This window comes from Morganella sp. HSTU-ASny43 (assembly GCF_022819185.1).
In the GTDB taxonomy this organism is placed as follows: domain Bacteria; phylum Pseudomonadota; class Gammaproteobacteria; order Enterobacterales; family Enterobacteriaceae; genus Morganella; species Morganella morganii.
Genome location: NZ_WSPG01000029.1, coordinates 1 through 49,801, shown reverse-complemented (window position 1 = coordinate 49,801; position 49,801 = coordinate 1). Strand labels below are relative to the sequence as shown.

Sequence of the window (49,801 nt, the reverse complement as noted above, 5' to 3'; positions counted from 1 at the left end):
CTTATGTTCTTTTTATGAAATCGTCATTTATTTCAAGTGGTAAAGTTCGTTTGGTTATTTACACTTAATATAATGATTAAAGGAATAAATCATGAAAAAAACATTAACGGCGTTATCATTCATTTCCGTTGCATTATTCTCTGCTGCTGTTGCCGCCGGACCGGGAAGCACAGAATATACCTACCGTAACGGCGATAAAATCCGGGTAGCCAGTCCGGAAGCGGAAACATCGCTGTTTAAAGATAAATCAGGGAAACCGGTTTTGGTGATTACATCACCGGATAACCGCGGGATCTCGCATAATATTTTTACTGACTATAATGTCGGCAAGCAAGGCCTCGTCATTCATAATAAAGAAAATGCCAAAACCATTATTAATGAAGTGCTCGGCAACAATAAAACCCACCTGCGCGGTAATACCTTTGTCGCCGGCGGCAAGGCCAGTCTGGTGATTGTTAACCCGAATGGTGTGATCTGTCAGGATTGCAGCTCAACCAATACCTCACTCTATTCTCACCGCGAAACACTGCCGGTGGTTATCAATGCTGCAAAAAATAATGAGGTCATTTTTGATGTCCGCAAACCGCTGCATGCATCAGAACGTCTGACCGGCATCAGTCATAATATTTCCGTAAATTCACCGCGCTGACCCCCTGTTATACCGCCGTTTTCACGGCGGTATTGCTTTTATCAGAAACTTTCCCTGCCGCAGACTGTCATACCTGTAACAACACAGCCCTGTGATCACACCGTATTAACTTAAGAAAACTCTTATTGCGGCGATCACAGAATAACGTATTGATAATACAGATAACTGACTGTGTATCATCAGGGAAAAAAATGACCATTTATGATCTAAAACCGAAGTTTCAGAACTTGCTGCGTCCCGTGGTAATCCGCCTGTTTAATGCCGGAATCACGGCCAACCAGGTCACGCTGGCGGCGATGTTCCTTTCCCTGCTTACCGGTTTCATCCTGATCCTGTTTCCCGATCCGCGCCTGTTTCTGCTTCTGCCGCCGGTGCTGTTTATCCGGATGGCGCTCAATGCCATTGACGGCATGCTGGCCCGCGAACATCACCAGAAAAGCCGCTTCGGCGCGATCCTCAATGAACTGGGCGATGTGGTATCCGATACGATTCTTTATTTCCCGTTTGTCCTGCTGTTTCCGGGAGCAGCCATCTGGATACTGCTGACCCTGTTTCTCTCTGTACTGACTGAATTTATTGGTGTACTGGCACAAACTATCGGGGCATCACGCCGCTATGACGGCCCTGCCGGAAAAAGTGACCGCGCCTTTCTGTTCGGCGCACTGGGTCTGTGGGCGGCGGTTTTTCCCGCATCCCTTGACTCCGCACTGTTTCCGGTGCTGTTTGCGGTCTTTGCCGCCCTGCTGTTTCTTACCTGTTATCACCGTATCCGGCGTGCGTTGCAGGAATCTGCGCAACAAAGCGCATCTCAAAAGGACTGATTATGAGTGTATCTTCTGATTATCCGACTCAGCGTGAATCCATTGAATCTCACTTTACCACCAGTGACCAGCAGCGGTTATTCTTCCGTTACTGGCCTTCCGCAACCGCAGAAAAGAAAGCCATTGTGCTGTTTCACCGGGGTCATGAGCACTCCGGACGTGTGGCACATCTTGCGGATGAGCTGGCGTTACCTGATTTCGCGGTATTTGCCTGGGATGCCAGAGGTCACGGCCGCAATGACGGGCCCAGAGGCTACAGCCCGTCGATGGGCACATCTATCAGCGACATCAATGAATTTATTAACTTCATTTCATCTGAGTATGAAATTCCTATCGAGAACATGGTCGTGCTCGGACAAAGTGTCGGCGCAGTCACCCTGACCGGCTGGGTGCATGATTTCGCACCGAAGATCCGAGGTCTGGTACTGGCTTCTCCGGCCTTTAAAGTCAAACTCTATGTGCCGTTTGCCCGCAGCGGACTGGCGCTGATGCAGAAAATTCGCGGGCTGTTTTATGTTAATTCCTACGTTAAAGCCAAATATCTCACCCACGACCCGGTACGTATCGCCTCATTTGAGCGGGATCCGCTGATCACCCGGCCGATTGCCGTCAATATCCTGCTGGAACTCTACAAAACCGCTGACCGCCTGGTGGCGGATGCTGCCGCGATAACAGTGCCGACTCAGCTGTTTATCTCCGGCAGTGACCACGTAGTGCACCGTAAGCCGCAGAATCAGTTCTATGCGCGGCTTAACACCCCGTATAAAGAAAAACATATTCTGCCGGGGTTCTATCACGACACCCTGGGCGAAAAAGATCGTCATATCCCGCTGGCGGAAATCCGCCGCTTTGTCACCACCCTGTTTGAACAGCCGCGCTATCAGCACGATTACCGGTTTGAGGATGTGTGCAGCGCCGGTGCCGATGCTTATCGTGAATTGCAGGTTCCGCTGCCGGATTACTGCCCGAAAAATCTCGGTTATAAACTGCTCAGCAAAGCGATGTCCACCCTCGGCAAAGCCTCGGAAGGCGTCAGTATCGGCTACGATAAAGGCTTTGATTCCGGATCCACCCTCGATTATGTCTACCGTAACCAGGCTCAGGGCAAAGGCATTTTCGGCCGCATTGTTGACCGCCAGTATCTCAACAGTATCGGCTGGCAGGGGATCCGCCAACGCAAAGTGAATATTGAGAAAATTCTGCGCCGCACCATCCGGGCATTGCAGGAAGAGGGTCAGCCGGTGCGGATCATGGATATCGCTGCCGGTCAGGGCCGCTATCTCTTTGATGCAATTAATGATTACAGCCGGATAGAATCTGTTCTGATGCGCGATTACAGCACCATCAATGTGGAACAGGGTCGTTTACAGATCAAAGAGCGCTTCCTGGAAGACAAAATCCGTTTTGAAGAGGGCAATGCCTTTGATACCGCCGATCTGGCGGCGGTCACCCCGAAACCGACCCTCGGTGTGGTGAGCGGGTTATATGAACTGTTCCCGGAAAACCATCTGCTGCGCGATTCCCTTGCCGGGCTGGCGCAGGCGATTGAAAGCGGCGGTTATCTTGTCTACACCTGTCAGCCGTGGCACCCGCAGGTAGAAATGATAGCCCGCGTTCTGCCGAGCCATCAGGGCGGAAAAGCCTGGGTGATGCGCTGCCGCAGCCAGGGGGAAATGGATGCGCTGGTGGATGAGGCCGGATTTGAAAAACTGGATCAGCTCATTGATAACTGGGGTATTTTCAGTGTCTCAGTCGCCAGACGCCGCTGATTGTTATCATACTGATGAAGATGCGCCTTTTTGCGCATCTTCTGTTTTACAGGGAATGAAAAATTATGTCTGATGCCGCACTGCCGCTGCCCGCTTCCCGCCGTAAACGGTGGGGATTTGCCCTGCTCTGGCTGCTGTTTCTGGCACCTTTCTTTTTTCTGACTTACGGACAGGTCAATACCTATACCGCGTCGCTGCCGTCAGTCCCTTCTTTTGCGTTCAGCTGGGAAACACATATTCCGTTTCTGCCGTGGACAATTATTCCGTACTGGAGCATCGATCTCTTCTACGGATTATCCCTGTTTATCTGCACCTCTCTGCGCGAACAGTGTATTCACGGGCTTCGGCTGGCAGTTGCGTCACTGACAGCCTGCGCCGGGTTCCTGATCTTTCCGCTGAAATTCAGTTTTCTCCGTCCGCAGACAGACGGTACCGCAGGCTGGATGTTTGACCAGCTGGAGATGTTTGATCTGCCGTTTAACCAGGCCCCTTCTCTGCATATCATTCTGCTGTGGCTGCTGTGGCTGCGCTTCCGGGCGCACACACCGCAGAAATGGCAATGGCTTCTGCACCTGTGGTCAATTCTGATCTTAGTTTCTGTACTGACAACCTGGCAGCACCATTTTATTGATGTGATCACCGGTGCCGCCACCGGTGTGGTGATAAGCTATCTGCTGCCGGTAAGTACACGCTGGCAGTGGGCCCCGCACCGTATCCGCCGCGGCTATCAGCTGGCCGGGCGGTACGCCGTTATTTCGCTGGTGCTGATAACAGCGGCTGTCGTGATAGGTGGTCAGGGCTGGTGGCTGCTGTGGCCGGGGCTGGCATTTTTATGCATCACGGCGGGTTATCTCGGGGCCGGCGCATCAGTGTTTCAGAAGGACAGCGCCGGGCGCATTTCACCCTCTGCCGCACTCCTGCTGCTGCCATACCGGATTGCGGCGCAAATCAGCTATTACTGGTATGCAAAACGGTGCCGTCACACCAGTGTGGTCAATGAGCATATCGCGCTGGGTGGTTATCCTGCCGCACCACTGACGGCTGCCGCCGTACTGGATATGACAGGGGAATTTCCCCGCAGTCGCTATACCGCCGGGCTGGCTTATCACTGTCAGCCGCAGCTGGATCTGTTTCCGCTGACAGAGATGCAGATTGAAACGGCGGTGAACAATCTCAGCCGCCTGGCGCAATCCGGTCAGGTTTATGTACACTGTAAACTGGGTTACACCCGCAGTACTACCGTCGTGGTCGCCTGGCTGATACGTGCCGGGCTGGCAGACAATGTGGAGCAGGCGCTGGCGGCCGTCAGACAGGCCCGGCCACAAATTGTTCTGCGGGAACAGACAATTGCCGCCCTGACCCGCTGGGCAGCCCGTTACGGAAAAAACGATGAATAACAGACCTCATGACGAACAGATAATTGTGATTTTTACGGCGGGCTGGCGTTTTTTGGCTGCCTTATCGGTGATGGCCTTTCTGACGCAGTTTCTGCTTTATATTTCCGGTTTTTCCGGTGAATATCCGATGGCGGCGGGGATCCTGTTCTTTCTGTGCGCCATGTATTTTATCTTCCGGTTGTGGCACAATCGTCCGATACCGATATTTTTGATGAATCCCTGACGACACTGTTTCCGGGCAGAGCACAGCACACCCACTTCTCACAGCGCTGGCGCGGCACAAAACGGTTGTTTCAGCAGGGTGCACTCTGTATGGTGCTCCAGTGGGGGGTAACGGTGATTGCCCTGCTTAACTGATGGTCACAGCCGCAGGATATCTTTGACAAACGGAATGGTCAGTTTGCGCTGGGCAACAATCGAGGCATGATCAAGCCTGTCGAGCATATCAAACAGTGTGCGCATCTGACGGTCGAGGCGTTTTAAGATAAAGCGCCCGACATCTTCCGGCAGCTCAAACCCGCGCAGCTTTGCCCGCAGTTGCAGTGCCTGAATTTTTTCGTCATCACTGAGCGGATGAAGTTTGTAAATCTGCCCCCAGTCAAGACGGGAAGCGAGATCCGGTAACTGCAGCGGGATCTGACGCGGTGGTCTGTCCCCGGTGATCAGCAGACAGGTCTTGCCGGTCTCCAGAATGCGGTTATAGAGATTAAACAGCGCCATTTCCCACTCTTCATCCCCCGCAATACACTGCACATTATCAATACAGACCAGCGACAGATGCTCCATACCTTCCAGCACATCCGGCACAAACCAGGCGCGCTTATCCAGCGGTACATAGCCGACCGCCCGGTCTTTGGAAGAGACTTCGGCACAGGCCGCATGCAGCAGATGACTTTTACCGCCGCCGTCACGGGACCAGAAATAGAGATAACTGCCGTGCGGCTGATTGATAGCCGCCTGAATAGCGGATAACAGGGATGCGTTTTCCCCTGCGTAGAAACTGTTGAAAGTCTCATCATCAGGGAGAGAGAGCGGTAATGACAGCTGAGATGGCGTGTTCAGAGTTACCTCGGCCAACGGGTGAACAAACACCGTTAGTTTAACATAAATTCACCGGCTAAATGAACCTTAACAACATACTTCCCGTACTCAGTGACGGAAAAAGCCGCAGAACCAACATACCCGCCTTTACGGGCTCATCAGTCACTGCGGCTTTTTTTGTTATCTGAATCAGTCTTTCTTCACTTCATCCAGATTCACATCCACTACCCGCTCTTCCGGACGGATAATATTCACCAGACGGAACACCAGAGCCAGACCAATGCCGACAACCGTTGCCAGTGCCATGCCTTTCAGTTCAGCCGCACCGATATGGATGGTCGCACCACTGACACCGATAATCAGGATAACCGCCGTCAGAATCAGGTTCTGCGGCTTGTTATAATCCACTTTGGAATCAATCAGCACGCGGATACCGGATGCACCGATAACCCCGTACAGCAGCAGCGATACTCCGCCCATCACCGGCACCGGCACAGCAGCAATCGCGGCAGCCAGTTTACCGACACAGGAGAGCAGAATCGCCAGTACCGCCGCCCCGCCGATAACCCAGGAGCTGTACACTTTGGTGATGGCCATAACGCCGATGTTTTCGCCGTAGGTGGTGTTCGGTGTGGAGCCGAAGAAGCCGGACAATACAGTCGAAAAACCGTTGGCAAACATAGAGCGGTGCAGACCGGGGTCTTTCATCAGATCACGTTTGACAATATTCGCCGTGACCACCAGGTGACCGACGTGCTCGGCAATCACCACCAGCGCGGCCGGTAAGATGGTCAGAATAGCGAACCACTCAAAACGCGGTGTGTAGAATGTCGGCAGTGCAAACCACGGTGCTTCACTTACCGGGGTCAAATCCACCGCGCCCATAAAGAAGGCCAGCGCATACCCGGTCAGCACCCCGATAAGGATCGGGATAATCGCCAGGAAACCGCGGAACACCACAGAGCCGAGAATCGTCACCCCGAGAGTAGTCAGGGAGATAATCAGCGTGGTGCTGTCCGGTGACGCACCATCCGCAATTTTCAGTCCGGCCATACCGGCAGCGGTTCCGGCCAGTTCAAGACCGATAACCGCCACAATCGCCCCCATGGCCGCAGGCGGGAACAACACATTGATCCAGCCGCGTCCGGCGATTTTGACAATCCCCGCCACCAGCATAAATAACAGCCCGCAGATGATAAACCCGCCGAGAGCAAGTTCATACCCGAGCGGCAGTAAAATCAGCACCGGTGAAATAAAGGCAAAGCTGGAGCCCAGATACGCCGGGATTTTTCCTTTACAGATAAACAGATACAGCAGCGTCCCGATACCGTTAAATAACAGGATCGTGGCCGGGTTTACCTGAAACAGGATCGGCACCAGAACAGTAGCACCGAACATCGCAAACAGATGCTGTAAACTTAACGGAATGGTGACCAGCAGTGGTGGGCGTTCATCGACTTCAATAACGCGGCGCGTCATCTTAAACCTCTTAAATGATTACTCAGGGATATGCCAAAAAAAAGCCGACTATCAAGTCGGCTCATTAACTTATTTCGTACCAAATATCTTATCGCCCGCATCACCCAGGCCCGGCACAATGTAACCGTGTTCGTTAAGGTGATCGTCGATGGATGCGGTATACAGCTCAACATCCGGATGGGCTTTTTCCAGCGCTTTCAAACCTTCAGGTGCGGCAACCAGCACAAGGATTTTAATCGCGGTACAGCCTGCTTTTTTCAGCAGATCGATGGTAGCGATCATTGAACCGCCTGTTGCCAGCATCGGGTCAACCACCAGTGCCATACGCTCTTCAATATTAGAAGCTAATTTCTGGAAGTACGGTACCGGCTCCAGTGTTTCTTCATCACGGTAAACACCGACAACACTGATACGGGCACTCGGGATGCTTTCCAGCACACCGTTCATCATACCGATACCCGCGCGCAGAATTGGCACAACGGTAATCTTTTTACCCTTGATTTGTTCAATTTCGACCGGACCACACCAGCCGTCAATTGTCACTTTCTCAGTTTCTAAGTCTGAAGTTGCTTCATAGGTCAGCAGGCTACCGACTTCTGAGGCCAGTTCACGAAAGCGTTTTGTGCTTATATCATGATCTCGCATCAGGCCAAGTTTGTGTTTAACGAGCGGGTGTTTTACCTCGACGACTTTCATGGGTTCTCCTACTGTGTAAGCCCTGGCGGACAAAAAAATCGCGAGATTATACCGCTTTTCTTTCGCAGCGCCACCCCGGATTTGTTGATTATAGTCAATTATCACGCGTTTCATGTTCGTTACATGAATAAGTGTGATCTGACGCATTTTGACAAAAACCGGCGTAAATCCTCTCGCAAACGTTTGCGTGGCCTGTTAGAATAGCCGCGTTTTCGATACACCCACTTACTTGCAATCGCCGTTGGGGGCCGCAGTGACTGACAAAACTTCCCTGAGTTACAAAGATGCCGGTGTTGATATTGATGCCGGTAATGCCTTAGTTTCCCGTATTAAGCATGTTGTCAAAGAGACACGCCGTCCTGAAGTTATGGGCGGGCTGGGTGGTTTCGGTGCGCTGTGTGCGGTACCGCAGAAATATAAAGAACCGGTGCTGGTTTCCGGCACTGACGGCGTCGGCACCAAGCTGCGCCTGGCGATGGATCTGGCGCGTCATGACACTATCGGTATCGACCTCGTCGCCATGTGTGTGAACGACCTGGTGGTCGCCGGTGCTGAGCCCCTCTTCTTCCTCGACTATTACGCGACCGGCAAACTGGATGTCGATACTGCCGCCCGGGTGGTCACCGGTATTGCCGAAGGCTGCAAACAGGCGGGTTGTGCGCTGGTCGGTGGTGAAACCGCTGAGATGCCGGGCATGTATCACGGCGATGATTATGACGTGGCCGGGTTCTGTGTCGGTGTGGCGGAAAAATCAGAAATCATCGACGGCAGCAAAGTCCGCGCCGGTGATGTGCTGATAGCACTGGCCTCCAGCGGCCCGCACTCCAACGGCTATTCTTTGATCCGCAAAATCCTTGAGGTCAGCAAAACTGACCCGGCAGCCACAGAGCTTGACGGCAAATCACTGGCGGATCATCTGCTGGCACCGACAAAAATCTATGTTAAATCTGTGCTGAAACTGATCGAAAACACCGATGTTCACGCCATCGCCCACCTGACCGGCGGCGGTTTCTGGGAAAATATCCCGCGTGTATTACCGGCCTGCACCCAGGCGCGGATTGATGCCTCATCCTGGCAGTGGCCGTCTGTCTTTAACTGGCTGCAAAAAGCCGGGAATGTGGAAGACTATGAAATGTACCGCACCTTCAACTGTGGTGTCGGTATGGTGATTGCGCTGCCGGCAGCGTCTGTGCCTGCCGCCCTCGCCCTGCTGACAGAGGCGGGTGAAAATGCATGGCTGATCGGTGATATCGCGGTCTGCCGTGAAGATGAACCGCAGGTCATCATCCGCTGATGAAAAAACGCCTTGTTGTCCTGATTTCCGGCAGCGGCAGTAATCTGCAGGCGTTGATTGACGCCTGCAATTCAAAAGCTCTCAATGCGGAAATTGTTGCGGTCTTCAGTAATAAAGCGGACGCTTACGGGTTACTCCGCGCACAACAGGCCGGTATTCCCGCACTGGCACTCAGTCCGGCGGAATTCTCTTCACGGGATGATTTTGATGCCGCATTGCAGGCACAGATTGATGAGTATCAACCGGATTTACTGATCCTCGCCGGATATATGCGGATTCTGACACCCGCCTTTGTCCGCCATTACCACGGCAGAATGCTCAATATCCACCCGTCTCTGCTGCCGAAATATCCGGGCCTGCACACGCACCGGAAAGCCCTGGAAAACGGCGATGCCGAACACGGTACCTCTGTACATTTTGTCACGGAAGAGCTGGACGGCGGCCCGGTCATTTTACAGGCACGCATTGCCGTTCTGCCGGATGATACTGAAGACACTCTCACCGCCCGGATACAACAGGAAGAACACCGCATCTATCCGCAGGTGGTTAACTGGTTTGTGCAGGGGCGTCTGGCACTGAAAGAAGACGGGATATATCTGGACGGAAAATTATATTTTCACAATACGCTCTGATTCTCTCCGCCCGGTTTTTCCGGGCGTTTTTCATAACTACCGCAGTTTCGCCATCTCATTAAGATACGCTTTGCGCTGTCCGGTATAATTCCACCACGGCTGTGCCGGTTGTCCTGCAAGAAAATCAGTGACTGACCAGAACACATCAATAACACAGAGATCCTGACGGACGCCGGTTACCGCGCAGAGCATTTCATACATAATCACCGGGTCTGAACCGGTAATATCCTGCGGCGTCTCATACCCCAGCAGACGCAGATCTTCCGCCATCGCCTCGCCGATATTCGGCAGGTCGGTAAGCGTATAAAGACGGGTGCGGCACACTTTTGTCGGGTTCATGGAAATATCCGGTATTTATTAATGATATGCGTACTACCACATACTTTATCATCTGTCTGCTGTGACCGGTACTCAAATAACACGTAATTGCCATAATTTTACACGGTTGTGCCCATCGTGACGCGGAAAAGCGGATCCCCGGATAATTCCGTTTCTGTTATGTGTTACACTGACTGATAAAATACAACCAATATCGAGGTGATTTATGTCCGGTGGTACTGCTGTTCCGCCTGTAAAACTGCGCCCGCTTGAGCGTGAGGATTTAGCTTTTGTTCATCAGATGGATAATAACGCCAGCATTATGCGTTATTGGTTTGAGGAGCCGTATGAAGCCTTTATTGAATTAAGTGATTTATACGATAAGCATATTCACGATCAGTCAGAACGCCGCTTCATTGTGGAAAGCGACGGCACCAAGATCGGGCTGGTGGAACTGGTGGAAATCAATCATGTACACCGCCGCGCTGAATTCCAGATTATTATCGCCCCGTCACATCAGGGTCACGGATTTGCGTCCCGCGCTGCCCGTCTGGCTATGGATTATGCGTTTTCTGTCCTCAATCTGTATAAACTGTATCTGATTGTGGATATCGAAAACGAAAAAGCGATCCACATCTATAAAAAGCTCGGTTTTCATACCGAAGGCCAGTTAATTGATGAGTTTTTCGTCAACGGGGAATACCGCACTGCCATCCGTATGTGTATTTTTCAGCCGGAATATCTGGTCATGAAAAATAAATCTGCGGATGCGGAAAGCTACGTTGAAAAAAATGCCCGCGTAAAGCAGAACCTGTAACGATTTTTTAGTAAACTGTACGCTGTGTTCAACCCTGATTCAGAGTAACCCGTTCCGGAGTAACAATGTCCCAAGATAGGCTCTATATGGAAAAAGAACTCAGTTGGCTGTCGTTCAACGAGCGGGTTCTTCAGGAGGCCGCCGACAAACGCAACCCGCTGATTGAGCGCATGCGTTTTCTGGGCATTTACTCAAATAACCTGGATGAGTTTTATAAAGTCCGCTATGCGGATGTGAAACGCCGCATCCTGATTAATGAGGAACAGCGTGGTTCCGGCGCCAGCGGGCGCCATCTGCTGCGTAAAATTGAAAACAAAGTGGCAAAACAGGATCAGGCATTTGATACCCTGTATAACGACCTGCTGCTGGAAATGGCACGTAACCAGATTTTCCTGATCAACGAACGCCAGATTTCGCCGAAACAGCAAATCTGGCTGCGTCAGTATTTCCGTCAGCATCTGCGCCAGCACATCACGCCGATTATGATCCAGACCAGCACCGATCTGGTCGAATTCCTCAAAGACGATTACACCTATCTGGTGGTGGAGATTGTCAAATCCGGCCGTGAGACCCGCTATGCGCTGCTGGAAATTCCGTCTGATAAAGTGCCGCGTTTTGTTAATCTGCCGACCGAAAACGGCCGCCGCCGCCAGTCGATGATCCTTATCGACAATATTCTGCGCTACTGCCTGGATGAAATCTTCAAGGGCTTCTTCGATTTCGATGCCCTCAATGCCTATTCCATGAAAATGACGCGCGATGCGGAATATGACCTCGCCACCGAAATGGAATCCGGGATGCTGGAGCTGATGTCCTCCACCCTGAAACAGCGTCTGACCGCTGAGCCGGTGCGCTTTGTTTATCAGCGCGATATGCCGGATGAAATGGTGACGCTGCTGCGTGAAAAACTCGGCCTGACCAATGATGATTCCGTCATTGCCGGCGGTCGCTATCATAATTTCAAGGACTTCATCCGCTTCCCGAATGAAGGCAATAAGAATTTATTAAACAAACCGCTGCCGCGTCTGCGTCATGTCTGGTTTGATCATCACCGCAACGGGTTTGATGCTATCCGCGAACGGGATGTGCTGCTCTATTACCCGTATCACACTTTTGAGCATGTGCTGGAACTGCTGCGCCAGGCCTCTTTTGACCCGAGCGTGATTTCCATCAAGATGAATATCTACCGTGTCGCCAAGGACTCCCGCATTATCGATTCCATGATCCACGCGGCACACAACGGTAAAAAAGTCACCGTAGTGGTGGAATTACAGGCACGTTTTGATGAAGAAGCCAATATTCACTGGGCGAGACACCTGACCGCTGCCGGAGTGCATGTTATTTTCTCCGCGCCGGGGCTGAAAATCCACGCCAAACTGTTTATTATCTCGCGGCTGGAAGACGGGGATGTGATCCGCCGTTATGCCCATATCGGTACCGGTAACTTCAACGAAAAAACCGCGCGCATCTACACGGATTACTCGCTGCTGACCGCCAACGAAGAGATCACCAATGAAGTCCGGCGCGTGTTCAACTTTATTGAGAACCCGTACCGGCCGGTTTCCTTTGATAACCTGATGGTGTCGCCACAGAATTCACGGGCAATGCTGAATCAGCTGATTGATGATGAAATAGCCAATGCACTGGCCGGTTATGAAGCCGGAATTACACTGAAAATCAACAACCTGGTGGATAAACAGCTGAGTGAGCGTCTCTATGATGCCTCAGAAGCCGGGGTGAAAATCCGTCTGCTGGTGCGCGGCATGTGCGCGCTGGTGCCGGGACAGGTGCCGTACAGTGAGAATATCCAGGTGACCAGTATCGTTGACCGGTTCCTGGAGCATGACCGGGTGTATGTGTTCACCAACAAAGGGGACGAAAAAGTCTATCTCTCCTCTGCGGACTGGATGACCCGCAATATCGATTACCGGATTGAAGTGGCGGTTCGCCTGCTGGATCCGGTGCTGCGCCGCCGGGTGCTCGATATTCTGGATATTCAGTTCAGTGATAATGAGAAGGCGCGTTATCTCGATAAAGAGATGTCCAACCATTATGTGCCGCGCGGCAACAAGCGGAAAGTCCGCTCGCAGATGGCAGTTTATGACTATATTCGTTCCCTGGAACAACCGGATAATTAAAAGGCCCGTGCATGCCATTATCACTGATCACTGAAAAAGATCGTCCGCTGGAAATTGCAGCCATCGACCTCGGGTCGAACAGCTTTCATATGGTGATTGCCCGTATTGTCAACGGCGCACTCCAGGTTCTCAGCCGCCTGAAACAGCGGGTGTATCTGGCTGAAGGCTTAAATGATCAGAATGAGCTGAGCGAAGAAGCCATGGAGCGCGGGCTGGCCTGCCTGGCGCTGTTTGCCGAGCGCCTTCAGGGCTTTCCCGCCGCACAGGTCACGATTGTCGGGACACACAGTCTGCGTGAGGCAGTCAATGCGCACGAGTTTCTCGAACGCGCCGCGTCCGTTATCCCCTATCCGATTGAAATTATTTCCGGTCACGAAGAAGCACGCCTGATTTTTATGGGTGTTGAACACACACAACCGGAAAAAGGCCGCAAACTGGTGATTGATATCGGCGGCGGTTCAACAGAGCTGGTGATCGGCGAACGTTTTGAACCGATTTTAATCGAAAGCCGCCGTATGGGCTGTGTCAGTTTCAGCCGTCAGTTTTTTCCGGACGGTAAAATCACCGAGGCCAACTTTAACCGCGCCAGGCTGATGGCCGTTTCCAAACTGGAAAACCTGGCGATTGCTTTCCGTGTGCAGGGCTGGGATGTATGCCTCGGCGCATCCGGCACCATCAAAGCGGCCTGTGAAATCCTGCGTGAACTGGGGGAGCGGGACGGTATTATCACCCCTGTCCGCCTGGAAATGCTGGTCAAACAAGTGCTGCGTTACAAACGGTTTGATGCCCTGAATTTACCGGGGCTGTCTGACGACCGCAAAAAAGTGTTTGTGCCGGGCCTGGCAATTCTGTGCGGCCTGTTTGACGCGCTGGAAATCACTGAACTGCGCCTGTCTGCCGGTGCCCTGCGCGAAGGGGTGCTGTATGAGATGGAAGGCCGTTTCCGCCATCAGGACATCCGCCAGCGTACCGCGCAAAGCCTGGTGGAACACTATAACGTGGATAACGCCCAGGTACTGCGTGTCCTCACCACCATGAAAAACCTGTACCGTCAGTGGGCGGAGCAGAATCCGTCCCTGGTTGATCCGCAGCTGGAAGCCATTCTGGTCTGGGCGGTCTGGCTGCATGAAGTCGGGCTGAGCATCAACCTTTCCGGCCTGCACCGTCATTCGGCCTATATTCTGCAGAACACCAATTTACCGGGATTCACCCAGGAACAGCAACTGCTGCTCGCCACACTGGTACGTTACCACCGCAAAGCGGTAAAAAGTGACGATATCCCGAAATTCACACTGTTTAAACGTAAACAGGTCATCCCCCTGATACAGATCCTGCGCCTCGCGGTCTTACTGAATAATCAGCGCCAGTCCACCACCAAACGCTCCTCACTGCGTCTGGAGACCAATGAAGGACACTGGACCCTGTTTTTTCCGCGCCGCTATCTGACTATCAACACATTAATGCAGCTTGATCTGGAAAAAGAGCAGGCTTACTGGGATGATGTGCCCGGCTGGCACCTCGGTATAAAAGAAGAAGACGTCTGACAGAGAATCCCCGGCCAGTCTTATTTGTTTAAAAGTTTTATGTGTAAAGGAAAATCATGTCTGAACACAGTTTCTCCATTGATAACTCATCACCGGTCAATCCGCACTCCCAGCGGCTGGCCCACATTCGTCAGCAGGTTTTGCCTCTGTTCCTCAACGACTCACAGTTTGTGGAAACCATTCTGGGCACCGCCGATGAACATGCCAGGCTCAGTGATGATGAACTGCATTCAAAATCGAAGTTAGTCAAAAATCTGCTGACTGACCTCCACGCCGCTGACCTTGCGGATATGCTGGAAGCCCTGCCCTATGATGAGCGTCTCGCGCTCTGGCATCTGATTGATAACCACCAGCGCGGGGAAGTGCTGGTGGAAGCCTCTGTGTCCGTGTGGGACAGTCTGATTAAAGATATGTCAGACAAAGAGCTGCTGCGTGCCGTTGCCACCCTGCATGTGGATGAGCAGGCGTATATCGCCGAGCACCTGCCGCGCGATACCATGCGCCGCCTGCTGACCTATCTGGAACCAAGTCTGCGTAACCGCATCCGCACCGTTCTTCAGTACCCGGCGGACAGTATCGGGCAGATGATGGACTTTGAGTTTGTCACCGTGCGCGGCAATGTTCCGCTGAAAACGGTTCAGCGTTTTCTGCGCTACCGCAGCAATATCCCGGAAGCCACCGATAAAATCTTTGTTATTGACAGCAATAATATTTTGCAGGGCGAACTGCCGCTGACCACCATTCTCACCCAGTCGCCGGACAAACTGGTCTCTGATGTGATGAAAACCGAGCCGGTCACCTTCCTGCCGGATGAAAAAGGCGAAGATGCTTCCGGTGCATTCGAACGTTATGACTTAATTTCCGCCGCGGTTGTGGACAATAACGGGCGGCTGCTCGGACGGCTCACCGTTGAGGATATCGTTGATAACCTGAATGAAGAAAGTGAAGAAAACATCCGTCGTATGGGGGGCTTAAGTCCGGAAGAGGATGTGTTTGCCCCGGTCGGCCAGGCGGTGAAAAACCGCTGGGCGTGGCTGGCGATTAACCTCTGTACCGCGTTTGTGGCTTCCCGCGTGATTGGTGTGTTTGAGCATACCATTTCCCAACTGGTTGCACTCGCGACCCTGATGCCGATTGTTGCCGGTATCGGCGGTAATACCGGTAACCAGACCATCACCATGATTGTCCGCGCTCTGGCGCTTCACCAGATCCAGAAAGGCAGTTTTTCCTTCCTGCTGCTGCGTGAGCTGGGCGTTGCCTTTATCAACGGCGTGGTCTGGGGCGGGATTATGGGGGTCGTTACGTACCTGCTCTACGGCGATATCGCTATGGGTGCGGTAATGACGCTGGCTATGGTGCTTAACCTGCTGATGGCCGCCATCATGGGTGTGCTTATCCCGCTGACGATGATGAAACTCGGACGCGATCCGGCACTCGGCTCCAGTGTGATGATCACCGCCATCACCGATACCGGCGGATTTTTCATCTTTTTAGGTCTCGCCACCCTGTTCCTGGTCTGATTTTTGCTCAGATAGTCCTCTGCGGCCACGGAAAGAGAAGTTTTACTTCTGCTCTCCGTGGCCGTTTTTGTCTCTTTTGGCTGAGTTTCAGCCCTCTTGTTATCACCCCGCCACAGAGTATTATGATGCCGGACTGACAATATCCGGTGAATATGATCACTTCTGTACTGCTGCTCTGAAATAATCATCATGCTCTTCACACTTATTTATATTTATTTACTGCTGTTCATTCGTGAGTATATTGATAAGCCTTATTCATATAATGCTATTAATCGTATTTTATAAACCCGTATTACTGGTAAATAATAATAAGGGCTGAACCTTTAATTATTCCGCTAATTATCTGTTCCGGTTTTCATAATATGCTGTCATTCCGGATTCCTTAACGTTATTATCCGTGACGCAAATCATATTTAGTTCAATAATCCATCTTATGGCATACAGCAAGAATGTTCATCTTGTTTTGGCTGATGCTGTTTACAATATACGGAACTTCTTGCTATAACAAAGCATACCCTCCGGTAACAGACAATTCCCGTTTTTTATTTCCGGTTATCCCTGTGATAACCGGGATGCTGTTGCCGCCACCTCTCTTTTGGGAAACACAAATGAGAAAAAAAATGACACGCCCCCCGTCATTGAATAAATGAGTAAATAAAAGGACATAATTATGACAACCGACACATCGCCATTAAGTCAGCCTCAGGCAAGGCCATTAAATAAAAACGATTATAAAACACTGGGATTATCCTCCCTCGGCGGCACGCTTGAATTCTATGATTTTGTCATATTTGTCTTTTTTACCGGAACACTAACCCACCTGTTTTTCCCGGGTGATAACGAGTTTATCGCCCAGATGAAAACGCTGGGAATTTTCGCCGCCGGTTACCTGGCGCGCCCGCTCGGCGGGATCATTATGGCGCATTTCGGCGATATTATCGGCCGCAAGCGCATGTTTACCCTGAGTATCTTCCTGATGGCGGTGCCGACACTGGTTATCGGTATGCTGCCGACCTATGAAAGTATCGGTGTGGCAGCACCTGTCCTGTTACTGCTGATGCGGATTTTACAGGGTGCGGCTATCGGCGGTGAAATGCCCGGCGCATGGGTATTTATCGCGGAGCACACACCGCAACAGCGCTACGGGCTGGGTGTCGGTACGCTGACCTCCGGGATCACCGGCGGTATTTTGCTCGGCTCGCTGGTCGCTATCGCCGTTCAGGCTTCTTATACTGCGGCGGAAGTGACTGCATGGGCATGGCGTATTCCGTTTATCCTCGGTGGTGTGTTCGGCCTGATTTCGGTGTATCTGCGCCGCTTTTTGCAGGAAACCCCGATCTTTAAAGAGATGGCGGCCAAACGGACATTATCCGAAGAGATGCCGGTGAAAACGGTTCTGAAAAACCATAAAATGGCCTGTTTTGTCACCGCCGGGCTGACCTGGTCATTATCCACCGCTATCGTGGTGATCATCCTGATGACCCCGTCCGTTGTGGTTGAAAAGATGTACGGCATTGATCGCACATTGTCATTACAGGCAAACTGCGTGGCCACACTGACCTTAACCCTCGGCTGTATTTTCTGGGGCTGGCTGGAAGATAAGATCGGCAGCCGTGTGACACTGGCATTGTCCTGGGGCGGATTAGCGATCACCGCATTCCACTTCTACAGTGCACTGTCACCGGATATTGCGGCGGCTTCGCTGGTGATTAACTATGCGGTGATGGGCTTTTTTGTCGGTGCGATTGCCACCACACCAATCATCAGTACGCGGGCATTTCCGCCGGCAATCCGTTTCTCTGGTTTGTCTTTTGCCTACAACATGGCTTACGCGGTATTCGGCGGCTTAACGCCGATGCTGACCGGTGCCTGGTTACAGAAAAGTGCAATGGCACCGGCGTATTATGTGGCAGGCGTGTCCGTACTGGCGATTATCATCGGTTTCTTACCGCTGGCACACAAAGGCTGGACAGCGCGTAAAGCACAGAATGTGAAAACTGTCGCAGCACAACAGTCTTAACGAAACAGGTAAAACAGCAAGGGCGGATGATTATCCGCCCTTTTTCTTTTCCGTCTTCCGAATCAGCGCCAGGCAGGGTTTTTCATTACCGAATATTTACCCGGGCCGATAAAGGCCAGTGCAATACCGCTGATAAAGAAATACATCAGGCTTTCAATCGCCCACGCCCCTGTCGGATCCAGCATAAAGGTTTTATTTACCCCGATCATCAGCCAGGCAACGACCATGGTAAAAGACACCAGCAATGCGGACGGACGGGTCAGAATGCCGAGGATAATAAAGACCGGCGCGACAATTTCCCCGAAATAGGTACCGTAAGCAATAAACTCCGGTAACCCGAAAGAGGCCAGCAGCCCTTTTATCCCCGCCGCACCGGTGAGTAATTTACCGATACCATGAAACAACATTAATCCGCCGACCGCCAGCCGCAGTAATAATTTCCCTGCATCGTCGTGTGATAACAGCCTGTTGATTAGACCTGTCATAATATACCCCTGTTGAATGAGAATCTTACTCATTGTGAGTATACGCAGTGATACGCAAAGCGGTAGCGGCAACATTCAGTGACAGTGAATTCCGGAAAATTTCATTCATTTTAATTGTTAAGAATATGCTGGCAAAAACAAAACCCAATGCTTTATATTTTCTTATAATATCTGTGTGTTATCTTTTTCAATACTATCGGTCAGGTCTTATTTATCCGTTCGTTAACAAAAGCCATGCTGTTTCTGTCAAATTATCTGAAAATCATCATCAAAAATACTTACCTGTCTTCCGTCTGTTTCGTCACACTTTTTTGAAAGAGTTAACATCAATTTGCATCTCTCCGCCCTACACTGGCAGACAGGTTTCTGAGTAATACTGTTGTATCTGATAAGGAGATGTCATGAAGAAGAATATTATCGCCGGTTGTCTGTTCTCACTGTTTTCCCTTTCCGCGCTGGCCGCGATCCCGGCGGGCAACGATGCCACCACCAAGCCGGATTTATATTATCTGAAAAATGAACAGGCTATCGACAGCCTGAAACTGTTACCGCCACCGCCGGAAGTCGGCAGTATTCAGTTTTTAAATGATCAGGCAATGTATGAGAAAGGCCGTATGCTGCGCAATACCGAGCGCGGAAAACAGGCACAGGCAGATGCTGACCTGGCCGCAGGGGGTGTGGCAACCGCATTTTCAGGGGCATTCGGCTATCCGATAACCGAAAAAGACTCTCCGGAGCTGTATAAACTGCTGACCAATATGATTGAGGATGCCGGTGATCTTGCCACCCGCTCCGCCAAAGAACATTACATGCGCATCCGGCCGTTTGCGTTTTACGGCACAGAAACCTGTAATACCAAAGATCAGAAAAAACTCTCCACCAACGGATCTTACCCGTCAGGTCATACGTCTATCGGCTGGGCAACCGCACTGGTGCTGGCGGAAGTGAACCCGGCAAATCAGGATGCGATTCTGGAACGGGGTTATCAGCTCGGACAGAGCCGGGTGATTTGCGGCTATCACTGGCAGAGTGATGTGGATGCCGCGCGGATTGTCGGTTCAGCCGCTGTCGCGACATTACATTCCGATCCGGCATTTCAGGCGCAGTTAGCGAAAGCCAAACAGGAATTTGCACAAAAATCACAGAAATAAGCAGTGATATCTGGTCAGGGCAGTGCAATATCTGCCCTGAAATCCCTGTTTATTCCCACATCCAGCGGTCTTCCCGATCCCAGCCTTTTGTTTTCATGCAGCTGTAGAAATAGCGGTTGCGGCTGTCTTCATTCACATCCATCACATAACTTTCCGTTACCGGTGTCTGCTCTTTGTAGGTTTTGCTGTTACCGCAGTCATCGTCTTTTTTGCAGCGTTTCTCCACATCCCGCATCACACTGCGCTGAGCAACTTCATTTTTCACCGGATAAAGCTTATGTGATTCCGGTTCACAGAAAGCATTTGCCTCTGCCCGTGTGTATTCAGAGCCGCCCGGAACTTCCACCCAGACAGAAGAACAACCGGACAGCAGCAGTGCAGAGACAAGAATAAGTCTGTTTTTCATCATTATAGTGTGTATTATCAGCTTGTTAAGAATGCGTAATATTACTGCACATCATAAACTGAGTAAACCGCACCGGTAATATTTCCTTAAGGGATGAGAAAGTGGCTGACATAAAGGCAGACTCCGCTGAAACCACGTATATTTACCTGTATCAACGTTATTTTCACAATTCTTCCATTTTTACGATCAGATTTACCGGTACACTATCCCCATCATATTTCAGGCTGTTTTGTGCCCTTACGCGTACCCCGGCAGTACCGGGTAAAAAGGAATGATGAGTAATCCCATAATGAATAATGTACAAAAGAGAAAGAAACGCACAGGCATTACGATTGCCGTTCTCCTTCTGGGCGCAGCCGGTTACGGTACCTATCATTACTTTAACTCTGCGGCACCGGCCACCCCGCCCGCTGCCGGAAAACCGGGGGCTTCCGCAGGCAAAAACAGCAACCGTCCCGGCCGCCTGCCGCTGGCACCGGTGCAGGTAGCCAAAGCCGTTTCGGAGACCATTCCCCGTACCTTGTCAGCTCTCGGTACTGTGCAGGCGGCCAATTCCGTGACGGTGACCAGCCGCGTGGAAGGCCAGCTGATGCAAATCCATTTTGAGGAAGGTCAGAAAGTGAATGCCGGTGATTTGCTGTTCACCATCGACCCGCGTCCGTTTGAGATCCAACTGGCCCAGGCTCAGGGACAGCTCGCCAAAGATCAGGCTACGCTCGCCAATGCCCGCCGTGACCTGAGCCGCTATCAGAAACTCGCGGCCACTAATGTGATTTCGCAACAGGAGCTGGATACCCAGCAGGCAACCGTCAAATCGGCGGAAGCCGGTATTAAGGTGGATCAGGCCGCTATCGACAGCGCGAAACTGCAACTGACCTACAGCCGCATCACCGCGCCTATCAGCGGAAAAATGGGTCTGCGTCAGGTGGATACCGGCAACTTTATTACCGCCGGGACTGCCATGCCGCTGGTGGTGATCAACCAGACCGCCCCTGCCGATGTGCTGTTTACCGTCCCGGAAAATGATATTCCGCTGATCCGCATGGCGCAGCGCACTATGCCGGAACTCACGGTCACCGCGCTGAGCAAAGATAACAGCATCCGTCTGGCACAAGGCAAACTGCTGACACTGGATAACCAGATAGATGCCGCCACCGGCACAGTAAAAGCCAAAGCACGGTTTACCAATGATGATGACCTGCTGTTCCCGAACCAGTTTGTCAATGTGCTGCTGCAGGTCGGCCAGCTGGAGAATGCGGTGGTGATCCCGAATGCTGCACTGCAGATGGGAACGGAAGGCAATTATGTCTGGCTGCTGGAAGCCGAAAATAAAGTCCGCAAACAGATTGTGGATGTGGAATTACAGACCCCGGAACGCGTGGTGATCAAAAGCGGCGTCAGCGCCGGTGATACCCTGGTGACAGACGGAATCGACCGTCTGACTGACGGCGCGCAGGTGGAAGTGGTGTCCGGTGAGAAAAAAGCCGCAGCCGGAGATAAGGCCTGATGTCCGGAAACAATCCTGAAACCCGTGCCGGCGGCCCGTCCCGCCTGTTTATTCTGCGTCCGGTCGCCACCAGCCTGTTTATGCTGGCGATCCTGCTGGCGGGGATTGTCGGCTACCGTATGCTGCCGGTTTCATCGCTGCCGGAAGTGGATTACCCGACTATCCGCGTGGTGACACTCTATCCCGGTGCCAGTCCGGATGTGATGACCTCCGCCGTGACCGCGCCGCTGGAGCGCCAGTTCGGGCAGATGTCCGGACTGAAACAGATGTCGTCGCAAAGCTCGGGCGGTGCCTCTGTTATTACCCTGATGTTCCAGCTCTCCCTGCCGCTTGATGTGGCGGTGCAGGAAGTGCAGGCATCCATCAACGCGGCAACCAATCTGCTGCCGAATGATCTGCCTTATCCGCCGATTTACAGCAAAGTGAACCCGGCGGATCCGCCGGTACTGACCCTTGCCGTTACTTCCGATGCCATGCCGATGACGCGGTTACAGGATATGGTGGAGAACCGCATCGCCCAAAAAATCTCCCAGGTGGAAGGGGTCGGGCTGGTAACACTCGCGGGCGGCCAGCGCCCTGCCGTGCGGGTGCAGTTAAATGCCAATGCTGTCGCCGCTTACGGGCTGGACAGCGAAACTATCCGCACCGCAATTAACAACGCCAACGTCAACTCCGCCAAAGGGAGCCTCGACGGCCCGGCGCGTTCGGTAACGCTGTCCGCTAACGACCAGATGAAATCGGCGGAAGATTATCAGAACCTGATTGTCAGCTACAAAAACAATGCCCCGATCCGTTTGCGGGATGTGGCAACCGTACAGGAAGGACCGGAAAACACTCAGCTGGGTGCCTGGGTTAATGATAAACAGGCCATTGTCATTAATGTGCAGCGCCAGCCCGGCGCAAACGTGATTTCCACCACCGATACCATCCGTGCTCTGATCCCGGAGCTGGTGGAAACCCTGCCGGAATCCGTCACCGTAACGGTTCTGACTGACCGGACAGATGCTATCCGCGCCTCGGTCAAAGATGTGCAGTTTGAACTGTTCCTTGCGATTGCGCTGGTGATCATGGTGATGTATCTGTTCCTGCGCAATATGGCCGCGACCCTGATCCCGGGAGTGGCAGTACCGCTCTCGCTGGTCGGTACGTTCGCGGTGATGTATTTCTGTGGCTTTTCCGTCAATAACCTGACACTGATGGCACTGACTATCGCCACCGGGTTTGTGGTGGATGATGCAATTGTGGTGGTGGAAAACATCGCCCGCTATCTGGAAAAAGGCGACAAGCCGCTGACCGCTGCCCTGAAAGGTGCCGGTGAGATTGGCTTTACCATTATCTCACTGACCTTCTCGCTGATTGCCGTATTAATCCCTCTGTTATTTATGGGGGATATCGTCGGCCGCCTGTTCCGTGAGTTTGCCATCACCCTTGCGGTGGCGATCCTGATTTCCGGTGTGGTGTCACTGACACTGACACCGATGATGTGCGCCCGGTTCCTGAAACCTGAATCCGCTCACCGTCATAACCGCTTTAACCGCGCCACTGAACGCTTTTTTGAGCGGGTGATTGCCGGTTACGGCCGCTGGCTGACATGGGTGCTGCGCCATCAGTGGCTGACACTCGGGGTTGCGTTCAGTACCATGGCGATCACCGTCATGCTCTATCTGTTTATTCCGAAAGGCTTTTTCCCGATCCAGGATAACGGACTGATTCAGGGCACGCTGGAAGCGCCGCAGTCTGTGTCGTTTCAGGCTATGAGTGAGAAACAGCAGGCGGTCAGCCGTCTGCTGGCGGATGACCCGGCGGTTGCCAATATCGCCGCCTTTGCCGGTATCGACGGCAGCAATGCCACACTGAACACCGGCCGTCTGCAAATCACCCTGAAACCGCTGTCTGAGCGGACTGACCGCGCGGAAGCTATCATCACGCGGTTGCAGGAGAAAGCTGATTCCCTGCCCGGCGTGAAACTATACCTCCAGCCGTCTCAGGATCTGACAATTGATACCCAGACCTCCCGCACGCAGTATCAGTTTACCTTACAGGCGAATTCCCTGGAGGAGCTGGATCTGTGGGTGCCTCGTCTGATGACAGAATTAGAGAGCAGTGATGCCCTGACCGACACCGGCAATGACTGGCAGAACAAAGGACTGGTTGCCTATATCGATATTGATCGCGACACCGCGTCACGGCTGGGGCTGACCATGACCAACATTGATAACGCGCTGTACAATGCGTTCGGTCAGCGGCTGATCTCCACTATTTATACCCAGGCCAGCCAGTACCGCGTGGTGCTGGAAAATAACACCGCGCTGACACCGGGCGCGGATGCCCTCAGCAGCATCCGTCTGACCAACAAAGACGGCAACTCCGTGCCGTTATCGGCCTTTGCCACCGTTTCGCAGCGTTTCGGGCCGCTGGCGATCAATCATCTGGCTCAGTTCCCGTCCGCCACCTTCTCCTTTAATATCCCGGCGGGCGGTTCACTGGAAGCGGCTGTGAATGCGGTGAAATCAGCGGAGCAGCGTATCGGCCTGCCGAAGGATATCACCACACAATTCCAGGGTGCCACTCTCGCCTTTGAAAATGCCCTGTCCAACACCCTGTGGCTGATCCTTGCCGCTGTCGTGGCGATGTATATTGTGCTCGGCATTCTGTATGAGAGTTTTATTCACCCGATTACTATCCTCTCCACCCTGCCCACTGCCGGGGTCGGTGCCCTGCTGGCACTGATTATGGCGGGTAATGAGCTGGATGTGATCGCGATTATCGGTATTATTCTGCTGATCGGGATTGTGAAGAAAAACGCCATTATGATGATTGACTTCGCCCTTGCGGCAGAGCGCGAACAGGGGCTGTCACCGTATGATGCGATTTATCAGGCATGTCTTCTGCGTTTCCGCCCGATCCTGATGACCACCATGGCCGCGCTGTTCGGTGCAGTACCGCTGATGCTCAGTACCGGGGTCGGTGCCGAGCTGCGTCAGCCGCTGGGGGTCTGTATGGTCGGCGGGCTGATTATGAGCCAGATCCTGACCCTCTTTACCACCCCGGTGATTTACCTGCTGTTTGACCGCCTGTCTCACTGGCGCGATAACGCCCGGTTTACCCCGGAAAGTGACAACACGGGAGCCTCATCATGAGGCTGTTCGCCCTGTTTATCGCCCGTCCGGTAGCCACGACGCTGATAAGCCTCGCCATCACTCTGTGCGGGGCGATCAGCTTCCTGTTCCTGCCGGTGGCACCGTTGCCGCAGGTGGATTATCCGGTGATTAATATCACGGCATCACTGCCGGGTGCCTCGCCGGAAACGATGGCATCGTCTGTCGCCACACCGCTGGAACGCTCGCTCGGGCAGATAGCCGGGGTATCGGAAATGACCTCCTCCAGTTCCCTCGGCAGTACCAGTATTACCCTGGAATTTGAGCTTAACCGCGACATCAACGGCGCCGCCCGCGATGTGCAGGCGGCTCTCAATGCCGCGCAGAACCTGCTGCCGTCCGGGATGCCGTCGCGGCCGCGTTACTATAAATCCAACCCGTCCGATGCGCCGATTATGATACTGACGCTGACATCGGACACCCTCGATACCGGCAAACTCTATGATATCGCCTCCACCCGGCTGGCACTGCGCCTGTCACAGATTGAGGGCGTGAGTGAGGTTTCGGTCGGCGGCGGCTCGCTGCCTGCCGTGCGGGTGGAGCTTAATCCGTCACAGCTGTTTAACCAGGGGGTTTCCCTCGACAGTGTGCGCAAAGCAATCAGCGATGCCAATGTGCTGCGTCCGCAGGGCTCGGTATCTGACAATGAACGCCGCTGGCAGATTGACAGTAACAGTGAACTGAAAACGGCGGAGGATTATCGTCCGCTGATTGTGCATTACAATGACGGCGCGGCGGTACGGCTGGCCGATGTCGCCACCGTGAAAGACTCGGTACAAAACGTCCGCGCCGCCGGGATGAGCAACGGCAAGCCCGCTATCTTGCTGGTGATCCGCCGTGAAGCCGGTGCCAATATTATCGCCACCGTGGCCCGTATCCGCGAACAACTGCCGGTATTGCAGGATACCATTCCCGCCAGTGTGGATCTGCAGGTTGCCCAGGATCGCACACCCACCATCCGCGCCTCACTGACCGAAGTGGAACGCGCACTGACCATTGCGGTGGGGCTGGTGATCCTGGTGGTGTTCCTGTTTCTGCGTTCCGGACGCGCCACTATTATCCCGGCGCTGGCCGTGCCGGTTTCTCTTATCGGCACCTTCAGTGCCATGTATCTGTGCGGGTTCAGCCTCAATAACCTGTCACTGATGGCCCTGACCGTCGCTACCGGCTTTGTGGTGGATGATGCGATTGTGGTGCTGGAGAATATCGCCCGTCATATTGAAAACGGCCTGAAACCGAAAGAAGCGGCGCTCAAGGGGGTCAGCGAAGTCGGGTTTACCGTGCTTTCCATGAGTATCTCGCTGGTGGCGGTGTTTATTCCGCTGCTGCTGATGGATGGCCTCGTCGGGCGGCTGTTCCGCGAATTTGCCATCACCCTGACCACCGCCATTGCTATCTCACTGGTGATCTCGCTGACACTCACCCCGATGCTTTGTGCTCATCTGCTGAAAAACCGCGCAGCACCGGCACGGGAGCGTAAACGTGGTGCAGGCCGGATCCTGTTCCGCATCCAGCAATGGTACGGGCGCAGCCTGACCGTGGTGCTGGCACACAGCCGCTGGGTGCTGCTGATTTTCACCGGCACCATTGCTCTCGCGGTCTGGCTTTATATTTCTGTGCCGAAAACCTTTTTCCCGGATCAGGATACCGGGCGGCTGCTGGGCTTTGTCCGCGCTGATCAGAGCATTTCGTTCCAGTCGATGGAGCAGAAAATGCGCACCTTTATGCAGCGCATTCACAGTGATAAAGATGTCGCCAGTGTCACCGGTTTTACCGGCGGCGGACGGGTGAACAGCGGATTTATGTTTATCTCGCTCAATCCGCTGGATGAGCGGACAGACAGCGCCCAGGATGTCATTAACAGGCTGCGCGTCACTCTCGCGGATGAACCGGGTGCCAATCTGTTTCTGATCCCGGTGCAGGATGTGCGCGTGGGTGGCCGAGAGTCTAACTCCAGTTATCAGTACTCCCTGCTGGCGGATGATTTATCCCTGCTGCGTGAATGGGAGCCGAAAATCCGCAAGGCGCTCGGCGAACTGCCGCAGCTGACCGATGTAAACTCGGATAAAGAAGATAAAGGCGCGGAGATGGCGCTGACCTATGACCGTGATGTGATGGCGCAGCTCGGCATCAGTGTTAATGATGCCAATAACCTGCTGAATAACGCCTTCGGTCAGCGGCAGATCTCCACCATTTATGAGCCGCTGAACCAGTATAAAGTGGTGATGGAAGTCGCGCCGCAATATACCCAGGATGTCAGCGCGCTGGATAAAATGTTTGTCATCAATAAAGAGGGACAACCGGTTCCGCTGGCGTATTTCGCACAATGGCGTCCGGCGAATGCGCCGCTGAGTGTTAACCATCAGGGATTGTCAGCGGCCTCGACGATCGGCTTTAACGTGGCGGAAGGCTATTCCCTGTCAGACGCAGTGGCGGCGGTCGAACGCACTATGGTGGAGCTGGGTGTGCCGTCCGGGGTGCGCGGTACCTTTGCCGGAACCGCGCAGCTGTTCCAGGAGACATTACAGTCCCAGGTGCTGCTGATTATCGCCGCCATTATCACGGTGTATCTGGTGCTCGGCATGCTGTATGAGAGCTTTATTCATCCGCTGACCATCTTATCCACCCTGCCCTCAGCGGGGGTCGGCGCATTGCTGGCGCTGCGCTTCTTTGACACGCCGTTCAGTCTGATCGCCCTGATAGGAATTATGCTGCTGATAGGGATCGTGAAGAAAAACGCCATTATTATGGTGGACTTCGCCATTGCCGCCCAGCGCGGCGGGCAAAGTGCGCGGGATGCGATTTTCCAGGCCTGCCTTCTGCGCTTCCGTCCGATCCTGATGACCACGCTGGCCGCCCTGTTCGGTGCGCTGCCGCTGGCGCTCGGCAGCGGAGACGGTGCGGAACTGCGCCAGCCGCTCGGGATAACCGTGGTCGGCGGGTTGCTGGTCAGTCAGATCCTGACACTCTATACCACGCCGGTGATTTACCTGTTCTTTGACCGGCTGCGCCGCAAAAAAACCGGAGAATCCGCCGGGCAATCCGTTATCAGTACGGAGGGAAATGCATGAAAACCGGAATAGGTCACAAACTGTTTCTCGCCATTTTTGCCACCTGTATGCTGGTGGTGCTGACCATGCATCTGGCTATCCGTTTCAGTTTTGAGCAGGGCTTTCTCGGCTATCTTCAGCGCTCCGCCGAAGACCGGACGGAGATGATCGCCGATGTTGTCGCTGAACAATATGCCGATTACGGCAGCTGGTATTTTCTGCGCAATAATCAGCGCGGTTTTATGCAGGCACTGCGGGCGCTGGATACCGACCGCCATATGGAGCATATGGAGCGCGGCTGGAAAATGCGTTTCTGGCTGCTGGATGAGGATGACCGCCGCCTGTTCGGGCACGGCCCGGTCCCCCCCGGCGAACTCTACCGCAAACCGGTAAAATACAATGATAATATCGTCGGCTGGGTGGTGATGCCGGCGGATGACAATATCAACCGTGCCGCCGACCAGAGCTTTTCACATCAGCAGGCACGCACCAGCTGGATAGTCTCGGCGCTGGTGCTGCTGGTGACTCTGGTAGTCACCTGGCTGCTGACGCGCGGCTTCCTGCGTCCGGTCAAACGGCTGGCAGAAGGCACACATCAGCTGGCAGCGGGTAATTTCAGCAGCCGCGTGCCGGTTCACGGCAAAGATGAAATCGCGCAGCTGGCCAATGACTTTAATCAGCTCGCTTCCGCGCTGGAGAAAAATGAGCTGATGCGCCGCGACTATATGGCGGATGTCTCACACGAACTGCGTACTCCGCTGGCGGTGTTACAGGGTGAACTGGAAGCTCTTCAGGACGGGATCCGCCAGCCGACACCGGAAACCCTCGCGTCTCTGCTGGCGGAAGTGCAGACTCTGACAAAACTGGTCAGCGACCTGCATCAGCTGTCATTATCCGATCGCGGCTCACTCTCTTACCGCAAAGAGTTATGCAATCTGACCGATGTGATCAGCCGGTCTATCGGCGTATTCCGCCACCGGTTGCAGGAAAAAGGTCTCTCCGTCACAACGGAGCTGCCGGATACCCTGATGATTTTCGGGGATGATGCGCGGCTCGGCCAGCTGTTCCATAATCTTCTGGAAAACAGCCTGCGTTACACCGACAGCGGCGGACAGATTGTGGTACGCGGGCGGCAGGATGAAACACAGATCCGCATCGACTGGTCAGACAGTGCACCGGGGCTGACTGAAGAACAATTTTCACAGATTTTTGAGCGTTTCTACCGCAGCGAATCCTCCCGCAACCGGGCCAGCGGCGGATCCGGACTCGGCCTTGCGATTTGTGATAAAATCGCGGAAGCGCATCACGGGCAGATAAGTGCATCCGCGTCCCCGCTCGGCGGCGTGACCATCACTCTGATCCTGCCCCGCCCTGACTGACAGGAGTTGACTGCATGGAACAAAATGCTGAACTGATTCTTATTGTGGAAGATGAGCCGAAACTGGCTCAGTTACTGACAGATTACCTGCACGCCGCCCATTACCGCACGCACTGGCTGGCACGCGGCGGCGAAGTTACGGCCTGGGTGCAGGAAAATAAACCGGATCTGATTTTGCTGGATCTGATGCTGCCGGAGAAAGACGGCCTGACACTCTGCCGTGAAATCCGTCAGTTCAGTGACGTGCCCATCATGATGGTCACGGCCAAAACCGAAGAGATTGACCGCCTGCTGGGGCTGGAAATCGGTGCGGATGATTATGTCTGCAAGCCTTACAGTCCGCGTGAGGTGGTGGCGCGGATCAAAACCATTCTGCGCCGCTGTCAGCGCAGTAACGATACGTCAGAGGATAAATGTGACACCCTGACTATTGATGAGGTGAATTATCAGGTGCGTTTCGGGACACAAAGCCTGGATCTCACTCAGGTTGAATTCCGCCTGCTGCGCACCATGGTGTCACAGCCGGGCACCGTACTGTCACGCAATCAGTTGCTGGATAATCTGTATGATGATTACCGCGTGGTCACTGACCGCACGATTGACAGCCATATCAAAAATCTGCGCCGCAAGCTCGGACAATTAGACGGTGACCGCGATTTTATTCATTCCGTCTACGGGCTGGGTTACCGCTGGGAAGGCGGTCCGGCAGAGATTATTGCCGCCACCATTATCTGATAAAAAACGGCGGAATATCCGCCGTTTGTTGTTTCTCTGATTACTGAATAACGGACGGACGCTTCAGCCGTGCCAGGATTTTATCAAGCGTATTTTGTTCATCCTGTAATAAATCTGCTTTTGCAATACGGAATGTCCGATCCAGCTCTGCTGTTCTGATATGCAGTTTCAGCGCAGCGCGGTTGTCTGTTATCACAGTGAAAGCACTCAGCGGCGCTTCATAGCAGACCGCGTACTGCCCCGGGGTAAACAGCAGGTTATCACCGGCAATCGCCAGCATCGGATAATACTGGATACGCCGTGCGTTAATCACCAGCACAATCGCCACCGCGACCATAATGCCGCCGATATCCATCCCGAACACCAGCAGTGCCACGCCGAGTATTCCGTACAGCACCGCCATGCTGATCTGGCGCTGTTTATTAAATTTCAGCAGGACCTCAAACGGCAGTTGTGCCAGTTTCGGTACGGTTTTCAGTGAACGGTAGACCACGCGGTTGTAGTCGTAGAGGTAACCGACGATAAAGATAAAGCCCAGCGGAATAAAAATAATACCGCCGATCATGGCGAGAACCAGGCCCAGTTTCGGCTGGTTACGCAAGAATGCCAGACTGGCCAGCTGTGCGGCCATCCCGCCGGTCATCAGAATTTTCACGTACGGTAAGACTTCAATCATCTGCTGCATCTGATAATCCAGTTGATCCCGGTACGGCTCAAGTGCCGACGGAATATAGGAGATAATCCCCAGGAAAATCAGGTTAAGAACCAAACCGATCCAGACTGCAATATGACGTTTTTCCATGTATCCACGCTGTAACAGGCTATAGTAAATGATAGTGCGGCAGAAATTATCCGCCGCGCAACTGAATTTAACGAAACTATATCAAATCGTTATCCGATATTCATGCCATTTTCAGTAATTCATTTGATACCGGGCGGATGACGCGCTAGAATCCAACGCCTTGATTACGCCTCCCCCTCCGGGGAAGGTTCTGACTTGAACTCAGATCGGAATACATTATGTTTACACCCGAATTACTCTCTCCGGCGGGCTCGCTGAAGAATATGCGCTATGCGTTCGCCTATGGTGCGGATGCGGTCTATGCCGGACAGCCACGTTACAGCCTGCGTGTCCGTAACAACGAATTTAACCATGAAAACCTCGCCAAAGGCATTCAGGAAGCCCACGAACTGGGCAAGAAATTCTATGTCGTGGTCAATATCGCCCCGCATAACGCCAAACTGAAAACCTTTATCCGTGACCTGGAGCCGGTGATTGCCATGGGTCCGGACGCACTGATTATGTCTGACCCCGGCCTGATCATGATGGTGCGCGAGCATTTCCCGCAGATGGATATCCATTTATCCGTTCAGGCCAATGCCGTGAACTGGGCAACCGTTAAATTCTGGCATCAGATGGGGCTGACCCGTGTGATCCTCTCCCGTGAACTGTCACTCGAAGAAATCGCTGATATCCGTAAAAATGTACCGGAAATTGAGCTGGAAGTGTTTGTTCACGGTGCACTGTGCATGGCCTACTCCGGCCGCTGCCTGCTCTCCGGTTATATCAACAAACGTGACCCGAACCAGGGTACCTGCACCAATGCCTGCCGCTGGGAATATAAAGTCGAGGAAGGCAAAGAGGATGTGGTCGGTAATATCGTCCACAAGCAGGAGCCGATTCCGGTGAAAAACATTGAGCCGACCCTCGGTGCCGGTGCCCCGACAGACAAAGTATTTCTGATTGAGGAAGCACAGCGTCCGGGCGAATATATGACCGCGTTCGAAGATGAACACGGTACTTATATTATGAACTCCAAAGATCTGCGGGCTATCGAGCACGTCGAAAAACTGACGCAGATGGGTGTTCACTCCCTGAAAATCGAAGGCCGTACCAAATCCTTCTATTACTGCGCCCGTACCGCACAGGTTTACCGCCGTGCTATTGATGATGCTGTTGCCGGAAAACCGTTTGACCCGTCGCTGCTGACCACGCTGGAAGGCCTGGCACACCGCGGTTATACCGAAGGATTCCTGCGCCGTCATACCCATGACTCTTATCAGACGTATGAGTACGGTTATTCCGTTTCTGATTCCCAGCAGTTTGTCGGCGAGTTTACCGGCAACCGCGTGAACGGCCTGGCTGAAGTGGATGTGAAAAACAAATTCTCCGTCGGCGACAGCCTGGAACTGATGACGCCTAACGGCAATATCAGCTTTACCCTTGATGCCATGAATAACCGCAAAGGGGAAGCCACCGAAGTCGCGCCGGGTAACGGTCATATTGTCTATCTGCCGGTGCCGGATGATGTAAGCCTGGAATTTGCATTGCTGATCCGTAACTTACCGGGCACCAGCACCCGTAATCCGCATATGCCGGAATTTACCGACGCTGCGGCCACCAACGGGTAAAATTCTGAATTTTCGAATCCGATCACAACAATCACGTTAGTTATTTCGTAGTATCGGACAGGAAAATGAAGAACTAAAACGCAACATGTAATACCAGGAACCACCTCCTTGGTTGGCTCAATCTCCCTTGAGCCAACCTTTTCTTTTTGTGCCCTTCTCTTTTTTCTCCGCCCATTTTTCCCGGCATAAACCGTCCGTGTTTGTTATCTTTAAAAGACGTAATCTGAACACGGAGTCTGATATGGCGGAAACGCATATAGTGGTTCTTAACGGAAAACGTGCCGGTGATGACGGTATTCGTCAGGCTGTCCGGCACCTGCGGGAAAGCGGTGAGGACATTCAGGTGCGGGTGACGTGGGAGCCGGAGGATATTCCCCGTTTTGTCCGCGAAGCCCGTCAGCTGAAAGCGGCAACCGTGATTGCAGCCGGAGGCGACGGCACGATTAATGCCGTATGCAGTGCCCTGATGACTTATCCGGCTGAAAAACGCCCGGTTCTCGGCATTCTGCCGCTCGGCACCGCCAATGATTTTGCCACCGCAGCCGGAATACCGGCGGATAAAACCAAAGCCCTGCTTCTGGCCGCCAAAGGCAGTCCGGTCGCCATTGATATCGGCTGTATCAATGAATCTCATTATTTTATCAATATGGCTACGGGCGGATTCGGCCCGAAAATCACCACAGATACCCCGGAAGCCCTGAAAAGCACCTTCGGCGGTGCCGCCTATTTTCTCCACGGCCTGACACGCAGCGATTTGCTGAAAGCGGATCACTGTACTATCAGCTGTGATGATTTCCACTGGCAGGATGACGCGCTGGTGATTGGTGTCGGCAACGGCTGCCAGGCGGGCGGCGGACATAAACTGTGCCCGGATGCGCGGATCAATGACGGTCTGCTCAACCTGAGTATTCTGCCGGAACGCAACTGGCCGCGCTCACTCTGGAACAGCCTCTTTAATGAGGGTGAGGCGGAAGGCGTCATCATGAAGCGCAGCACACGGATCACCATCAGCGCGGCACATGAGATGGTGTTTAATCTCGACGGCGAACCGCTGACTGGTCAGCAATTCACCTTTTCCGTGCTGCCTGAAGCGATCCAGTGCCGGTTACCGCCACACTGCGGGTTGTTATCTTAAACACAATCCACGACAATCCGTGACAATTTTATAACACGCTGCAGGAATCGGAGTTTACATACCATGACTGATATCGTTAAGTTGTTAGGCAATGATGCATCATCTCTTCTTGAACACACCTGCACCACCATTCCCAAAGACAATCTTTATCTGCCGGGCGATGACTTTGTCACCCGCGTGATGATTGATAATAACCGGCCGAATACCGTGCTGCGCTCCATGCAGTCACTGTTTAATCACGGCCGTCTGGCGGGTACCGGTTATCTTTCTATTCTGCCGGTGGATCAGGGTGTTGAGCACTCTGCCGCAGCCTCTTTTGCCGCTAACCCGCTCTATTTTGATCCGAAAAATATTGTCGAGCTGGCTATCGAGGCAGGCTGTAACTGTGTTGCCTCTACCTACGGTGTACTGGCTTCTGTTGCCCGCCGCTACGCACACCGCATCCCGTTCCTTGTCAAAATCAACCACAATGAAACCCTGAGCCTGCCTGCGCAGTATGATCAGACACTGTATGCCAGTGTTGAACAGGCTTTCGAAATGGGCGCTGTGGCTGTCGGCGCGACGATTTATTTCGGCTCACCGGAATCCCGCCGTCAGATAGAAGAAATCTCTGCGGCCTTTGAACGCGCCCATGAACTGGGCATGGTGACCGTGCTGTGGGCTTATCTGCGCAACCCGGCCTTCAAAAAAGACGGGGTGGATTATCATGCCAGCGCGGATTTAACCGGCCAGGCAAACCATCTTGCGGCCACTATCGGTGCGGATATCGTCAAACAGAAAATGGCGGAAAACAACGGCGGCTTTAAAGCTATCGGCTTCAGCCATACTGATGAGCGCGTTTACAGCACACTGACCACGGATAACCCGATTGACCTGGTCCGTTATCAGCTGGCGAACTGCTATATGGGCCGTGCGGGGCTGATTAACTCCGGCGGTGCATCCGGTAATAATGACCTGGCGGATGCGGTCCGTACTGCGGTGATCAACAAACGTGCCGGTGGTATGGGGCTGATCCTCGGCCGTAAAGCCTTTAAGAAATCGATGAAAGACGGGGTGGCACTGATTAATGCAGTGCAGGATGTGTATCTCGATAAGAAAGTGACGATTGCTTAAATGCAGAACAGGCCGGATAACCGGCCTGATTTTTTTGTGCTCCCTGTTTGTTCCGGGGAGCTATACACGAGCATATAGGCTGACATACAATCAGAAGACTCGGTATCCCAATCTTTTTATTATTAATTACTTAATCTCACAAATAGAACAGACATCCAATAAAGCCTTAGTTTTATGATGTCCTGTATGCCCGAAAAAAATCGTCCCCTCTACTTTCACGTATTTTCCCAATAAGGAAATTTGTTTATCATAAACCTCTGCCGATACACATAGCTGAAACATACATGATGAACCATTATCATATAGTTCACCTGTTTCCATACTTCTGCCTACCAAGCCAATTGGGGAATTCGTGTATAATATCCAGTAAAATTCAGGCTTGTCACCATCATTTACAGACTCATAATTTGGAGGACCTGCAAAAACCTCTTCTCTGACTTTCCCGTATAATGTTGCTGTTTGGCCATCCAATAGCTCTTCAGGAAGTACATTCCCTTTTGTAAACATAGAGTTTTTTGACCTAAATATCCGGAACCTAGTGTTAAGTGATAACAAAAAGCCTATCAAAGCAAGAAATATTGAGCTAATAACACCAACACCTTGCCATATATCACTAGATAAAAATTCAGTCAAAATTATTCCTCTCTATAATTACCAAATATAGCCTTGTTCATCATTTGTATTGTTGATAATTATCGTTTCTTCTTCTTCCGCCCTGCCTGGGCAAAACGCTGGCGGTTATTATCGCTGCTGCTCTCTTTCTTCTTCTGCTGTTTGTCTGAGCCCGGATAAACCGGCGGAGCAACTTTAATTTTGTTATCGCGCTTCTGTGGTTTTGCAGCCGGCTTTTTGACTTTTTTATCTTCAGATGAGGATTTTTCAATCGCATCAAAGAGTTCGACCAGCTCGTCATCCGTTAAATCACGCCATTCCCCCACCGGGATCCCGGTCAGGCTGATATTCATGATGCGAACACGCTCGAGTTTCGTCACTTCATAACCGAAATGCTCACACATGCGGCGGATCTGACGGTTCAGCCCCTGAATCAGCGTGATGCGGAAAACAAACGGCGCTTCCTGCTTCACTTTACATTTTTTGGTAACGGTACCGAGGATCGGCACACCTGCTCCCATACCACGGATAAAATCATCGGTGATCGGTTTATTTACCGTCACCACATACTCTTTCTGGTGATCGTTACCGGCACGCAGAATTTTGTTTACCAGGTCACCGTGGTTAGTCAGGAAAATCAATCCCTGTGAATCTTTATCCAGGCGGCCGATAGGGAAGATACGGGTGCTGTGATTGACGAAATCGACAATATTATCTTTCTCGCCTTCATCGGTGGTGCTAACGATACCCACCGGTTTATTGAGGGCAATCAGCACCAGATCATCCTGCTCCCGCGCCTCAATCAGTTGTCCGTTGACTTTAACCACATCACCCGGCATCACCTGTGAGCCGATAGCCGCACGTTTGCCGTTGATCAGGACTAATCCCTGCTCAATATAGCGGTCCGCATCCCGGCGGGAGCAGATGCCGCTTTCGCTGATGTATTTATTAAGACGCACAGATGAACCCGTTTCCATATCTTCCCCCCTGAAAAGCGCGCAATATACACCAATTATCGTGTGATATCACCACCACTGATAAAAATGGTGAACCGGGCCATGTCCGTGCCCCACTTCCAGGCTGTCTGCCGCCGCCAGCGCCCCGTGCAGATACTGTTTTGCCGCCTCCGTGGTTTCCGCCCAGTCCGCACACTGAGGCCGCAGTGCCGCCATTGCCGCAGACAATGTACAGCCGGTGCCATGGCTGTTTTTGGTCGGAATACGGGTTGAGGTAAAGCGGTGGCGGCCATCCGGCAGAAACAGCCAGTCAGGGCTTTCGGCGTTATCCAGATGTCCGCCTTTCAGCAATACGGCGTTTGCCCCGGCGGCCATCAGTGCCTCGCCCTGCCGCTGCATCATTTTTTCATCTGTGGCGACGGACGTTTTCAGCAATGCCGCCGCTTCGGGAAGATTGGGGGTAATAACCGAAACGTGAGGTAATAATTCAGAGATCAGTAAATCAACCGCTTCGGCTTTCAGCAGCGGATCGCCGCTTTTCGCCAGCATGACTGTATCCAGTACCACGTACGGCACAGGATACTGACGCAGTTTCTCAGCCACGGTGCGGATCACGCCGCCGTCAGACAACATACCAATCTTGGCGCTGTCAATTCTGACATCCGTCAGTACCGCATCCAGTTGTGCTGCGACAAATTCCGGCGGAACAGAATGAACAGAATTTACGCCACAGGTATTTTGTGCCACCAGCGCTGTCATTACCGTGGTACCGTAAACGCCCAGTGCAGAAAAGGTTTTTAAATCTGCCTGAATACCCGCGCCGCCGCTCGGATCCGTTCCTGCAATGGTTAATGCGTTGATTCTCACCTGATATCTCCTGTTTTGCTGTACCACTCTGTATAGTGAATTATACGCATCCGGTGACAGGAAACCACCGCATAACAGGCAATAAAAAACCCCATGCCCGCAAGGGCACAGGGTCTGAATTTGCGTCAGTGATATACACTCGTCGTTAAAACGGCTATCAGGCTGTCGCGTTGACCACGCTGGTAAAACCAACTATCAGGGGCAATTTTATTGCCGGAGATAATTATGCTTTAGTGACGTTGGCAGCAGCAGGGCCTTTAGGACCATCCTGCACTTCAAATTCAACTTGTTGGCCTTCAGCAAGTGTTTTGAAACCATCGGTCATGATTGCAGAGAAGTGAACGAACACGTCTTTGCTGCCATCAGCTGGAGTGATGAAACCAAAACCTTTTGATTCGTTAAACCACTTAACGGTGCCTTTAAGTTTAGCCATTGATAAAATTCCTATCCTACAAATTTGCCGATAACCGGCGATATACAAACTAGTCGTTACTGCTTAAAAAACAGAAGCGTACCTCGTTTACCCATTTGAGTTATCACATAGGACAGGTCGGAAATCAAGCGATTTTTTCAGCGGGAAGATCTGGTGCACATATTTAGAAATATTAATAACATGTTCAGGTAAATTTATACGGAAAATTGATAACCGCTTGTGTTTAAACATATAAAAAAATTACAACTTTGTTCCTTTGCTGCAAGAACGATAAGCTGCCTTACTTCATTATTTCCGGACTAAGAATCTGCCTGGTTCCGGTAGCCGTTGATATTTTGTTTAGATTTAAGCCGGATTAGCAGTATAAAAATAATATGAAATCTATGTTACTATAATTGTTGTCTACTAATTAGCATCATTTGTTATGAGCAAAATAATCGTTTTAGGATAAATGATTATTGTCACACCAGGAGTCATTCATGAAGCTTTCTTTAAGCACAATCAGCGCCCTGACGCTCACCTCTCTGCTGATGGCCGCACAGCCCGCAGCAGCACAGGAACAGGACACACACCAAAGTGACAGCGTCACAAATGATACTGCAGCTTCAGAAGGACTGTGGGGAACGTTTAAACGCAACGTTACCAACGTCTGGCAATCAGACCAGTATGATTTATATGTCCCGTTCTGGACATGGCATAACCGCCTGACCTACGACAAAGAAAAAACTGATAAATACAATGAAAAGCCGTGGGGTGCCGGGTTCGGCAAATCCTACTATGATGAGGATAATGACTGGCACAGCCTGTACGCCATGGCATTTAAGGATTCACACAATAAATGGGAGCCGATTGTCGGTTACGGATTCCAGAAGATGTGGATGCCGCACGGGCAGGATGGTTTCAAAGCCGGTGTCGGCTTTACCATTGGCGTGACGGCGCGGGATGACTATCACTATATCCCGATCCCGGTACCGCTGCCGCTGGCGTCGGTGGAATATAACCGCCTCGCGATTCAGGCCACTTATATTCCGGGCACTTACAATAACGGTAACGTCCTGTTTATGTGGGCCCGCTGGCAGTTTTAAGCCCTTTTAAACATAAAAAACCGGGGATTTTTCCCTGGTTTTTTATTGCCTGACATTATGCTTTCGCTGCACGGCGGCGTTCATAATAGCGGTATGTCAGCCACAGGAAGCCAATCCAGAAAGGCAGCAGGATCACTGAAATCCGCAGACCATCCATCAGGGCAATCAGTACCAGGATAAAGGCCAGGAACACGAGACAGATATAGTTGCCCCACGGATACCACAGTGCCTTAAAGAACGGCTCCACACCCTCTTTCATCTTCGCCTGACGGAATTTCAGGTTGGAGATACAGATCATGATCCAGTTAATCACCAGTGTGGTGACCACCAGCGACATCAGCAGCGAGAACGCTTCTTTCGGCAGCAGGTAGTTAATCAGGATCCCCACCGAGGTGACCAGACCGGACAGAATAATCGAGTTCACCGGTACACCACGCGGACTGATGCGTTTCAGGAATGCCGGCGCATTACCCTGACGGGCCAGGCTGTAGAGCATGCGGCTGTTGCTGTAAACACCACTGTTGTAAACAGAGAGAGCGGCAGTCAGTACCACCACGTTCAGCACATGAGCAATCCACAGATTGATATTACCCTGCACAGAATCCGCAGCACCAAAGGCATGGCCGATTTCACGGAAGATCAGCACAAACGGACTGACATTCTCGACAATTTTTGTCCACGGATAGAGAGAAAGGATAACGGTAATGGAACCGATATAGAAAATCAGGATACGGTAAACCACCTGATTGATAGCTTTCGGAATGCTGTAACGCGGGTTTTCCGCTTCCGCTGCCGCCAGACCGACCAGTTCGAGTCCGCCGAAAGAGAACATAATGATCGCCATTGCGAAAATCAGTCCGCCCCAGCCGTGCGGCATAAATCCGCCGAACTCCCAGAGGTTACTGACAGACGCCTGCGGGCCGCCGTTACCGCTGATAAGCAGATAAGCACCAAAGGCAATCATGCCGAGAATGGCCACCACTTTGATCATGGCAAACCAGAATTCAGTTTCCCCGTAAACCTTAACGTTTACCAGGTTTACCAGGTTTATCAGCACGAAAAAGATCGCCGCAGAGACCCAGGTCGGGACATCCCACCAGAATTTAATATACTCGCCGACTGCCGTCAGTTCCGCCATGCCCACCAGAACAAACATTGCCCAGTAGTTCCAGCCGGATAAAAAACCGGCAAAACCACACCAGTATTTATGGGCAAAATGGCTGAATGACCCCGTAACCGGCTCTTCGGCCACCATCTCGCCAAGCTGGCGCATGATCAGAAACGCGATAAACCCGGCGACTGCATAACCGAGCAGGACAGAAGGCCCCGCCATCTGAATCGTTGTGGCTGTTCCCAGAAACAGCCCCGTACCCACAGCACCACCCAATGCGATAAGCTGTATGTGTCTGTTTTTTAATCCGCGCTTGAGCGTCTGCTCCTGCTGTACTTCTGACATTAGATCCTCTGTAACGGCTATATTATTATTCTGCGTCGTGCATTACTGCATCCTGAAAAGTTTAAGCCCGTTATTAAAACATCATTTTGCTGCCTTGAATACCGTTAGCAACAAGATAATCAGAGGGAAAAGGCAAAACTCAGCCCTTATCTTACGGAAAAAATTTCGTAATTTCACAGATTCCCAGCATAAAATCCTCACGCTGATCACAGTACTTATCGAGCGCCGCAATATAAAAAAATACACCGGCAACAATCAGCAGCAGGATAATTATGATTTTTTTCATGTTTCGCCTATTTTCATCTGAATTATACCCGTTTAAAAGATTTCGTTACATTCCGGTCTTGTCACATACTTTAGCGGAATGAGTGTGCTGTTTCACAAAAAAATTCATTTCATCAGCAGGAAGCGCATAAACAGATAACACCCTGTTTTGTCATAATGAAATAAACTTGTATACTTGGAAAACCCTGAAACTGAGCCGAAATCATCAATGCCGCAAGATAATCATGTCGCACTTGTGTGCGCACTTAGTAAATGGATAGAAAACCACACAGGTCGTGTTATCCACCTCGAAGAACTGGCTGCCTATTCCGGGTACTCGCTCTGGCATATGCAGAAGATCTTCAAAGAAGTTGCCGGGATCTCGCTCGGCAAATACATCCGTCAGCGCCGTCTGGCCGGTGCGGTTAACGCCCTGCGCCGGAGTGAACAGACTATCTTTGATATCGCCCTTGATTTCGGTTTCGGGTCGCAATCTCATTTCACCTATATGTTCCGCAAAGAATATAACATCACCCCTTACGACTACCGCCAGAACCCGGATATCACTCTGGATATCAAAGAGCCGTGGCATTTCAGTCATGACTGTAACTAAGGCAACTTAAACAATTAATAACAAAACTATATTTAGCCATATGATTTTAGCTATCTTATTCAGCATTCAGATTGGCAGGACAAATCCCTGCCACAGCACAACATACGGTGTATCCGGCTGTTTTTGATGAATAACGGCAATCTTATCGCGCAACAGGCGGTTTTATTGACATCCCCCCGAAATGGCGGCATAACATTTTAACTGTCTGTTATTTTGTTGCCGCTGTTTTCAGGAGCCTGCATGTCCGTAAAACTTATCGCCATTGACCTCGATGGCACCCTGCTTAACTCTCACCATCAGATTACCCCCGCTGTCAGTGCTGCTGTCACCCGCGCAAGAGAGAAAGGTCTGCATGTTATCCTGACGTCCGGCCGCCCGTTTAACGGCATTCTGCCCTACCTCCGGGAGCTTGGGCTGGATAAAGCAAATCATTATTGCATCAGTAACAACGGTGCGGTGATCCATGATGCCGAAACCGGCGAGCCCGTAATTGAAACGCTGATGGATTTTGAGGATTACCGCTATTTTGAGGCGCTGGCCCGGGATATTAACGTGCATTTTCATGTGCTGAGTAACGGTGAAATGTTCACAACAAACCGTGACATCAGCCACTACACCCTGATGGATGCGTACCTGACACAAACACAGCTGCACTATCGTCCGCTGGCGGAAATGGACAGCGAAATGCAGTTCAGCAAATTTATGATGATTGATAACCCGCTGCGCCTGAATGAAGCTGCCGGTTATATCCCGCAGGTCTCCTTTGACAGCTATAATATTCTGCGGACAGCGCCGCATTTTGTGGAGATTTCGGCCAAAAACGCCACGAAGGGACAGGCTGTTGCGCTAATCACCGAAAAACTGGGGCTGACGCCGGACAAAGTCATGTGTATCGGCGATCAGAACAATGATATTTCCATGCTGGAATACGCCGGGGTAGGTGTCGCAATGGGCAACGCCGCTGACCACATTAAGCAAAAATCCGGATATGTGACCACCTCAAATGATGAGGATGGTGTGGCGGCAGCCATAGAAAAGTTTGTGTGACCGGGATTATATTTTTTCAAATTCCCCTAATTAATGAATTTGTTCCGTTTACTCTTCTGAGTCTTTTAATCAACCTGCATTTTGTTACTATTTTAACGGTTTCATTTAAAAAATAACTAAATCACAGTATTTAATTTTAACATGTACAGGTTGTTTTATGTTTTCAACAAAAGACATGCTCGTTCTCGGGATGATGGTTTTTGCGCTTTTCCTGGGTGCGGGCAACATAATTTTTCCTCCGATGGCGGGTTATCACTCGGGAACTGACTGGTTCAGTGCCTCCCTCGGATTTATCGTCACCGGCGTCGTTCTGCCGTTTCTTACCCTGATTACTGTTGCGGTCAAAGGCCGTGGTGAGCGGCTTTCTGTCGATCTGCCGCGCTGGGTTTCTGTGACATTCTGGGTGGCGCTCTATCTGATCCTCGGCTCAACATTCGCCATGCCGCGTGTCACCAACACCGCATATGAGCTGGGTTTTCTGCCGCTCGGTTTCGTTGAGAAAAGCACCGCCAGCCATCTGATTTTTGCCTTTGTGTTTAACTTCGTTTCTATGTTTTTTATGCTTAAACAGGGAACGATGATCAGTGCCATCGGTAAATTTATGACCCCGGCCCTGCTGTTCCTGCTGGTTGCCGTGGGGATCGCCGTGGTGCGCACCCCGCTCTCCCCGATTAATGAACCGATCAATCAGTATGTGGATTTTGCGTTCTTCTCCGGTATTGTCGATGGTTATCAGACCATGGATGTGCTGTCCGCAATGGCGTTCGGCGGTATTGTTGCCCGCGCGCTGGCATCACGCGGGATAACCTCACCGCAGGACGTGGTGGTTATCACTATCAAAGCCGGGCTGATTGCGGTCGGCCTGCTGGCTGCACTCTACATCTGTCTGTTCTACCTGGGTGCGACCAGTGATGCGGTTTCACAGACAGCCACCAACGGCGGACAGATTTTCTCCCGCTATGTCGATGCCCTTTACGGCGCGCTCGGTACCTGGCTGATGTGCGGTATCGTACTGCTCGCCAGTATGACCACCTTTGTCGGCGTGACCAGTGCCTGTGCGGATTTCTTCGCGACATTCAACCCGCGCCTGGACTACCGTTTCTGGGTGGTGGTATCCACACTGCTGACCACCATTGTCTCCACCTTCGGCCTTGATACACTGCTGCGCGTCACCATTCCGGTGCTGCTGCTGATCTACCCGACCACCGTTGCACTGGTGTTCCTGCAGTTTGCCCGCCGCAAAATGCGTAATCCGCGTTTTACCTACGGCTTTACTGTCGCGGTGCTGGTGGTGATGAGTGCGTTCGACACCCTGAATAACATCGGTCTGCTCAGTGAAAATGTGCTGGCAGTGTTACACCGGATGCCGCTGTTTAAGGAAGGGATCGGCTGGTTACTGCCGGGCGTGATTGCCTTTATCATCTCATTTGTTGCCGGCAATATGAGACCGGCAAAACCACAGCCGGATGCGGCCGCGTAAACACAAAAGCCCGGTTATCTGACCGGGCTTTTTTATTCCTGCCGCTGATACGTTGTCAGTTATATTTCTTCAGCAATGCTTTCACCAGTGCCAGGGTTTCCGCATCCGCTTCCCCGTTCACCTTGTGAGAGCGGAAATGCATCTGGAACGCTTTAATCACATTGCGGGTTTTCCCGTCAGCCTTACCGGTCAGCGGAATCTCATAGCCGTATTTTTTCAGTGCCTGCTGTAATTCACCGACACTGATTTTATCCGACGGATGCCGGTTACCGAGAAAACGTTTCACATCAGAAGCATCCGGCCAGGCGCCGACCCCGCGTTTTGCCAGATATTCCCACGGGAACATCGGGCCCGGGTCCAGTTTGCGCTGCGGCGCGATATCACTGTGCCCCACCACATTCTGCGGGGCAATGTTATGCCGCGCTATCACATCCTGTGCCAGTTTTACAATCAGGTCTATCTGCGCAGTCTGATACGGCACCCAGCGCTGCCCGACAGACATTTTCACAGTGCCCGGATTGACAATTTCCACGCCGATCGAGCTTTTATTCAGGCTGCTTTCCCCGCGCCAGTGACTTTTCCCCGCATGCCAGGCTTCATTGCCCTCCGGCACCAACTGCAATACCACCGGTTTACCGTCACGTACCGCAGGGATTGTCGGCACCAGATACTGAACACTCACCCCGCCGGCAGTCAGCACACGCAGCGATGCCTCATCATTCAGTGCGGTATAATGGAAAACCAGATAATTATTCGGTTTGGATAACCACGGCTCTTTGATACTTCGCTGATCAACAATATACTCACCGCGATCAATATACTGGCTCTGATTACTGCATCCTGTCAGTATCAGCGCACACACCAGACACACACTACGCCACATCTTTCTTTGTCCTGTACAATGTTATCCGGCACAATGCCGGTACAGCCCCTTTCCCGGAAATATCACGACCGCATTATTCACAACGGACATAATATCACGGCCGTGTATTATGACGACTTCACTGCGGCAGTGCTATGCTCTGAAAGCGAATCATCATGATGTTTTTCAGCTTTTTATTCACACGGAGAATAAAATGGATATTTACACCTACCCGAAGTCGCGCTCAATCCGCGCCACCTGGATGGCAGAAGAGCTGGGTCTTGATTATCAGTGTCACTTTACCGATGTGATGTCTGCTGAAAAGCAGGTCCCCGGGAAAAACCAGAAAGTCCCGGCACTGTCTGATAACGGTCTGGTCATTTTTGAATCCTCCGCTATCTGTATTTATCTGGCACAAACCTACGGCAATGGCCGCTTTTACCCGTCACATCCGGAAAAACAGGCCATCGTAAATCAGTGGCTTGCCTATATTATTTCGGAGCTGGAAGGTCCGCTCTGGATCATACTGAGACACGCCGTGGTTCTGCCGGAAGCTATGCGGCAGCCGGGGGCAATTGAACCGGCAAAAGCGGATTTTCTGCGGGCAATTAAGGTGATTGAGCAGGAGATCAGCGGAAAAACATGGCTGTGCAATGATGATTTTTCTGTGGCAGATATCTTCTTATTTCATATCTCACGCTGGGCAATGATGCTGGGCTTTGTATTGTCAGAGGATTTGGTGCATTACACCGGCGAGCTGGAAAAGCGCCCGGCGCTGCAACGTGCCCGTCAGCGGGAACAACAGGCGGCTGAAAACGCACGATAAAAAATACCCGCCGCAGCGGGTATTCAATAAGTCAGTTATGACTGAGTGAGTTTTTCTCTTATGTCATACTGTTCTGACGCTGCTTTCAGCCCGGCAAGATCTGCCGAACAAATCAGCGGTTTCAGGGCATCAAACTTCGCCTGCGGCCAGTCATAAAGAGACAGCGCCAGCAATTCGCGGATGGTACTTTCATCAAACCGGCTGCGGATAAAGGCAGCCGGATTACCGCCAACGATAGCATAGGGTGGGACATCGCGGACAACCACACTGTTCGCGGCAATCACCGCGCCCTCCCCGATAGTCACACCGGGCATAATCATGGCCCGCATGCCTATCCAGGCACCATCACCAATCCGGGTATCCCCTTTACCGGTATAAGCCTCATCAATCATATCCGGAAACGGATAGAGGCTGAACCAGTCATGGCGGTGTGTATGATTGCCGCCCATCAGGATCACGGCTTCTGCTCCGATACAGACATAATCCCCGATATACAGCTCATCCACTTTCCAGCTGAGCTGCCAGTCGCGGCTGATTTCATCGCCCTGTAAATAACGGACAACAGAGGCTTCAAAGCCATTATCCCAGCAATCGCTGTAATAACTGTGCGTACCTTTAATATGAATATTCGGGTTTGTGACGGTTTCATGCAGCCGTTCGCAAACGGACCAATGCTTTTGTTTCATGGTAAATCTCATTATTTAATGGATAGTTACCACAGAACGCTATTCTGTGGTGATGCACTCGCGTTCAAAGCACATCACGCCGGGTTATCCTCGCCCGTTTCAGCCGGGGATTGTCCATTATTCTCTCCCATACAGAAAAACACCCGCAAACGCGGGTGTCATCATCAGTTAACCTTTTGTTCGACCAGCGGTTCCGGTACTTCTTCCCAGATGCCGTCTTCGACCTGTTTACGGATTTCAGGATAAAGGTTGATATCAAACTGCGGTAATTTCCCCGTTTTGCGCTGTTGGTTATAATCTTTCGCCAGCTTAAATGCAACGCCGGATAACAACAGAATAGCAATCAGGTTAGTCACCGCCATCAGCCCCATCGAGAAATCCGCCATTTTCCAGACCAGCGGCATTTCTGACAGTGCCCCGAACATCACCATTCCCAGCGCCGCCAGACGCAGCACAAACAACCCTTTGGTGTGTTTATGCTCGAGAAACACCATATTGCTCTCCGCATAAGCGTAATTGGCAATAATGGAGGTAAAGGCGAAGAAGAAGATAGCTACCGCCACAAAGGTGGATCCCCAACTGCCGACAACCGAGCTCAGCGCCAGCTGTGTGATCTCAATACCGTTGATATCGCCCGGCGGATTATCCAGTACACCTGAGGAGAGAATAATCATCGCGGTGGCACTGCAGATAACCAGTGTGTCCATAAAGACCCCCAGCATCTGCACATATCCCTGAGAAACCGGATGCGGCGGGAACGGTGCGGCAGATGCGGCTGCATTCGGTGCGGAGCCCATACCGGCCTCATTCGAGAACAGACCGCGCTGCACGCCGTTAATCATGGCCTGCGCCACACCGTAACCGACAGCACCGGACACGGCTTCCTGTAAGCCAAAGGCACTTTTTATTATCAGCATAAAGACATCCGGCAGACGCTCGGCGTAATGCCCCATTACCCAGAAAGCAAGGATAAGATACGCAACCGCCATCACCGGTACCACCAGCTCTGCCACACGGGCAATCGAGCGCAGACCGCCGAAAATAATCACGCCGCAGATAACCACCAGCAGGGCACCGACATAACCGGCATCCGCACCAAAGGCCATTTTGGACGCCTGGGCAATCGAGTTAGCCTGAACCGCGTTAAAGACCAGCCCGAACGCGATGATCAGGAAGACAGAAAACAACACGCCCATCCAGCGGGCTTTCAGTCCGCGTTCCATATAATATGCCGGTCCGCCGCGATAATTTCCCTGGTCGTCCCGTGTTTTATAAAGCTGTGCGAGTGTGCTTTCGATAAAGGATGTTGCCATCCCGATCAGGGCGACCACCCACATCCAGAAGATAGCACCGGGGCCACCGGCAGTCAGGGCGATAGCCACCCCGGTCAGGTTTCCGGTACCGACCCGCGCGGCCAGGCTTGTACAAAGCGCCTGGAACGGCGAGATGCCGGATTTATCCGATTTCTTACTGTGCTTTAGCACGCTGAACATGTGTCCGAAGTGACGGAATTGGATAAATCCGGTACGAAATGTGAAGTACAGTCCGATACCCAGTAATAAATAGATGAGCAGGTGGTTCCAGAGCAGTCCGTTTAATGTATTAATTATATCGGTCAAAGTTATACCTCTTATATTGCTGTGCTGATTTGCGGCGAATAAGCCCCTTAACGAATGACAGGTAGTATCCGTGTTGTCATATCTGACAGTGATTGTTTAAAAAAAAGACACCTCTTATTAAGAATCAGCCCGACTTTACCATAAGAAATATTTCCCTGTATATTTTTTTATTTCTTTTTTTTGTTCTATTTATCAGCGTTACTTTTTCGCATTAATACAGCGTTTAATCCGAACTATCAACTCAATGAAATCTATCCAAAACACACATAACGCCTTTGTTTTCATGATGTTATAATTTTTTTATTTTATATTCTTATTCATTAACTGATACTTTCAATTTAGCGCCCTATTCTGTTTTATTTTCTGATATTAAAACACATGATTAAATCAATATTAAAATAGCCCTCTTAATTAATCGTTATTTTTACAGAATTGGATAATTTAAAGTTCTCACAGAGAAAAACAGAAATGATAATAATAAAATTCAGATAAAAAATTAAACCGTGAAATAAAAACGTCGGTTATTACAAAATAATATACCTTTTTTCATTACCTGAAACATGCAGCAACACCGGGGATGCCCGTCAGCCTGCCGATCACTGCTTACCTCAGGCGGGCTCTGATTCCGGGCCAAACTTTGCTCTGTAACACACTCCTGTGAAAAAAAGCTTTCACCACAGACCCGTTTCCGCTAACATAGCGTTATATAATCTGTTATATACCGGGTTGTATACATTGCTCTTAATATATTTTTGCCGGTCAGCTGACCGGCAATTTTTTTGTCTGCTATATCTGATTACGACGACTAAAAATGTGATCCGACCCGGCATTCAGCATAAAGACAGGAATAACCGTGTAGTAATTTTGTCATTAATCATTATTATCAGAACAGATAATCGTGCATTTCTTCGTTATTTTTCTTTATTTTTGCTCCCTTACGGGAGCATTTTCTTATCAGCCGGGCTGTAAAACACCGCTGCCGGCACGGAAAATCATAAAAATTCCGGTGCCGGCAGCAGATCCGCCATGATTTATCACGCGGGGTGAGGTACACTACCCGCATCAGTTTAACTAATGTAACCGTTATGTCCTCTGCACAGATTTTACTGACTATCTACGCAACAGGTGGTCTTCTTTCATTCATTCTGACTTTTTTCCTGACAAAAGATCCGAACCCGTTTTTCCGCCTGCTCAGTTGCCTGCTGATAGCCCTCACCTGGCCGATGTCATTACCGGTGGTTATTTTATTCTCTCTGTTCTGACAGGTTTTAAACCCACAATATTCCCGCTGTCATCACCAGACAAAAAAGCATCAGCCGCCCCCATGTCAGAAAACTGCCATGCTGCTGCCATAATGCATTTATTTCAGGTACCCGTGTGTAGCCGCGCTGACAAATACGGCGGCGGATATGACGGGCAAGGAAAAGACGGAATAACAAAAGAGAACCGCAACCACAAAAAGGGAGGGATTATGCGGCTGAGTTCTCCTTTATTGAGAATAATGGCTGATAACAATCAGTCCAGTGCATTGATGGCTTTTTCATAGATGACATTCATAAAGTCATCATTCTGCTGTTCCCAATATATTTCCAGCATCACCTGAATGGCTTCTTTAGTAACCGGCTCGCCACTTTTGCATAAAAGGACAGCGGCTCTGCCGATTGCCTGGCAAATTTCGCCATAAACATATGCGTCGCTAACTCGTTCTGAAATCATATTTGTGCCTATTTATTTTAATATAACTACTGCCTTTCCGTCTTTAATTAAGACATCAGGGAATTGCTGTTGACTGACACCCCGGTAAGAATTATCTAAAAATTCCCTGTGATTTATTATCGTCACATTACGTTTAATGTTCAAAGAAAAACATATTATTCCGGAGAACATTTTTTTGAAAACAGCGAAAATTAACTACTATCAAATAGTTATACTAATTTTGTGTTATCATTGCTACGAATTGTTACTTTTCGGTTGTTTATTGGTTAATACTATATCATGTGATATGTGCTTTTTCGCTATTTAAATACATAAATTTATAAATTTTTACCCGCATAAATAACGTCCTTTTTCCCGGCAAATAAAATATATTAAATCACTTCGCCATACTCATTTATGGATTATTATAATCATATAAAATATCAATACTCCCTCAACAGGCAGTGATTCACATTATTCCTTTACCGTTTGTGTGGAAATAAAGGTATTTACACAATATACGCATATAAGTATTAACCGATATATACCACTCGTTTAATACGTAGTTATGATACTTTAGTTAATCATTCTTTTATTAATAACAGTAATAAATCAGCTAAGCCATACTATTATTT

Annotated in this window: 45 protein-coding genes; 27 read left to right on the top strand and 18 right to left on the bottom strand. The window is 51.4% G+C overall.

Annotated features, from left to right (window positions below):
* The first annotated feature begins 91 nt into the window (after positions 1–91).
* From GN208_RS14685 to GN208_RS14665, 5 genes are all read left to right on the top strand, one after another.
* Positions 92–649, top strand: a complete 558-nt coding sequence (locus GN208_RS14685) for a filamentous hemagglutinin N-terminal domain-containing protein (protein WP_004235269.1) — start codon at positions 92–94, stop codon at positions 647–649.
* A gap of 191 nt (positions 650–840) precedes the next feature.
* On the top strand, positions 841–1,470 hold the full coding sequence (locus GN208_RS14680) for a CDP-alcohol phosphatidyltransferase family protein (RefSeq protein ID WP_004235263.1): 630 nt from the start codon (positions 841–843) through the stop codon (positions 1,468–1,470).
* Between the two features lie 2 nt (positions 1,471–1,472).
* Positions 1,473–3,239: a bifunctional alpha/beta hydrolase/class I SAM-dependent methyltransferase gene (locus GN208_RS14675; protein ID WP_004235262.1), complete on the top strand. Its 1,767-nt coding sequence runs from the start codon at positions 1,473–1,475 to the stop codon at positions 3,237–3,239.
* A gap of 65 nt (positions 3,240–3,304) precedes the next feature.
* Positions 3,305–4,636: a dual specificity protein phosphatase family protein gene (locus GN208_RS14670; protein WP_004235261.1), complete on the top strand. Its 1,332-nt coding sequence runs from the start codon at positions 3,305–3,307 to the stop codon at positions 4,634–4,636.
* A 153-nt stretch (positions 4,637–4,789) separates the two neighbouring features.
* Positions 4,790–4,993: a hypothetical protein gene (locus GN208_RS14665; protein ID WP_126117340.1), complete on the top strand. Its 204-nt coding sequence runs from the start codon at positions 4,790–4,792 to the stop codon at positions 4,991–4,993.
* Positions 4,994–4,996: 3 nt separating this feature from the next.
* On the opposite strand, the gene hda is transcribed toward GN208_RS14665, so the two are convergent.
* The 3 genes from hda to upp form a co-directional block, all read right to left on the bottom strand.
* Positions 4,997–5,713: a DnaA inactivator Hda gene (hda, locus tag GN208_RS14660; protein ID WP_004239923.1), complete on the bottom strand. Its 717-nt coding sequence runs from the start codon at positions 5,711–5,713 to the stop codon at positions 4,997–4,999.
* Between the two features lie 153 nt (positions 5,714–5,866).
* Positions 5,867–7,156 (bottom strand): uracil permease, encoded by a 1,290-nt coding sequence (gene uraA, locus GN208_RS14655; protein ID WP_004235257.1) that lies wholly within the window; start codon positions 7,154–7,156, stop codon positions 5,867–5,869.
* A 69-nt stretch (positions 7,157–7,225) separates the two neighbouring features.
* Positions 7,226–7,852 carry a uracil phosphoribosyltransferase gene (gene upp / locus GN208_RS14650; protein ID WP_004235255.1) on the bottom strand — a complete coding sequence of 209 codons (627 nt, stop codon included), beginning with the start codon at positions 7,850–7,852 and terminating at the stop codon, positions 7,226–7,228.
* Positions 7,853–8,105: 253 nt separating this feature from the next.
* On the opposite strand from upp, the gene purM reads away from it, so the two are divergent.
* Together purM and purN are read left to right on the top strand one after the other, a co-directional pair.
* Positions 8,106–9,146, top strand: a complete 1,041-nt coding sequence (gene purM / locus GN208_RS14645; RefSeq protein ID WP_015422770.1) for a phosphoribosylformylglycinamidine cyclo-ligase — start codon at positions 8,106–8,108, stop codon at positions 9,144–9,146.
* Positions 9,146–9,778, top strand: coding sequence for a phosphoribosylglycinamide formyltransferase (gene purN, locus GN208_RS14640; RefSeq protein WP_004235252.1), 633 nt, complete (start codon positions 9,146–9,148; stop codon positions 9,776–9,778). Before purM ends, purN begins: the two co-directional genes overlap by 1 nt.
* 36 nt (positions 9,779–9,814) lie before the next feature.
* On the opposite strand, the gene GN208_RS14635 is transcribed toward purN, so the two are convergent.
* Positions 9,815–10,117 carry a helix-hairpin-helix domain-containing protein gene (locus GN208_RS14635; protein ID WP_004235250.1) on the bottom strand — a complete coding sequence of 101 codons (303 nt, stop codon included), beginning with the start codon at positions 10,115–10,117 and terminating at the stop codon, positions 9,815–9,817.
* Between the two features lie 205 nt (positions 10,118–10,322).
* On the opposite strand from GN208_RS14635, the gene speG reads away from it, so the two are divergent.
* The 5 genes from speG (at position 10,323) to GN208_RS14610 (ending at position 18,135) form a co-directional block, all read left to right on the top strand.
* The gene (gene speG, locus GN208_RS14630) at positions 10,323–10,913 is read left to right on the top strand and encodes a spermidine N1-acetyltransferase (protein ID WP_004235247.1); all 591 of its coding nucleotides are present in this window, start codon (positions 10,323–10,325) and stop codon (positions 10,911–10,913) included.
* A gap of 65 nt (positions 10,914–10,978) precedes the next feature.
* Positions 10,979–13,051: a polyphosphate kinase 1 gene (ppk1, locus tag GN208_RS14625; RefSeq protein WP_015422771.1), complete on the top strand. Its 2,073-nt coding sequence runs from the start codon at positions 10,979–10,981 to the stop codon at positions 13,049–13,051.
* Positions 13,052–13,062: 11 nt separating this feature from the next.
* The gene (gene ppx, locus GN208_RS14620) at positions 13,063–14,595 is read left to right on the top strand and encodes an exopolyphosphatase (RefSeq protein WP_004235245.1); all 1,533 of its coding nucleotides are present in this window, start codon (positions 13,063–13,065) and stop codon (positions 14,593–14,595) included.
* 56 nt (positions 14,596–14,651) lie between these two features.
* Entirely contained in the window at positions 14,652–16,115 is a 1,464-nt protein-coding gene (mgtE, locus tag GN208_RS14615; protein WP_004235243.1) for a magnesium transporter, read from the top strand.
* A 670-nt stretch (positions 16,116–16,785) separates the two neighbouring features.
* A complete protein-coding gene (locus GN208_RS14610) occupies positions 16,786–18,135 on the top strand; it encodes an MFS transporter (protein WP_004235242.1) in 1,350 nt (449 codons plus the stop codon).
* 62 nt (positions 18,136–18,197) lie between these two features.
* Here the strand turns inward: GN208_RS14610 and GN208_RS14605 are convergent, their stop codons facing one another.
* Positions 18,198–18,620 carry a DoxX family protein gene (locus GN208_RS14605; protein WP_004235241.1) on the bottom strand — a complete coding sequence of 141 codons (423 nt, stop codon included), beginning with the start codon at positions 18,618–18,620 and terminating at the stop codon, positions 18,198–18,200.
* Between the two features lie 401 nt (positions 18,621–19,021).
* Here GN208_RS14605 and phoC point away from each other — a divergent pair, with 401 nt between their 5' ends.
* Positions 19,022–19,771: an acid phosphatase PhoC gene (phoC, locus tag GN208_RS14600; RefSeq protein WP_004235240.1), complete on the top strand. Its 750-nt coding sequence runs from the start codon at positions 19,022–19,024 to the stop codon at positions 19,769–19,771.
* A gap of 49 nt (positions 19,772–19,820) precedes the next feature.
* Here the strand turns inward: phoC and GN208_RS14595 are convergent, their stop codons facing one another.
* Positions 19,821–20,180: a hypothetical protein gene (locus tag GN208_RS14595; RefSeq protein ID WP_004235239.1), complete on the bottom strand. Its 360-nt coding sequence runs from the start codon at positions 20,178–20,180 to the stop codon at positions 19,821–19,823.
* A 286-nt stretch (positions 20,181–20,466) separates the two neighbouring features.
* Between GN208_RS14595 and GN208_RS14590 the strand changes: the two genes are divergently transcribed.
* From GN208_RS14590 to baeR, 5 genes are read left to right on the top strand one after another with little or no spacing between them, the layout of a single operon-like run.
* Complete coding sequence (locus GN208_RS14590) at positions 20,467–21,684, top strand: MdtA/MuxA family multidrug efflux RND transporter periplasmic adaptor subunit (RefSeq protein ID WP_004235238.1); 1,218 nt, start codon at positions 20,467–20,469, stop codon at positions 21,682–21,684.
* A complete protein-coding gene (locus GN208_RS14585) occupies positions 21,684–24,824 on the top strand; it encodes an MdtB/MuxB family multidrug efflux RND transporter permease subunit (RefSeq protein ID WP_004235236.1) in 3,141 nt (1,046 codons plus the stop codon). Before GN208_RS14590 ends, GN208_RS14585 begins: the two co-directional genes overlap by 1 nt.
* Positions 24,821–27,913: a multidrug efflux RND transporter permease subunit MdtC gene (mdtC, locus tag GN208_RS14580; protein WP_243828464.1), complete on the top strand. Its 3,093-nt coding sequence runs from the start codon at positions 24,821–24,823 to the stop codon at positions 27,911–27,913. The genes GN208_RS14585 and mdtC overlap by 4 nt, the downstream gene beginning before the upstream one ends.
* Positions 27,910–29,271 carry a two-component system sensor histidine kinase BaeS gene (gene baeS / locus GN208_RS14575; protein ID WP_004235234.1) on the top strand — a complete coding sequence of 454 codons (1,362 nt, stop codon included), beginning with the start codon at positions 27,910–27,912 and terminating at the stop codon, positions 29,269–29,271. The genes mdtC and baeS overlap by 4 nt, the downstream gene beginning before the upstream one ends.
* A gap of 14 nt (positions 29,272–29,285) precedes the next feature.
* Positions 29,286–30,005, top strand: a complete 720-nt coding sequence (gene baeR / locus GN208_RS14570; RefSeq protein ID WP_004235233.1) for a two-component system response regulator BaeR — start codon at positions 29,286–29,288, stop codon at positions 30,003–30,005.
* A gap of 40 nt (positions 30,006–30,045) precedes the next feature.
* Here the strand turns inward: baeR and GN208_RS14565 are convergent, their stop codons facing one another.
* On the bottom strand, positions 30,046–30,807 hold the full coding sequence (locus GN208_RS14565) for a hypothetical protein (protein WP_004235232.1): 762 nt from the start codon (positions 30,805–30,807) through the stop codon (positions 30,046–30,048).
* A gap of 218 nt (positions 30,808–31,025) precedes the next feature.
* On the opposite strand from GN208_RS14565, the gene yegQ reads away from it, so the two are divergent.
* From yegQ to fbaB, 3 genes are all read left to right on the top strand, one after another.
* Positions 31,026–32,417 (top strand): tRNA 5-hydroxyuridine modification protein YegQ, encoded by a 1,392-nt coding sequence (gene yegQ / locus GN208_RS14560; protein ID WP_004235231.1) that lies wholly within the window; start codon positions 31,026–31,028, stop codon positions 32,415–32,417.
* Positions 32,418–32,658: 241 nt separating this feature from the next.
* Entirely contained in the window at positions 32,659–33,552 is an 894-nt protein-coding gene (yegS, locus tag GN208_RS14555; protein WP_004235229.1) for a lipid kinase YegS, read from the top strand.
* A gap of 63 nt (positions 33,553–33,615) precedes the next feature.
* On the top strand, positions 33,616–34,665 hold the full coding sequence (gene fbaB / locus GN208_RS14550) for a class I fructose-bisphosphate aldolase (protein WP_004235228.1): 1,050 nt from the start codon (positions 33,616–33,618) through the stop codon (positions 34,663–34,665).
* Positions 34,666–34,791: 126 nt separating this feature from the next.
* Here the strand turns inward: fbaB and GN208_RS14545 are convergent, their stop codons facing one another.
* The 4 genes from GN208_RS14545 to cspE all read right to left on the bottom strand — a co-directional run bounded on the left by GN208_RS14545 (position 34,792) and on the right by cspE (position 37,533).
* Positions 34,792–35,298, bottom strand: coding sequence for a DUF4431 domain-containing protein (locus GN208_RS14545; protein ID WP_015422772.1), 507 nt, complete (start codon positions 35,296–35,298; stop codon positions 34,792–34,794).
* Positions 35,299–35,357: 59 nt separating this feature from the next.
* Positions 35,358–36,254: a 23S rRNA pseudouridine(2604) synthase RluF gene (gene rluF, locus GN208_RS14540; RefSeq protein WP_004235227.1), complete on the bottom strand. Its 897-nt coding sequence runs from the start codon at positions 36,252–36,254 to the stop codon at positions 35,358–35,360.
* Between the two features lie 48 nt (positions 36,255–36,302).
* Complete coding sequence (gene thiD, locus GN208_RS14535; protein ID WP_015422773.1) at positions 36,303–37,100, bottom strand: bifunctional hydroxymethylpyrimidine kinase/phosphomethylpyrimidine kinase; 798 nt, start codon at positions 37,098–37,100, stop codon at positions 36,303–36,305.
* Positions 37,101–37,323: 223 nt separating this feature from the next.
* Positions 37,324–37,533, bottom strand: coding sequence for a transcription antiterminator/RNA stability regulator CspE (gene cspE, locus GN208_RS14530; RefSeq protein WP_004239901.1), 210 nt, complete (start codon positions 37,531–37,533; stop codon positions 37,324–37,326).
* A gap of 479 nt (positions 37,534–38,012) precedes the next feature.
* Here cspE and pagP point away from each other — a divergent pair, with 479 nt between their 5' ends.
* Complete coding sequence (gene pagP / locus GN208_RS14525) at positions 38,013–38,618, top strand: lipid IV(A) palmitoyltransferase PagP (protein ID WP_004235223.1); 606 nt, start codon at positions 38,013–38,015, stop codon at positions 38,616–38,618.
* Between the two features lie 55 nt (positions 38,619–38,673).
* On the opposite strand, the gene GN208_RS14520 is transcribed toward pagP, so the two are convergent.
* Together GN208_RS14520 and GN208_RS14515 are read right to left on the bottom strand one after the other, a co-directional pair.
* The gene (locus GN208_RS14520; protein ID WP_004235222.1) at positions 38,674–40,074 is read right to left on the bottom strand and encodes an amino acid permease; all 1,401 of its coding nucleotides are present in this window, start codon (positions 40,072–40,074) and stop codon (positions 38,674–38,676) included.
* Between the two features lie 151 nt (positions 40,075–40,225).
* On the bottom strand, positions 40,226–40,360 hold the full coding sequence (locus GN208_RS14515) for a PhoP/PhoQ regulator MgrB (protein WP_004239899.1): 135 nt from the start codon (positions 40,358–40,360) through the stop codon (positions 40,226–40,228).
* A 207-nt stretch (positions 40,361–40,567) separates the two neighbouring features.
* Between GN208_RS14515 and GN208_RS14510 the strand changes: the two genes are divergently transcribed.
* The 3 genes from GN208_RS14510 to brnQ all read left to right on the top strand — a co-directional run bounded on the left by GN208_RS14510 (position 40,568) and on the right by brnQ (position 43,478).
* On the top strand, positions 40,568–40,951 hold the full coding sequence (locus GN208_RS14510; RefSeq protein ID WP_015422774.1) for a helix-turn-helix domain-containing protein: 384 nt from the start codon (positions 40,568–40,570) through the stop codon (positions 40,949–40,951).
* A gap of 240 nt (positions 40,952–41,191) precedes the next feature.
* A complete protein-coding gene (yidA, locus tag GN208_RS14505; RefSeq protein ID WP_004235219.1) occupies positions 41,192–41,998 on the top strand; it encodes a sugar-phosphatase in 807 nt (268 codons plus the stop codon).
* Positions 41,999–42,155: 157 nt separating this feature from the next.
* A complete protein-coding gene (gene brnQ / locus GN208_RS14500) occupies positions 42,156–43,478 on the top strand; it encodes a branched-chain amino acid transport system II carrier protein (protein ID WP_004235218.1) in 1,323 nt (440 codons plus the stop codon).
* Positions 43,479–43,533: 55 nt separating this feature from the next.
* Here the strand turns inward: brnQ and GN208_RS14495 are convergent, their stop codons facing one another.
* Entirely contained in the window at positions 43,534–44,361 is an 828-nt protein-coding gene (locus GN208_RS14495; RefSeq protein ID WP_004235209.1) for an N-acetylmuramoyl-L-alanine amidase, read from the bottom strand.
* A gap of 193 nt (positions 44,362–44,554) precedes the next feature.
* Here GN208_RS14495 and GN208_RS14490 point away from each other — a divergent pair, with 193 nt between their 5' ends.
* Positions 44,555–45,166, top strand: coding sequence for a glutathione S-transferase family protein (locus GN208_RS14490; RefSeq protein ID WP_015422775.1), 612 nt, complete (start codon positions 44,555–44,557; stop codon positions 45,164–45,166).
* Between the two features lie 35 nt (positions 45,167–45,201).
* Here the strand turns inward: GN208_RS14490 and GN208_RS14485 are convergent, their stop codons facing one another.
* Positions 45,202–45,852 (bottom strand): CatB-related O-acetyltransferase, encoded by a 651-nt coding sequence (locus GN208_RS14485; RefSeq protein WP_004235203.1) that lies wholly within the window; start codon positions 45,850–45,852, stop codon positions 45,202–45,204.
* 164 nt (positions 45,853–46,016) lie between these two features.
* Entirely contained in the window at positions 46,017–47,471 is a 1,455-nt protein-coding gene (locus tag GN208_RS14480; RefSeq protein WP_004235201.1) for an alanine/glycine:cation symporter family protein, read from the bottom strand.
* 1,085 nt (positions 47,472–48,556) lie between these two features.
* Here GN208_RS14480 and GN208_RS14475 point away from each other — a divergent pair.
* Positions 48,557–48,733 (top strand): GhoT/OrtT family toxin, encoded by a 177-nt coding sequence (locus GN208_RS14475; RefSeq protein ID WP_004235197.1) that lies wholly within the window; start codon positions 48,557–48,559, stop codon positions 48,731–48,733.
* A gap of 6 nt (positions 48,734–48,739) precedes the next feature.
* On the opposite strand, the gene GN208_RS14470 is transcribed toward GN208_RS14475, so the two are convergent.
* A complete protein-coding gene (locus tag GN208_RS14470; RefSeq protein WP_155275476.1) occupies positions 48,740–48,910 on the bottom strand; it encodes a hypothetical protein in 171 nt (56 codons plus the stop codon).
* Between the two features lie 76 nt (positions 48,911–48,986).
* Positions 48,987–49,187 carry a hypothetical protein gene (locus tag GN208_RS14465; protein WP_004235196.1) on the bottom strand — a complete coding sequence of 67 codons (201 nt, stop codon included), beginning with the start codon at positions 49,185–49,187 and terminating at the stop codon, positions 48,987–48,989.
* Between the last annotated feature and the right edge of the window lie 614 nt (positions 49,188–49,801).

Coding starts and splice junctions, on each gene's coding strand:
- yegS (WP_004235229.1), top strand. CDS start 32,659: ATGGCGGAAACGCATATAGTGGTTCTTAACGGAAAACGTGCCGGTGAT.
- ppk1 (WP_015422771.1), top strand. CDS start 10,979: ATGTCCCAAGATAGGCTCTATATGGAAAAAGAACTCAGTTGGCTGTCG.
- GN208_RS14670 (WP_004235261.1), top strand. CDS start 3,305: ATGTCTGATGCCGCACTGCCGCTGCCCGCTTCCCGCCGTAAACGGTGG.
- GN208_RS14465 (WP_004235196.1), bottom strand. CDS start 49,187: ATGATTTCAGAACGAGTTAGCGACGCATATGTTTATGGCGAAATTTGC.
- yegQ (WP_004235231.1), top strand. CDS start 31,026: ATGTTTACACCCGAATTACTCTCTCCGGCGGGCTCGCTGAAGAATATG.
- GN208_RS14585 (WP_004235236.1), top strand. CDS start 21,684: ATGTCCGGAAACAATCCTGAAACCCGTGCCGGCGGCCCGTCCCGCCTG.
- GN208_RS14590 (WP_004235238.1), top strand. CDS start 20,467: ATGAATAATGTACAAAAGAGAAAGAAACGCACAGGCATTACGATTGCC.
- purN (WP_004235252.1), top strand. CDS start 9,146: ATGAAAAAACGCCTTGTTGTCCTGATTTCCGGCAGCGGCAGTAATCTG.
- GN208_RS14565 (WP_004235232.1), bottom strand. CDS start 30,807: ATGGAAAAACGTCATATTGCAGTCTGGATCGGTTTGGTTCTTAACCTG.
- GN208_RS14605 (WP_004235241.1), bottom strand. CDS start 18,620: ATGACAGGTCTAATCAACAGGCTGTTATCACACGACGATGCAGGGAAA.
- yidA (WP_004235219.1), top strand. CDS start 41,192: ATGTCCGTAAAACTTATCGCCATTGACCTCGATGGCACCCTGCTTAAC.
- GN208_RS14485 (WP_004235203.1), bottom strand. CDS start 45,852: ATGAAACAAAAGCATTGGTCCGTTTGCGAACGGCTGCATGAAACCGTC.
- baeS (WP_004235234.1), top strand. CDS start 27,910: ATGAAAACCGGAATAGGTCACAAACTGTTTCTCGCCATTTTTGCCACC.
- baeR (WP_004235233.1), top strand. CDS start 29,286: ATGGAACAAAATGCTGAACTGATTCTTATTGTGGAAGATGAGCCGAAA.
- uraA (WP_004235257.1), bottom strand. CDS start 7,156: ATGACGCGCCGCGTTATTGAAGTCGATGAACGCCCACCACTGCTGGTC.
- mgtE (WP_004235243.1), top strand. CDS start 14,652: ATGTCTGAACACAGTTTCTCCATTGATAACTCATCACCGGTCAATCCG.
- upp (WP_004235255.1), bottom strand. CDS start 7,852: ATGAAAGTCGTCGAGGTAAAACACCCGCTCGTTAAACACAAACTTGGC.
- GN208_RS14680 (WP_004235263.1), top strand. CDS start 841: ATGACCATTTATGATCTAAAACCGAAGTTTCAGAACTTGCTGCGTCCC.
- brnQ (WP_004235218.1), top strand. CDS start 42,156: ATGTTTTCAACAAAAGACATGCTCGTTCTCGGGATGATGGTTTTTGCG.
- GN208_RS14675 (WP_004235262.1), top strand. CDS start 1,473: ATGAGTGTATCTTCTGATTATCCGACTCAGCGTGAATCCATTGAATCT.
- phoC (WP_004235240.1), top strand. CDS start 19,022: ATGAAGAAGAATATTATCGCCGGTTGTCTGTTCTCACTGTTTTCCCTT.
- speG (WP_004235247.1), top strand. CDS start 10,323: ATGTCCGGTGGTACTGCTGTTCCGCCTGTAAAACTGCGCCCGCTTGAG.
- mdtC (WP_243828464.1), top strand. CDS start 24,821: ATGAGGCTGTTCGCCCTGTTTATCGCCCGTCCGGTAGCCACGACGCTG.
- ppx (WP_004235245.1), top strand. CDS start 13,063: ATGCCATTATCACTGATCACTGAAAAAGATCGTCCGCTGGAAATTGCA.
- fbaB (WP_004235228.1), top strand. CDS start 33,616: ATGACTGATATCGTTAAGTTGTTAGGCAATGATGCATCATCTCTTCTT.
- GN208_RS14595 (WP_004235239.1), bottom strand. CDS start 20,180: ATGATGAAAAACAGACTTATTCTTGTCTCTGCACTGCTGCTGTCCGGT.
- GN208_RS14490 (WP_015422775.1), top strand. CDS start 44,555: ATGGATATTTACACCTACCCGAAGTCGCGCTCAATCCGCGCCACCTGG.
- rluF (WP_004235227.1), bottom strand. CDS start 36,254: ATGGAAACGGGTTCATCTGTGCGTCTTAATAAATACATCAGCGAAAGC.
- GN208_RS14475 (WP_004235197.1), top strand. CDS start 48,557: ATGTCCTCTGCACAGATTTTACTGACTATCTACGCAACAGGTGGTCTT.
- GN208_RS14520 (WP_004235222.1), bottom strand. CDS start 40,074: ATGTCAGAAGTACAGCAGGAGCAGACGCTCAAGCGCGGATTAAAAAAC.
- pagP (WP_004235223.1), top strand. CDS start 38,013: ATGAAGCTTTCTTTAAGCACAATCAGCGCCCTGACGCTCACCTCTCTG.
- GN208_RS14495 (WP_004235209.1), bottom strand. CDS start 44,361: ATGTGGCGTAGTGTGTGTCTGGTGTGTGCGCTGATACTGACAGGATGC.
- GN208_RS14635 (WP_004235250.1), bottom strand. CDS start 10,117: ATGAACCCGACAAAAGTGTGCCGCACCCGTCTTTATACGCTTACCGAC.
- cspE (WP_004239901.1), bottom strand. CDS start 37,533: ATGGCTAAACTTAAAGGCACCGTTAAGTGGTTTAACGAATCAAAAGGT.
- GN208_RS14610 (WP_004235242.1), top strand. CDS start 16,786: ATGACAACCGACACATCGCCATTAAGTCAGCCTCAGGCAAGGCCATTA.
- GN208_RS14510 (WP_015422774.1), top strand. CDS start 40,568: ATGCCGCAAGATAATCATGTCGCACTTGTGTGCGCACTTAGTAAATGG.
- GN208_RS14685 (WP_004235269.1), top strand. CDS start 92: ATGAAAAAAACATTAACGGCGTTATCATTCATTTCCGTTGCATTATTC.
- GN208_RS14515 (WP_004239899.1), bottom strand. CDS start 40,360: ATGAAAAAAATCATAATTATCCTGCTGCTGATTGTTGCCGGTGTATTT.